50 protein-coding genes (2 of these 50 running past the window's edge) are annotated in these 57,671 nt (G+C 60.3%); 28 read left to right on the top strand and 22 right to left on the bottom strand.

All coding sequences use genetic code 11. The annotated features are described in order from the left end of the window. The 9 genes from MU848_RS13490 to MU848_RS19080 all read left to right on the top strand — a co-directional run. Window positions 1–1,216 carry the 3' portion of a carboxylesterase/lipase family protein gene (locus tag MU848_RS13490; RefSeq protein WP_247233195.1) on the top strand. 422 nt of this gene lie to the left of the window's left edge, so 1,216 of the gene's 1,638 nt are visible here — the last part of the coding sequence; its start codon lies off the left edge, out of view; the stop codon is at window positions 1,214–1,216. A 145-nt stretch (window positions 1,217–1,361) separates the two neighbouring features. Then, complete coding sequence (locus MU848_RS13485) at window positions 1,362–1,769, top strand: nuclear transport factor 2 family protein (protein WP_247233193.1); 408 nt, start codon at window positions 1,362–1,364, stop codon at window positions 1,767–1,769. 149 nt (window positions 1,770–1,918) lie between these two features. Further along, the gene (locus tag MU848_RS13480; protein ID WP_247233191.1) at window positions 1,919–3,157 is read left to right on the top strand and encodes a cytochrome P450; all 1,239 of its coding nucleotides are present in this window, start codon (window positions 1,919–1,921) and stop codon (window positions 3,155–3,157) included. A gap of 37 nt (window positions 3,158–3,194) precedes the next feature. Beyond that, entirely contained in the window at window positions 3,195–3,962 is a 768-nt protein-coding gene (locus MU848_RS13475) for an SDR family NAD(P)-dependent oxidoreductase (RefSeq protein WP_247233182.1), read from the top strand. A 39-nt stretch (window positions 3,963–4,001) separates the two neighbouring features. Next, window positions 4,002–4,736, top strand: coding sequence for an SDR family oxidoreductase (locus MU848_RS13470; protein ID WP_247233167.1), 735 nt, complete (start codon window positions 4,002–4,004; stop codon window positions 4,734–4,736). A gap of 32 nt (window positions 4,737–4,768) precedes the next feature. After that, entirely contained in the window at window positions 4,769–5,569 is an 801-nt protein-coding gene (locus MU848_RS13465) for an MOSC domain-containing protein (RefSeq protein ID WP_247233165.1), read from the top strand. A 215-nt stretch (window positions 5,570–5,784) separates the two neighbouring features. Further along, the gene (locus MU848_RS13460; RefSeq protein WP_247233163.1) at window positions 5,785–6,756 is read left to right on the top strand and encodes a PDR/VanB family oxidoreductase; all 972 of its coding nucleotides are present in this window, start codon (window positions 5,785–5,787) and stop codon (window positions 6,754–6,756) included. 71 nt (window positions 6,757–6,827) lie between these two features. Then, window positions 6,828–8,471 (top strand): long-chain fatty acid--CoA ligase, encoded by a 1,644-nt coding sequence (locus tag MU848_RS13455; protein WP_201516236.1) that lies wholly within the window; start codon window positions 6,828–6,830, stop codon window positions 8,469–8,471. Between the two features lie 102 nt (window positions 8,472–8,573). After that, window positions 8,574–9,782: a cytochrome P450 gene (locus tag MU848_RS19080; protein WP_247233161.1), complete on the top strand. Its 1,209-nt coding sequence runs from the start codon at window positions 8,574–8,576 to the stop codon at window positions 9,780–9,782. Window positions 9,783–10,075: 293 nt separating this feature from the next. On the opposite strand, the gene MU848_RS13445 is transcribed toward MU848_RS19080, so the two are convergent. Next, a complete protein-coding gene (locus tag MU848_RS13445; protein WP_201516234.1) occupies window positions 10,076–10,372 on the bottom strand; it encodes a hypothetical protein in 297 nt (98 codons plus the stop codon). A 639-nt stretch (window positions 10,373–11,011) separates the two neighbouring features. Between MU848_RS13445 and MU848_RS13435 the strand changes: the two genes are divergently transcribed. From MU848_RS13435 to MU848_RS13420, 4 genes are all read left to right on the top strand, one after another. Beyond that, window positions 11,012–13,615 (top strand): TonB-dependent siderophore receptor, encoded by a 2,604-nt coding sequence (locus MU848_RS13435; RefSeq protein WP_247233153.1) that lies wholly within the window; start codon window positions 11,012–11,014, stop codon window positions 13,613–13,615. 122 nt (window positions 13,616–13,737) lie between these two features. Beyond that, window positions 13,738–14,994: a thioredoxin gene (gene trxA / locus MU848_RS13430; protein WP_247233150.1), complete on the top strand. Its 1,257-nt coding sequence runs from the start codon at window positions 13,738–13,740 to the stop codon at window positions 14,992–14,994. An 87-nt stretch (window positions 14,995–15,081) separates the two neighbouring features. Further along, window positions 15,082–16,839 (top strand): ABC transporter ATP-binding protein/permease, encoded by a 1,758-nt coding sequence (locus MU848_RS13425; protein WP_201516230.1) that lies wholly within the window; start codon window positions 15,082–15,084, stop codon window positions 16,837–16,839. A 38-nt stretch (window positions 16,840–16,877) separates the two neighbouring features. Beyond that, window positions 16,878–18,812 (top strand): S9 family peptidase, encoded by a 1,935-nt coding sequence (locus MU848_RS13420; protein WP_247233148.1) that lies wholly within the window; start codon window positions 16,878–16,880, stop codon window positions 18,810–18,812. Window positions 18,813–18,904: 92 nt separating this feature from the next. On the opposite strand, the gene MU848_RS13415 is transcribed toward MU848_RS13420, so the two are convergent. After that, window positions 18,905–19,933 carry a YeiH family protein gene (locus MU848_RS13415; protein ID WP_247233147.1) on the bottom strand — a complete coding sequence of 343 codons (1,029 nt, stop codon included), beginning with the start codon at window positions 19,931–19,933 and terminating at the stop codon, window positions 18,905–18,907. Between the two features lie 6 nt (window positions 19,934–19,939). After that, the gene (locus MU848_RS13410) at window positions 19,940–20,191 is read right to left on the bottom strand and encodes a DUF6356 family protein (protein ID WP_247233146.1); all 252 of its coding nucleotides are present in this window, start codon (window positions 20,189–20,191) and stop codon (window positions 19,940–19,942) included. A gap of 116 nt (window positions 20,192–20,307) precedes the next feature. Between MU848_RS13410 and MU848_RS13405 the strand changes: the two genes are divergently transcribed. Further along, complete coding sequence (locus tag MU848_RS13405) at window positions 20,308–20,778, top strand: Lrp/AsnC family transcriptional regulator (protein ID WP_281494450.1); 471 nt, start codon at window positions 20,308–20,310, stop codon at window positions 20,776–20,778. A 25-nt stretch (window positions 20,779–20,803) separates the two neighbouring features. Here the strand turns inward: MU848_RS13405 and MU848_RS13400 are convergent, their stop codons facing one another. The 3 genes from MU848_RS13400 to exbB are packed head-to-tail and all read right to left on the bottom strand — an operon-like array spanning window position 20,804 to window position 22,812. Beyond that, entirely contained in the window at window positions 20,804–21,559 is a 756-nt protein-coding gene (locus MU848_RS13400; protein ID WP_247233144.1) for an energy transducer TonB family protein, read from the bottom strand. 28 nt (window positions 21,560–21,587) lie between these two features. Then, window positions 21,588–22,010, bottom strand: a complete 423-nt coding sequence (gene exbD, locus MU848_RS13395; RefSeq protein WP_201516225.1) for a TonB system transport protein ExbD — start codon at window positions 22,008–22,010, stop codon at window positions 21,588–21,590. 1 nt (window position 22,011) lies between these two features. Further along, window positions 22,012–22,812, bottom strand: a complete 801-nt coding sequence (gene exbB / locus MU848_RS13390) for a tonB-system energizer ExbB (RefSeq protein ID WP_247233142.1) — start codon at window positions 22,810–22,812, stop codon at window positions 22,012–22,014. A gap of 358 nt (window positions 22,813–23,170) precedes the next feature. Here exbB and MU848_RS13385 point away from each other — a divergent pair, with 358 nt between their 5' ends. Together MU848_RS13385 and MU848_RS13380 are read left to right on the top strand one after the other, a co-directional pair. Further along, window positions 23,171–23,704 carry an RNA polymerase sigma factor gene (locus tag MU848_RS13385; protein ID WP_268933205.1) on the top strand — a complete coding sequence of 178 codons (534 nt, stop codon included), beginning with the start codon at window positions 23,171–23,173 and terminating at the stop codon, window positions 23,702–23,704. A 44-nt stretch (window positions 23,705–23,748) separates the two neighbouring features. After that, window positions 23,749–24,702, top strand: coding sequence for a FecR family protein (locus MU848_RS13380; RefSeq protein WP_201516222.1), 954 nt, complete (start codon window positions 23,749–23,751; stop codon window positions 24,700–24,702). 155 nt (window positions 24,703–24,857) lie between these two features. On the opposite strand, the gene MU848_RS19070 is transcribed toward MU848_RS13380, so the two are convergent. After that, window positions 24,858–25,877, bottom strand: coding sequence for a zinc-dependent alcohol dehydrogenase (locus MU848_RS19070; RefSeq protein WP_247233140.1), 1,020 nt, complete (start codon window positions 25,875–25,877; stop codon window positions 24,858–24,860). A 286-nt stretch (window positions 25,878–26,163) separates the two neighbouring features. Beyond that, entirely contained in the window at window positions 26,164–26,829 is a 666-nt protein-coding gene (locus MU848_RS13370; RefSeq protein WP_281494448.1) for a TetR/AcrR family transcriptional regulator, read from the bottom strand. Here MU848_RS13370 and MU848_RS13365 point away from each other — a divergent pair. Then, window positions 26,828–28,090, top strand: a complete 1,263-nt coding sequence (locus MU848_RS13365; protein ID WP_247233124.1) for an amidohydrolase family protein — start codon at window positions 26,828–26,830, stop codon at window positions 28,088–28,090. The two genes, MU848_RS13370 and MU848_RS13365, sit on opposite strands and share 2 nt — an antisense overlap. An 81-nt stretch (window positions 28,091–28,171) precedes the next feature. Here MU848_RS13365 and MU848_RS13360 read toward each other — a convergent pair whose 3' ends face one another. Further along, window positions 28,172–28,930, bottom strand: a complete 759-nt coding sequence (locus tag MU848_RS13360; RefSeq protein WP_247233122.1) for a TetR/AcrR family transcriptional regulator C-terminal domain-containing protein — start codon at window positions 28,928–28,930, stop codon at window positions 28,172–28,174. 500 nt (window positions 28,931–29,430) lie between these two features. On the opposite strand from MU848_RS13360, the gene MU848_RS13355 reads away from it, so the two are divergent. The 3 genes from MU848_RS13355 to MU848_RS13345 all read left to right on the top strand — a co-directional run bounded on the left by MU848_RS13355 (window position 29,431) and on the right by MU848_RS13345 (window position 33,669). Then, window positions 29,431–29,844: a VOC family protein gene (locus MU848_RS13355; RefSeq protein ID WP_247233119.1), complete on the top strand. Its 414-nt coding sequence runs from the start codon at window positions 29,431–29,433 to the stop codon at window positions 29,842–29,844. A 33-nt stretch (window positions 29,845–29,877) separates the two neighbouring features. Further along, a complete protein-coding gene (locus MU848_RS13350; RefSeq protein ID WP_247233112.1) occupies window positions 29,878–30,942 on the top strand; it encodes a hypothetical protein in 1,065 nt (354 codons plus the stop codon). Between the two features lie 180 nt (window positions 30,943–31,122). Next, the gene (locus MU848_RS13345; RefSeq protein ID WP_247233110.1) at window positions 31,123–33,669 is read left to right on the top strand and encodes a TonB-dependent receptor; all 2,547 of its coding nucleotides are present in this window, start codon (window positions 31,123–31,125) and stop codon (window positions 33,667–33,669) included. 78 nt (window positions 33,670–33,747) lie between these two features. Here MU848_RS13345 and MU848_RS13340 read toward each other — a convergent pair whose 3' ends face one another. Beyond that, window positions 33,748–34,590 carry an SDR family NAD(P)-dependent oxidoreductase gene (locus tag MU848_RS13340; RefSeq protein WP_247233108.1) on the bottom strand — a complete coding sequence of 281 codons (843 nt, stop codon included), beginning with the start codon at window positions 34,588–34,590 and terminating at the stop codon, window positions 33,748–33,750. Between the two features lie 33 nt (window positions 34,591–34,623). On the opposite strand from MU848_RS13340, the gene MU848_RS13335 reads away from it, so the two are divergent. Then, a complete protein-coding gene (locus tag MU848_RS13335; protein ID WP_247233106.1) occupies window positions 34,624–35,355 on the top strand; it encodes an arylsulfatase in 732 nt (243 codons plus the stop codon). 84 nt (window positions 35,356–35,439) lie between these two features. Here MU848_RS13335 and MU848_RS13330 read toward each other — a convergent pair whose 3' ends face one another. The 3 genes from MU848_RS13330 to MU848_RS13320 form a co-directional block, all read right to left on the bottom strand. Next, on the bottom strand, window positions 35,440–37,161 hold the full coding sequence (locus tag MU848_RS13330) for a PAS domain-containing protein (RefSeq protein ID WP_247233322.1): 1,722 nt from the start codon (window positions 37,159–37,161) through the stop codon (window positions 35,440–35,442). Further along, window positions 37,161–37,436, bottom strand: a complete 276-nt coding sequence (locus MU848_RS13325; RefSeq protein WP_247233099.1) for a hypothetical protein — start codon at window positions 37,434–37,436, stop codon at window positions 37,161–37,163. Before MU848_RS13325 ends, MU848_RS13330 begins: the two co-directional genes overlap by 1 nt. Before the next feature lie 157 nt (window positions 37,437–37,593). Then, window positions 37,594–39,948: a TonB-dependent receptor gene (locus tag MU848_RS13320; RefSeq protein WP_247233092.1), complete on the bottom strand. Its 2,355-nt coding sequence runs from the start codon at window positions 39,946–39,948 to the stop codon at window positions 37,594–37,596. Window positions 39,949–40,288: 340 nt separating this feature from the next. Here MU848_RS13320 and MU848_RS13315 point away from each other — a divergent pair, with 340 nt between their 5' ends. Continuing rightward, on the top strand, window positions 40,289–42,235 hold the full coding sequence (locus MU848_RS13315; protein ID WP_247233084.1) for a cellulase family glycosylhydrolase: 1,947 nt from the start codon (window positions 40,289–40,291) through the stop codon (window positions 42,233–42,235). Window positions 42,236–42,241: 6 nt separating this feature from the next. Here the strand turns inward: MU848_RS13315 and MU848_RS13310 are convergent, their stop codons facing one another. Then, complete coding sequence (locus MU848_RS13310) at window positions 42,242–43,135, bottom strand: LysR family transcriptional regulator (RefSeq protein ID WP_247233082.1); 894 nt, start codon at window positions 43,133–43,135, stop codon at window positions 42,242–42,244. Between the two features lie 129 nt (window positions 43,136–43,264). Here MU848_RS13310 and MU848_RS13305 point away from each other — a divergent pair, with 129 nt between their 5' ends. Further along, window positions 43,265–44,413 carry an isovaleryl-CoA dehydrogenase gene (locus tag MU848_RS13305; protein WP_247233080.1) on the top strand — a complete coding sequence of 383 codons (1,149 nt, stop codon included), beginning with the start codon at window positions 43,265–43,267 and terminating at the stop codon, window positions 44,411–44,413. Beyond that, the gene (locus MU848_RS13300) at window positions 44,410–46,011 is read left to right on the top strand and encodes a carboxyl transferase domain-containing protein (protein ID WP_247233078.1); all 1,602 of its coding nucleotides are present in this window, start codon (window positions 44,410–44,412) and stop codon (window positions 46,009–46,011) included. Before MU848_RS13305 ends, MU848_RS13300 begins: the two co-directional genes overlap by 4 nt. Before the next feature lie 41 nt (window positions 46,012–46,052). On the opposite strand, the gene MU848_RS13295 is transcribed toward MU848_RS13300, so the two are convergent. Then, window positions 46,053–46,370, bottom strand: a complete 318-nt coding sequence (locus tag MU848_RS13295; RefSeq protein WP_247233076.1) for a GIY-YIG nuclease family protein — start codon at window positions 46,368–46,370, stop codon at window positions 46,053–46,055. Window positions 46,371–46,438: 68 nt separating this feature from the next. On the opposite strand from MU848_RS13295, the gene MU848_RS13290 reads away from it, so the two are divergent. From MU848_RS13290 to MU848_RS13275, 4 genes are all read left to right on the top strand, one after another. Further along, window positions 46,439–48,283 carry an acetyl/propionyl/methylcrotonyl-CoA carboxylase subunit alpha gene (locus tag MU848_RS13290; protein WP_247233074.1) on the top strand — a complete coding sequence of 615 codons (1,845 nt, stop codon included), beginning with the start codon at window positions 46,439–46,441 and terminating at the stop codon, window positions 48,281–48,283. Next, window positions 48,283–48,735, top strand: a complete 453-nt coding sequence (locus tag MU848_RS13285; RefSeq protein WP_247233072.1) for a MaoC family dehydratase — start codon at window positions 48,283–48,285, stop codon at window positions 48,733–48,735. The genes MU848_RS13290 and MU848_RS13285 overlap by 1 nt, the downstream gene beginning before the upstream one ends. A 111-nt stretch (window positions 48,736–48,846) precedes the next feature. Next, a complete protein-coding gene (locus MU848_RS13280) occupies window positions 48,847–50,484 on the top strand; it encodes an FAD-binding protein (protein ID WP_247233070.1) in 1,638 nt (545 codons plus the stop codon). A 96-nt stretch (window positions 50,485–50,580) separates the two neighbouring features. Next, window positions 50,581–51,588 (top strand): lysylphosphatidylglycerol synthase transmembrane domain-containing protein, encoded by a 1,008-nt coding sequence (locus MU848_RS13275; protein WP_247233068.1) that lies wholly within the window; start codon window positions 50,581–50,583, stop codon window positions 51,586–51,588. On the opposite strand, the gene MU848_RS13270 is transcribed toward MU848_RS13275, so the two are convergent. The 7 genes in view from MU848_RS13270 to MU848_RS13240 are tightly spaced (each overlapping or abutting the next) and all read right to left on the bottom strand, a layout consistent with a single transcriptional unit that may run on beyond the window. After that, window positions 51,571–52,593, bottom strand: coding sequence for an NAD-dependent epimerase/dehydratase family protein (locus MU848_RS13270; protein ID WP_247233066.1), 1,023 nt, complete (start codon window positions 52,591–52,593; stop codon window positions 51,571–51,573). The genes MU848_RS13275 and MU848_RS13270 overlap by 18 nt on opposite strands. After that, complete coding sequence (locus MU848_RS13265) at window positions 52,590–53,999, bottom strand: GMC family oxidoreductase (protein WP_247233057.1); 1,410 nt, start codon at window positions 53,997–53,999, stop codon at window positions 52,590–52,592. The genes MU848_RS13270 and MU848_RS13265 overlap by 4 nt, the downstream gene beginning before the upstream one ends. Then, window positions 53,992–54,363, bottom strand: coding sequence for a hypothetical protein (locus MU848_RS13260; RefSeq protein ID WP_247233055.1), 372 nt, complete (start codon window positions 54,361–54,363; stop codon window positions 53,992–53,994). Before MU848_RS13260 ends, MU848_RS13265 begins: the two co-directional genes overlap by 8 nt. Next, the gene (locus MU848_RS13255; protein WP_247233053.1) at window positions 54,356–54,997 is read right to left on the bottom strand and encodes an HAD family hydrolase; all 642 of its coding nucleotides are present in this window, start codon (window positions 54,995–54,997) and stop codon (window positions 54,356–54,358) included. Before MU848_RS13255 ends, MU848_RS13260 begins: the two co-directional genes overlap by 8 nt. Further along, complete coding sequence (locus MU848_RS13250) at window positions 54,994–55,983, bottom strand: UbiA family prenyltransferase (RefSeq protein WP_247233051.1); 990 nt, start codon at window positions 55,981–55,983, stop codon at window positions 54,994–54,996. The genes MU848_RS13255 and MU848_RS13250 overlap by 4 nt, the downstream gene beginning before the upstream one ends. Then, window positions 55,976–57,529, bottom strand: coding sequence for an ArnT family glycosyltransferase (locus MU848_RS13245; protein WP_247233320.1), 1,554 nt, complete (start codon window positions 57,527–57,529; stop codon window positions 55,976–55,978). Before MU848_RS13245 ends, MU848_RS13250 begins: the two co-directional genes overlap by 8 nt. After that, window positions 57,529–57,671 carry the end of an aspartate aminotransferase family protein gene (locus MU848_RS13240; RefSeq protein WP_247233048.1) on the bottom strand. 1,345 nt of this gene lie beyond the right edge of the window, so 143 of the gene's 1,488 nt are visible here — the last part of the coding sequence; the start codon falls outside the window, past its right edge; it ends in the stop codon at window positions 57,529–57,531. Before MU848_RS13240 ends, MU848_RS13245 begins: the two co-directional genes overlap by 1 nt.

Genomic DNA, 57,671 nt, shown 5'->3' with positions numbered 1-57,671 from the left:
AGGCGGTCTGCCAGCCTATGATGGTTCTGCCCTGGCGGAAAGAGGCGGAGTCATCGTCGTTACGGTGAACCACCGGCTCAACGTCTTCGGTTATCTCAATCTTGGCGCCTTGGTTCCTGAATATGAAGGCGTTGGTAATCCCGGTCATCGAGATCTGGTGGAAGCACTGCGCTGGATTCGGCGGAACATCGCGGTTTTCGGCGGCGATGCTGATCAGGTGACGATCTTCGGGGAATCTGGCGGCGGCGGCAAGGTCACCGCCTTGCTTTCCACGCCTTGTGCGAAAGGGCTGTTTCAGCGCGCGATCGTGCAGAGCTGTTCAGCCCCGCGATTCCGGACGAATGACATGGCCCGAAAGGAGGTGCACGATCTTTGCGTGCTGGCCGGGATCGATCCAGACAACCCGCGCGCTCTGGCCGATGTGCCTGCGGCCCGGCTGAAGGTCGCCTATGCCGAATTCTTCAAGGGCGACGTGCTGAAGGGAGACATCGGCCTGTTGCCGATGGCGCCGGTTCAGGATGGAACTCTGCTGCCCTATCAGCCGCGCGACCCGCGGGCGATGGCTCTGTGGGCGGATGTGCCGCTCCTGGTGGGCACCACGCGTGACGAAGCAGTGTGGCTGATGTCTGTGAACGGGGCCTTGCCGAACCCGTCGAACGACGAGGAGCTTCTGGCTGAACTTGCGCCGATGCATGATCTTGGTCGGCTGCGGCTGAAAGCCTTGGTCCAGGCCTTGCGCGATCAGATGCCCGGTGCTGATTTGCAGCACCTGATGGTCGCGGCCGGAACCGCCATCTGGATGGGAGCCAATGCAGTGCGTCAGGCGGACATGAAAGCCGCTCTCGGCGCCGCGCCAGTCTATTATTATCGCTTCGATTGGGAAGAACCGATCGCGGGTAAATTCTGGGCCTTCCATGGAGCTGATGTGGGCTTTGTGTTCGGCACGCAGGATTTGCCGACGATCATTGAAGCGAAATCGGATGCCGTTGCGGAACGGAGCAAGCGCTACCGCAGCGAGCAATGGCATGCCGTTCGCGATGCCATGATGGACAGCTGGATCGCTTTTGCCAAAACCGGGAATCCGGGCAACCCGACGGTGCCGGACTGGGGACCATATTCCCTTACCAGCCGCTCGTTCATGCGGTTCGATACCCGGCCTTTGGTGGACGAGGGTCCTCTTCCTGCTGAAGTCATTGCCCTGTTGTATGATGCTTGAACATGGGCTCTGGGCTTGCCCGATGCTGGACGCCAACGTCATCGCAGGAACATTGACTGACGGGCATGGCCATGCGTAGCTTTGTTAAAGGAACAATCGTTCATTATCAAATCCATATTTCATCTTTCGTGCTGATGAGGTCCCTATGAGCAAGGCTGAATTCAACCGCAAATTGATCAACGACTATCTCGATTGCTGGGAACGCGGCGATATCGAGACGGCGCAGAGCTATTGGTCTGACGACATGTTTTTCTTCCAGGCCGGCCACAGCAAACTGGCTGGAAAATTCGACAGTCCGGCAGATTTCAACAAGCGTTGGGTGCAGCCGTTGCTCGAAATGACCAACAACCGCTGGACGGTTACATCCAACCCGGAAGTCATCCTGTCGGGCGATGATGGCTGTGTCGTGAACATCTATGAAAAGATGGTGCGCGACGGAAAGGGGGAGATCGATACGAACAAGCTGGTCGTCTACACCATTCGCGGCGACAAGATTACCAGCTGTCGTATGTATGACGGCGACCAGGGTGCCATCGACGATTTCTGGTCGTGAAGGGTGAACGCGCGTGGGAAGTCGAGCAGGTGCTGCAGCTGAAATAGCGTGATGTGGCCACAGCATCCACTGACCGCTTCTTGACATACGAACAACCGTTAATTAATATAATTGCAACAGGGCGAGGTGGAGCAGCGATCATGGAAGTGATGGACGAGGCGAGTCTGAAGCAGTTCGATGTACCCGATCATATTCCACGGGAACGGATCTACGACTTCGACATGTACAACCCCGCGGGCAATGGTGAAAAAGATTATTATGATATTTGGCGAACGCTGCAGGAACCCGGCGTGCCGGACATCATCTGGACCCCGCACAATGAGGGCCACTGGATCGCCACGCGCGGCAGCACAGTCTCGGAAGTGTTGAAGGATTACACCCGTTTCACCAGCGAGATTTTCTTCATCCCCAAGACGATGGGTGCGGAATGGGACGGTCTGCCGTCCATGTTGAACCCGCCTGAACATACGCCCTACCGTCAGATACTGAACCGCTACATGGGTCGTGACAAGATCATGGCGATGGAGCCTGAGATCCGGGCTTTGTCGATCGAACTGATCGAAGCGTTCGCCGCCGATGGGCATTGCGAACTGAAATCGCAACTGGCGAACATATTCCCGATCAAGATGTTCCTCGCGCTCACCAAGCTGCCTTATGAAGATGCCGACAAGCTGCTCCGTTATGTGGCAATGATGATGAAACCCGAAGGCACAGCCGAAGAAATGGCCGATAGCCTAGTCCGGGGGAAGAAGGCGCTGTATGATTACATCGCGCCTGTCCTAGCGGAGCGCACTGCCAATCCCGGTAGCGACATCATCAGCGGAATTGCTCATGCCACAGTTGATGGGCGGTCGCTGACCACGGATGAGAAGAACCGCCTGATCACGATCGTACTGCTGGGCGGGCTCGACACGGTACTGAACTTCATTCCGGTATGCTTCGCTCATCTCGCCCAGCATCCGGAGGTGGTGGAAGAGATACACAAGAATGCCGATCGTCTGGCGATGGTAAGCGAGGAGCTGTTCCGGCGCTTTCCGCTCGTGAACGAGGGGCGAATGGTCGCGAAGGACATCGAATATGATGGCGTCCTGCTGAAGGCGGGCGACATGGTGCTTGCACCCACAACGATGCACGGCATTGATGATCGAGAGAATGAGTGCCCGATGAAGGTGGACTTCAACCGCAAGAGGAAGTCGCACAGCACTTTTGGCGCGGGCGCGCATGTTTGCGCCGGGATGCATCTTGCGCGGATCGAAGTGATGATCCTGCTGGAGGAATGGCTGAAGCGCATCCCTCGATTCCGTATGAAACCAGGGTTCAAGTTCGTCACGCGGAGCGGCATCATCGGTTCGGCTGACGCGCTCGAACTCGAATGGGACGTGAACTGAGGTCGCTCTCCGGCAAAACGATCAACGCAAAAAGGTAATGACGAAGATGGGCAGACTGGACGGAAAAGTAGCGTTGATTACCGGCGGAAGTGCTGGCTTGGGCCGGGTGACCTCTCTCCTTTTCGCGCGGGAAGGGGCCAAGGTCGTGATCAGCGATCTTGCCGATGGTGCGGAAGCCGTCGCCGATATCGAGGCGATTGGCGGAGAAGCGCTGTTCGTGAAGGCGGATGTCAGCAAGTCGGCCGATGTCCAGAATATGGTGCAGGCGGCCGTCGATCGGTTCGGCCGACTCGACATCCTCTACAATAATGCCGCCATCTGGTTCGAACAGCCGCCGCTCGCGGATATTTCCGAAGAGGATTTCGACCGTGTCTACCAGGTGAACGTCAAGGGCGTTTTCCTGGGCATGAAATATGGCATCCAGCAAATGCTGAAACAGGGCGGCGGCACCATCGTCAATTGCGGGTCTATCAATTGCTTCGTCGCAGAGGCGGGATCGAGCGACTATGCGACCACCAAGGGCGCGGTGCTGATGCTGACGAAGCAGGGCGCCGTTGAATATGCGAAGAAGAACATTCGCATCAACTGTGTGTGCCCCGGGCCGATGCTGACGCCTATGGTGCGCGCGGCGGCCGAAAAGGCGGGCCAGACTATCCCGGAATTTTCCCAGCAATGGAACCTTCCTCGTGGGACGGTTGCCGATCCGCTGGAAGTGGCGAAAGTCGTTCTGTTTCTGGCCAGCGACGATTCTTCCAATCTCTTCGGCGCGTCTATCTTGGCGGATGGAGGCTACACGGCACTATAGCTGGTTGGTCAATGTAAGATCCGGAACGACGAACGAAAGATGAGCATGCAAAGCGGCCGCGTCGATGGGAAGGTCGCGCTGATCACCGGCGGCGCAAGCGGTATGGGAGAGGCCATCGCCACCCGGTTCGTGCGGGAGGGGGCGTCGGTCGTCATTGCCGACATGGACGCCAGTCGCGGTAAGGCGCTGGAGGAAAGGCTAGGCCTACAGGCGCGCTTCATGCCGCTGGACGTGCGGTCGGAGGGAGATTGGAACAGCGCCGTCAATGAGGTCGAGCGGCAATTTGGTCCCCTCAGCATCCTCGTGAACTGCGCTGGTATCTTGAAGGAATCGTCGCTCGAATACACGACGCCGGAGGAATATCGCCTCCTGACCGATGTCATGCAGTTTGGTGTTTATCTGGGCATGCGCGCCGTCGCGCCATCCATGCGCAGGGATGGCGGCGGATCGATCATCAACATTTCCTCGACCGCGGGCATAGTTGGCTATCCCCAGACCTTCGCTTACACGGCAGCGAAATGGGCTGTGCGTGGCATGACAAAGGCAGCGGCGTTGGACCTTGCGGACGGAAAAATCCGCGTGAACAGCATCCATCCCGGCAATACGAATACGCCCATGATACAGTGCAATGACTATTCGGTGGAGGATGTGCCGCTCAAGCGCAACGCCAGCGCGGAGGAGATCGCCCATCTTGCGCTGTTCCTGGCATCCGATGAATCCCTTTATATCACCGGTGCGGAGCATGTAATCGATGGCGGTTTCACTGCATATTGATACGACCGGTAGACGGGAACGAAAGTAGGGGCATGATGAAGGTCAAGGACATCGGCATGACCTTCGTCAAATGCACCCGGTTCCTGAGCGTGGACACCGCGCGTATTGAGATGCACGGCATCGACGGCGACAGGGAGTTCATCCTGCTCGACCAGCATGGTGCGCCAATGCCGCCTCATCATCATGGGCTGTTCGCGCCGCTCGCCTTCTCTTTCGATCCGACGAGCGCGCGGCTGACTCTGACCTTCCCCGACGGCCGCACCGTCGAAGGCAGCGGAGCAGGGAGCAGCGCAACCATGGCGCTGGATTATATGGGTATGCGGACGATCAATGTCCGTGATATTGATGGGAATTGGAACCAGATTCTAACCGAGCATGTCGGCCGACCCGTGCGCATGGTCCGCAGCGTCCGGGCCGGTGGCGGTATAGATGTCCTGCCGATCACCCTCTTCACCACGGCCTCACTCCGCATCCTGTCCGAAAAACTGGGACAAGCCGTAGATGCACGACGATTCCGGGCGAATTTGGTGATCGATCATGACCAGCCCTTTGCGGAGGACAGCTGGGAAGGCTGCACCTTGAGGATCGGCGACGCGTTGCTGCGCGTGCGTAGCGGAGTGCCGCGTTGCGTGGTGACTCAGTGTGATCCGGAAACAGGCGAAAATGACATGGCGGTCGTTCCCGCTTTGGGTAAGTTCCGAAACCGCGTTCAGCTGCCCGATGGGCTCATGCCGCACTACTGCACGCCTGCTTTTGCCGCCTATGCCGAGGTACTCGAGCCCGGTATCGTACAGCGGGGAGATCAGGTGCAACTTACGGACAGGCCGCATTGACGGCGCTTATGTGCGTTGCTATAAGAACGATCGTTAATTAATATTGTCATGCGCCAAAGAGCCATTGCCGATCAGGCCGGATATCCCACTCCTCTTCATAGAGGTTTGCAAAAGGCGAGGGTAACCGCCGGTCAAAGTCTTCTGGTTTCCATCGCGACCCAGGGGAGGGACGACTCTTTGCGTAGCTGGACGATGAGGGTGTGAGGATTGTAGGAATGACCACCGGAAACCCGCATTTGGGCGAGTCCAAGCTTGACCTCGTCATCCTGTCGCGGCGTGTGGCGGCCGAAGGCGTGGTCGTACTGGAATTGGGATCGAGCGATGGTGCTGACCTGCCAGCGTGGGAGCCGGGTGCGCATATCGACCTGGAACTCGCTAACGGGATGATCCGGCAATATTCGCTGTGCGGGTCGCCATCGGATCGCAAGCGCTGGACGATTGGCGTGCTGCGCGAGCCGGAAAGCCGGGGTGGGAGCGCTTTCATTCATGATGTGCTGAAGGAGGGCATGACGGTCCACGTCGTCGGCCCCCGCAACCATTTCAAGCTGGAGCCGAGTGGGCGCTACATCTTCATCGCGGGCGGCATCGGCATCACGCCGATCCTGCCCATGATCGCAGCCGCCGATGCTGCGGGGGCGGACTGGACATTGGCCTATGGCGGCCGCTCGCGTGGATCAATGGCCTTTATGGAAGAGCTTTCCGGTCGCGGTCCTGCCGTTTCGGTGCAGCCTTTTAACGAGGTTGGTCATATCGACCTGGCGTCTCTCCTCGATCACCCGGATACCAGCGCGCTCGTCTATTGCTGCGGCCCTGAGCCGCTGCTTTCCGCGGTGGAAGGCAAATGCGGGAACTGGCCGAGCGGCGCTCTCCATCTGGAGCGCTTTTCTGCCAAGCCGCTGGAGCAGCCCTCCTTCGACGGCCCGTTCGAGGTCGAACTGGCGAGCAGCGGTCAAGTTTATACCGTCACGCCTGGTGAATCGATCATGGAGGTGCTGGAGGATGCGGGCCTCGACGTTCTCTGCTCCTGCCGGGAAGGTGTATGTGGCAGCTGCGAAACGGCCCTCATTTCTGGACCAGCCGACCATCGCGATTCCGTCCTGTCCGAGGATGAGAAGGCACAGAACAGCCGGATCATGATTTGCGTATCGCGCAGCCGCACCGGCGAGCGGCTTGTGCTGGATTTGTGACGGTCGCAGCATGTCGGTGTCGTAAGCTGCTGATAACGGTGAACTTGATCGTGGAAGAATGTGAGCTGTAGATGATCGGGACGATGATGGATTATGAGCTGACGATAGGCTCTATCCTGCTGCATGCGGACCGTTTTCACGGAACCCGCGAGATCGTAGCGCGCCAGCCCGACGGCAGCATCACGCGTAGTTCCTATTCGCAGGTTCTCAACCGAGCGCGGCAGCTGTGCAATGCGCTGACCGGCCTGGGTGTGGTCGCGGGAGACCGAGTCGCCACTCTGGCCACCAATTCCTTACGGCATCTGGAGGTATATTTCGCCGTTCCGGCCATGGGTGCGATCATCCACACCGTAAACCCTCGGCTGTTCCCGGAGCAGATCGAGTTCATCATCAATCATGCGCAGGACAAGGTCCTGTTGGTTGAGCCGCAATTCGTTCCCCTTGTCGAGCAACTCAGGGCAAGCCTGAAAAATGTTCGTCACATCATTGTCATGGGGTCGGGCGGCAGTGACGCTGTTGGGCTTTTGCCTTACGAGGAATTGGTAGAAGCGGCTTCCGGCACCTTTGACTTTCCGGTGATCGCCGAACGGACCGGATCAGCGCTCTGTTACAGTTCTGGCACGACCGGGGTGCCCAAGGGAGTTCTTTATTCCCATCGCTCGGTAGTATTGCAATCACTGGTGATTTCGGGCGTCGACTGGTTCGCGGTCCGACGCCGGGACAGCCTGCTTCCCATAGTCCCCATGTATCATGTGAATGCATGGACGCTGCCTTTTGCAGCGGCGATGAATGGGTCGAAGCTTGTCCTTCCGGGCAGCGCCCTTGATTCACGCAGCCTGTTCGAACTGATCAGCAGGGAACAGGTGACGCTGGCCGCGGGGGTGCCCACCATCTGGAGCGACCTGATCCAGTTTCTGGAAGCGCAAGGCAAACGCATCGACTCGCTTGAGCGCGTAATCGTGGGTGGGACGGCTCCCACGCCTTCGATGATCAAAACGCTGGAGGAAAAATACGGCGTTCAAACCTGTCATGGCTGGGGGATGACCGAAACCAGTGCAGGCGGCCTTTTCAACGCTCCGCATGATTGGGATCATCTCGCCAATGAAGACAGGCGCGTCATGCTCGGCAAGCAGGGACGCACGCCCTATCCTTTCGACATTCGCATTGTCGATGCAGGCGGGGAAGAAGCTCCCTGGGATGGGAAGACTTTCGGCAACCTGCAGATTCGTGGTCCAAGCGTCACATCCTGCTATTATAACGGCGGTGGCCCCCCTGTCGAAGCCGCTCAGGACGGATGGCTCCCGACTGGCGACATCGCGATAGTTGATTCCGCTGGCTATGTCGAAATCGTGGATCGCGAAAAGGACGTCATCAAGTCCGGCGGAGAATGGATCAGTTCCATCGCGCTGGAAAATATCGCTACGTCTCACCCCGATGTTGCCGAAGCCGCGGTCATCGGCGTTCCGCATCCAAGATGGGATGAAAGGCCGCTGCTGGTCGTCGTTCCTCGCGGGGGCTGTCGACCGGATCCCGCCGACCTCATCGCCTATTTCGCAGGCAAGTGCGCGAAATGGTGGATTCCCGACGAGGCCGTGTTGGTGGACAGCATCCCACGGCAAGCAACCGGCAAGGTCTTCAAGGCGCGGCTACGGGAAGACTATGCACACGCCAGAGCGCCAAGCGCGCCCAGTGAAGCCGGCCCAAATACGGTCTGAATTGCCAGGCCCCCGCTTTTCCTCACGCATTTTTCGGCGGGCCTGCTGATATGACCAGCAACAGACATTCGGACATCAAAGAATAGCGGCGGGAGCAGGTAAGTGGTTCATATCCAGGATGATCTGGCCAAGGCACAGGACGAGTTCCTGCCGCTTGGTGACCCTGAATTTGTCAAAAATCCCTATCCCTGGTTCGAACGGCTGCGCAAGGAACGCCCCTTGCATCGGCTGCCGAATGGCACCTATGTCGTGTCACGCTACCATGACATCGTCAAATATGGGCGGTTGCCCGAGCTGACGATATTGGAACCGGAGGACGCGCCGGAAAATGCCTTTACGGCGGGCTTTGGCGATACGATGCTCAGCAGGGAAGGCCCGGCGCATGTCGCGCTGCGCGGCCGCACCGCCAAATGGTTTACCCCGCCGCTGATAAGACAATATGCAGCGGCTGCCGAAAAGGCGGTCAACCAGGTGCTGGATGATTATCAGCCTGGCGAAGTGATCGACGGGCACCACAAGCTGGGCATGATCCCGACGCACGCGCTGATGTGTGACGCGCTCCAACTGCCCACCGACGATCCCGAGTCCGCCGTGAGTGCCATGCTGGACGTGATGCGTGGAATCAGTTCAGTCGCCACCGCTAAAGATGACGAGATCGCCGCGCAGGGTTTCGCTTATTTGCGGTCTCGCGTGATGGATCTGATTTCCTACAAAAAGGAAAATCCTGGCACGGGGCTGGCTGATGCGCTTATCAAGGCTGAAGAAAATGGAGAGATCACACGCGAGGAGATGATCCAGACGCTTTCGCTGTTCTGGGGATCTGGCGCGCATAATCCATCTTACCTCATTGGTGCGGCGCTAGAATATTTCGCAGGACATCCTGATCTTTATCAGATTTATCGCGAGAAACCGGAGAAGCGGCGCGCGATCCTGAATGAGATCATACGACTGTTCCCTGCGGAATTGTCATTCATACGGAATACCACGAAGCCGGTGGAGATATTGGGCACGCTGATTCCGGAACGTACGCCGGTCCGCTTCCTGCTCAATTCGGCCAATCGCGACCCTGATGTTTTCCCCGATCCGGACAAGGTGGATATCGATCGTCCGCCCAAAGCCATGCCGCTCAGTTTCGGTATCGGCCCGCACGCATGCGCGGGGACCGCCATTGCTCGGATCGGGGCGGAGATTATCTTCGACATCGTTGCCAACCGGGTGAGGCGGATTGAATTAGCTGGAGATTCAGTCTTCGATGCCACGGACAGATCGCGCGCTTTTATCAGTCAGGCGCTCAGGCTTTATCTCGACTGACAGGAGTCCGCTTCCATGACGCGATAAGAGCGGCGACATGATAGCGTTTGGGATTGCCGCTGCCAATCGTGATCCAGCCGTCTTCATTGATGCCAGCCGCTTTGACCCCACGCGCGACAACGGCAATAGTTTGATTTTTGCATATGGTCCTTGGGTATGCACTTGGCGCGCCGTGAATTGGAAGCCGCGCTGCCCTCGCATCAATAGAGCTGCGTGATTTAACAAGCAGATTGAACCGCTTGTCCCCTGCGTCTTAGTAGGCGCAGGGGGACGGACAGTAACTATCCTGCGTCTCAGTTTCCGTTGATCACCTTCGCTCGCTCGGCTGGCGTCAGCGCTTCGGCATTGATATCGGACTCGTCGATCGCCTCTTCGCGCGCTTCCCCCGCCTCGCGGGTGGCGTCCGCCTTGGCCTGCATCATGTCCTCGGCGGTGCCGCTCATATTGTCTGCCATGGCGTCCATCTTGTCGGCCTTATTCTCTGCGGCTTCCTGCGCCTGTTCGCCCAACTTGTCGTCACCCTTGCCGCCGCACGCCGCAAGGGTCAGGCTCATGCCGATAATAGCTGCCAAGGTCGTTGTGCGCTTCATAATCTCACTCCCTCTGTTGAACCAGCTTAACGTCCAACAGCGGACTTGGCTCCGCGCCATCATCAGAGTCAGCAAAGTTCCTAATTCCAGTTTCGGCGCGCCATTCTCCCTAAATGCCGGGCACTCGGCTTTACAGTGCGCTTCTTGGTGTCTCTGTTCACTGCAATCAGGCCGAACTTCGGACGATAACCAAAAAGCATTCAAAATTATCGAGCAAAGACCAATGAATATATCCGCGCACGTCGATCCTGTCGTCAATGGCGGCTCTAAGGCCGCGTGATGCTTCGTCATTGTATCGGATCCAGTGCCTTGGCTTTCCGAGGCGCATGAAGGTTGGACTGCGTGTCGGGGGCGTTAAAGTCCATGAGATACGTCCTTCCAATGACGTGGCGCTGCTGGTGGACGCGCGCTTCTCTTGACAACCGACGGAGAAGGCAGGTGTCCGATGGGTGCAACCCAACCTTATCCAAGTGGGCCAGGTGCTCTCCGTCGAACGACCGAACTTCTGGATCGCCCAGATTGCTGTACGTCGAAATGAGCAGCGATTTATCGAACCAGCAATTTTGGCGGCCTCCCGTTTGCGGGTCGGGGGCCGGCGAGACGTTTCCTCCGTGTAGCAGTTGCGAGACGAGGGGGAATATGAACTTTTTCAAAAGAATGTGCCTTGGCACTGTAGTCAGCAGCTTGGCTCTCGGCACCGGCATTCTGCCGGCTGGGGCGCAGGCGCAACAAACGGCGGCTACTGGCGTGGAGTTGAACATCCCCCCTGGCCCGGTCAGCCGAGCGGCCATCGCTTTTTCGCAGGCGGCGGGCGTGCAGTTGATCCTTGATTCCAGCGTCGCGAACGGCGTTTCCTCGCCAGGTGTGCGCGGCCGTTATCCAGTCGCCGACGGCTTGGCCCGCTTGCTTGCGGGCACGGGCCTGACATTCCGTTACAGCAGCAGCAATGTGATCGTGATCGAGCGTGCACCCGAAGCGTCTACATCTGGCGCTCGCACATTCGATCGCGTGCTGGTCGAAGGAACGCGTGAGACGGGAAATGGTGCAGGCGGGGGTGCCTTCGCTGCGCTTGACGGCTTTGGTTCCGGTGCTGGGGCTAGCGGCAGTTCGGACGTGACGGCGACCGAAGGTACGAGGAGCCTGACAAGCAACGGTGTCACGGTCGGCGGCCGTACCCCCGTAGCGCTCAAGGATATTCCCCAGTCGGCGAGCGTCGTCACGTCGGCGCGGCTTCAGCAACAGAATATCACCAATGTTCAGGACGCCTTGCAGCAAATGCCAGGTATCACTGTGCAAACCGTGCAGACTGGCCAGCAGAGGTATCTGTCGCGCGGCTTCATCGTGGATTCCTTTGCAACCGATGGCGGGGCCGTCAGCACTTTCCTGCGCGATGCTCCGGCGCCGGACATGGCGCAATTTGACCATGTCGAAGTTCTGCGCGGCGCCGATGCCTTGTTCGGCGGCGCGGGCAATCCCAGCGGCACCGTAAACCTTGTGCGGAAACGCCCGCTGGATCATCAGCAGTTTTCATTCGAGCTGCAGGGCGGTTCGTGGAACAATTACCGGGGCGTGATCGACGCTAACGGACTGCTGACTGAAGATGGCCGCGTTCGCCAGCGTTTTGTCCTGTCCTATCAGGACAAGGAAGCTTTCTACGATTTCGAGCAATCCAGCACCATCAACCTTTATGGTGTCACCGAAGCGGACCTCGGCCCGCGCACGCTGGTGCGCGTGGGCGGCTCTTACCAATATCGTGATATTCAGGGACCGATCAATTTCGGCCTGCCATTCGGCAATGACGGAAAAGATCTGCAACTTCGCCGATCCTTCTCCTTGAGTTCGCCTGATGATTACCAGAACTCACATACTTACGGCGCGTTCGGGCAGATCGATCATCAGTTTTCCGACCGCTGGTCCGTGGTCGTGAAAAGCGAGTGGCAGAAATATACGCGAGATGCGAGGCAGATCGCATTTTCAAACAACATCGCATCGACCCAAGTAAATATCCCCGTCAGACATCTGGCCACCGCAGCGATGCTCGAAAATGAGCTTACGAGCTTCAACGCGTCGGCGGCGCTTTCCGGTCAATTTGATCTTTTCGGGCAAACCCAAAAGGTAACGCTGGGCGCCGACTATCTCAAGACCAGGCAAAAGAATACGGCCGATCAGGCCAACGTTTTCTACACCTTTCCGCTCGCCCAATATGATCCCGATCTGATTGTGTTTCCCTCCACGCTTCCCGACGGGTCGATCCGCACGCAAGAGGCGCGGCAAATCGGCGTCTATGGCAAGCTCGATCTTAAACCGCTGTCCTTCTGGCATCTTAGCCTTGGCGCCCGCTTGAACTGGTTCGAACTGGATTCTACCAATTTCGTTCGATTTGGAACGTTCACCAGCACTATCGTGGCGCCGACCAACAAGGTGAACGCCCATCTCAGTCCCGGTGTCTCAACCTCCTTCGACATCACCGAAAATCTGAGCCTCTATGGAAGCTGGTTCCAGATTTTCACGCCGCAGGCGACCTTTATCACTGCCGAAGGTGACACATTGCCGCCTGTTACCGGCGACACCTATGAGGTTGGGGTCAAGGGCAGCTTCATGGACGGGAAGATCAATGCATCGCTCAGCTTTTACAAGCAGATGAGCGAAAACAGGGCCGTTCAGACAGGCTTTGGATCTATCCGTCCTGGGTATAGCTGCTGCTATGTCAATGGCGGGCAGTATCAGAACAAGGGGATCGATTTCGAAGTGGGCGGGGAGGTGCTGAAGAACCTTCAGGTCCAATTATCCTACAATTATGTGAAGGAGGATTTCGACCGGGACGTCGCTAATACGGCTGGCGGTGCATTTGTTACGCAGCAGCCGAAGCACCAGATCAAGTTGTGGAGCGACTATGATGCCGGATCGTTGCTGAAGGGGCTCCACCTCGGCTTGGGCTTCCGCCTCGAAAGCTCGCGATATACCGTCGGAACAGCCTGTATAAACGGCGACTTCGACACAAATTCGGGCCTCTGCAGAAGGGATAATTTGACCGTCCCGTTCACGCCGTTCAACTTCACGCAGCCCGAATATCACGTCTTCGATGCGCGCATAGGATATGACATCACGGACGCATTGTCGGCCTCGTTGAACGTCACGAATATCAATGACGCGAAATATTATCGCACCATCGGCAGCAACAGGCTTGGCAACTTCTACGGAGAACCGCGCGCCTTCATGCTCGCCTTGCGCGGGCGGCTGTAAAGCCGCGCATATCCGCCGGTGATTTGGCTTCGGTCACACCGGCGGTGATTTGACTGAAATGAACGGCGCATCGCCGTGTCCTGCCGGACGGCGACGCCCGGCAAGAAAATGGAGCATTGACCTTGATCGACACCGACGAAAGCAGTTTTGACCAGAATGTCCAAGGCGAAGTGCCCGTGCTGGTCGATTTCTGGGCGCCGTGGTGTGGGCCTTGCCGCGCGTTGCTGCCTCATATCGAGAAGATCGAAGAGGAATATGGCGACCGGCTGAAGATCGTGAAGGTGAATATCGAAGACTGGCCCGCCATTTCGGCACGGTTCAATGTTCGCAGCATACCGACCCTGATCCTGTTCTCAAACGGTGAGGAACAGGGGCGGGTGACCGGTCCGACGCCGGGGCGCCTCAAAGTGTCGGTCGAGCAATGGTTCAGTGAACTCGGGCTGGATGCACAGGGCACTGCGGCGCTCTCCGAGGTCGACGCGCCGAAGCAAAAATCGCAGGAGTGGCGTAGTTTTTCCGGTGATGAGGCTGTGAAGGCTGCGTGCCTATCTCGCTGGGAGAATGCCAAGGTTCCTTCGATATCCAATGCGCCCGCTCTCATATTGCCGGGAGACGGGGCTGACTTCCAGGATGTCGTTGGCGTTCCGGCCGCCTTGGGCGCGATCCTGGACATGATGTGGATACTGCAGGATTCGAGCGATCCGTCGACCCTCGATCTTGTGCACCAGCAGATCACCCATGTGGTGCGGGCCATTCCGGTAGGTGTCGATACCGGCAGCGTGCCCTTCGCGTTTCTGTATGACTTCGTCTATAATTCACAGTGGAACATCCCCCATTATCTGAATGACGAGACGGCCGTCGATTTGCTGGCACAGGTGCGGGCATTGCATGATCGGGAACGTGCGGATCAGGCAGTCCCCGAAGCGGAGTGGGAAAAGCTTCAGCGCGAAGCCATTTTGCTGGATCAAGCCGATGACGGCGGGCGTGCCTCTCAAGCCCTTGAGGAATTGGCCCATCCGCTCTGCCAGCAGCCCGCCATGCTCATCAGCAAGGTGGTAGACATGGCTATCCGGGACTTTGACGTTTATCCCGATTGGAGCCGGGAAGATGGTGCCCTGGTCCTATTGGCGAACCGGGAGGATTTTGACGCCGCCAGGGAAAAGCTAGGGGATAAGCCCAAGGATTCCGCCGAAGCTGAGCGCTGGTCCAAGTCGGTCGATGAGCAAACGCGGCAGGCAAGGCAGAACAGGCGCCTTGCTGAACCCGAATTATGGGGGCGCTACGATGCCTGGCTGGTCTTCCGCATGAAGGTTCGGCTGAACATCGTCCGGCATATCGCGGAGGATCTGATCAGCCGCCTTTCTTCGCTCGGCAAATAAGCGCTTTTCGAGATTTTCCCGAAAAATCGAGTTCTAATCCTCTGTCTTATACTTTCGTTCCAGTTCCGCCGTCGAAAGGCCTGTTTCATGCTTCCCGCCCAAACGCTCCGCGATCGCAGAGACTACCGGATCGACGGACGGTTCCTGCGGCGCATGTTCGTATTTTCGCGCCCCTACTGGACTCGCAAGGGTGCGTGGCCTTCTTGGTGCGCGCTCGGCGTCTGGATCGCCTTCGCCTTTGGCGAAACCGCCTTGGGCGCGAAGCTTTCGTTTCTGACCAAACAGATGAGTGACGCGCTCATTCAGCGGCAGGAGGTCGCCTATTGGCAATATTTCCTGTTGCTGGCGCTGGTTGGACTTTTGATTAGCCGCCCGCCGGATGTCGGCCTGCTGAATCATCTGTTCAACTATCTGTTCGAGCGGCTCGTTCTGCACTGGCGCACTTGGACCACGCGCGATCTCGTAGGCCGGTTCCTCGGTAACCGGGTCTATTACCGGATCGAGCAGGATGCCGATCTCGATAACGTCGATCAGCGCATGCAGGCGGAAGTCGGCCAGTTGTGCCGTATGATCACGTTACTGCCCAATGTCATATTCGGGTCCTTGTCAGGACTGAGCGTCCAAGGCTGGATTCTCTATAGCATCACGCCCGTCCTGTTCTTTGGCGTTCTGATCTACGGCGTCACGATGACGGTGGTCATCTTCCTGATCTATCGCCCCTTTATCCGGCTCAGCTTCGATTCTACGGTGGCGGAGGCCGACCTGCGTTTCGGCATGTTGCACGTCCGCATCAACGCGGAAACGGTGGCCTTGTACCGCGGCGAGATGGCGGAGGCGGCCAGCATCGACAATCGCCTGATGCGCGCCATCAGGATCGGGATCGCGCAGGCACGCTATCAGGTGGTGATGGGCGGCATTAAAGCTGGGCTCGGCGCGGTCTGGCTGGCGCTGCCGGCCATGATCCTGGTGCCGATGTATTTCGACAATCAAATCAGCTTCGGCACCATCGCACAAGCGACGGCTTCGGCGGCCCTGCTGCTGAACAATTTCAAGACCATCACTGATTTCGTGCCGGTATTCGCCAACAGCGCGCCGCACGTTGTGCGCCTTGTCGAGATCATGGAGAAGGCGGACGCCGTCGCCAAAAACACGACCGATAGCAGCCGATCGATCCGCTTCAGCCATGACGACAATATCCGCATCGACAAGCTGACCCTACAGACGCCGGGTAAGGAGCGCACGCTGCTGCGCGATTTGACGATGACGATCCAGGGCGGCGAGAATGTCCTGATCGTCGGCCGGACCGGCGTCGGCAAGAGTTCGCTGCTGCGCGCGCTCGCGGGGCTTTGGCGCGAAGGGAAGGGCGAGATCGGCATGCCGTCCCCTGACGAGATGCTGTTCCTGCCCCAACGGCCCTACATGCTGCTCGGAAGCCTGCGCGAGCAGTTGCTCTACCCCAACACGGATCGGGTCATGCCCGAGGCGCAATTGCAGGAACTGCTGGAAAAGGTGTCCCTTCCAAATCTGGCGGCGATGCATGGCGGCTTCGACAGCGTGATCGACTGGGCGCGCGTGCTGTCGCTGGGAGAGCAGCAGCGGATCGGCTTTGCCCGGGCGCTTGCGGCCGCGCCGCGCTATGTCGTGCTGGATGAAGCGACGAGCGCGGTGGATGGGGGAACCGAGCGGCAACTATACGAGGCGCTGGCGCAAAGTGGTGCGACCTATCTCAGCGTCGGACATCGCGCCACATTGCTCGCCTATCACAGCCGGGTCCTCCAGCTGCTGCCGGGCGGCGACACCGTCCAGAGGAAAAGCGATCCGGCTGATCATGTAGAACTCGCCTGACGCGACGCATCTTTTTCACTTTCTTCCAAGGACCTGTCATGCCCCTTTCCGACACCGCGCTCATTCCCCGTGCGGACCTTTTCGGCAATCCTGAACGCGGCGGGTGCCAGATCAGCCCTTGTGGCCGGTGGCTTGCCTTCTCCGCGCCTCGCGATGGCGTCATGAACCTGTGGGTATGCGAGCGCGGCGCTGATCTTGCAGAAGCGCGGCCGATCACGGCCGATCGCGGGCGCGGAGTCACGGAATTCTTCTGGGCCTACGATGGGGTCCATCTGATGTTCATGCAGGACAGCAATGGCGACGAGAATGTCCACCTGTTCGCTGTCCCGACAGCAGGTGGAGAGACGCGCGACATGACGCCCTTTCCCGGCGTGCGCGCTTCGACGTTCCCGGCGGAACGGAAGCATCCCGGAACTTTGCTGGTGATGCTGAACAAGCGCGATCCGCGCTATCCCGACATTTTCCGTCTTGACTTGGCCAGTGGCGAATTGACGCTGGTAATGGAAAATAGCGGCTTCGGCGGCTTCGTCATCAATGACGATTACCGGCCAGTCCTGGGCATGCAGCCGCAGCCTGATGGTGGCATGGCGCTGGTCAAGCTGGACGGCGACAAACGCGAAACGTGGCGCATCATCGACGAATGCGATGTCACCAACACGCGTCCCGCCAGCCTGCATGCGGATGGCAGGACGCTCTACATGCTGGATAGCCGGGGCCGGGATACGGCCGCGCTGGTCAGCTATGACCTGTTGGGCGATCCGGACAAGGGCACGGTGATCGCAGAGCATCCGCGTGCCGACATCAGCGGCGTGTGGACCGATCTTGAAAGCCATGCGCCGATCGCCTGGACAGCGACGTTCGAGCGGCGGGAGGTCCATCTGCTGGGCGACCAGATCAGGGCCGATGTCGAGTTTCTTGACAGCCAGAATCTGGGCGAATGGTCGGTCGCCAGCCGCACTTCGGATGACCGGATGTGGACCTTGCGGGTTGCGACCGACGTTAATCCGCCCAGCATGTACCTCTACGAACGGGACGGCATGGTGCTGACCAAGCTCTATGACATGCTGCCTAAGCTCGCTGGGGCACCGCTGGCGCATATGCACGCCCTGACGATCACCAGCCGCGACGGGTTGCCGCTCGTCAGCTATCTGACGCTGCCGCGCCATGCCGAGGTGCCAGGCCAGCCGCTGGCCAGTTCAGAGCCATTGCCGCTCGTCCTGCTCGTCCATGGCGGACCGCGCATGCGTGACGCCTGGGGCTTCAACGTCACGCATCAGTGGCTCGCAAACCGCGGATATGCGGTACTCGCGGTCAACTTCCGTGCTTCAACCGGCTTCGGTAAGTCGTTTCTGACTGCGGGCGATGGCGAATGGGGCGGCAAGATGGATGACGATCTGGTCGATGCTGTCAGCTGGGCCGTCGAGCAGGGCATCGCTGACCGTAACCGGCTATGCATCATGGGGGGCAGCTATGGTGGATATGCGACCTTGTGGGGTTTGACCGCCCATCCTGATCTTTATGCTTGCGGCGTCGATATCGTCGGGCCGTCCAACCTGGAAACGCTGGCGGGATCGATCCCGCCCTATTGGGAAGCGGCGAAGAACCAGCTTTACCGGATGATCGGCCATGCCGAGACGACCGAAGGCCGTGCGCTTATGCGTGAACGTTCGCCGGTGCATCGCGCAGGCCGCATCGCCAGGCCGCTGCTGATCGGGCAAGGCGCCAATGATCCCCGCGTCAAGCAGGCGGAAAGCGATCAGATGGTTGCCGCGATGAAGGCCAACGGGGTGCCAGTGACGTACGTCCTTTATCCGGACGAAGGGCACGGGTTCCGCCGGCCTGCGAACAATATCCGTTTCCAGGCTATTACCGAAGAATTTCTGGCGCAGAACCTGGTTGGACGCAGCGAACCTCTCGCTCCGGGCGAGGTCGATGGCAATACGGCGGTCATTGTCGAAAATTCATTGACCTGAAAACACCACCGCCGCTTGCGGCCTCCTCAAGCTGCAAGCGGCGGCTTCCATTGTCTGCAGCCTCCTCAAGTCGCAGACAACGGTTTCGGTCGTCAGCCGATCAGCAGCAGCGCCACGGCTAACGACAACATGAAGGCCATCACCGTCGCCGCGACGATGACCATGAGGGGTTTGACGCCCGCCTCCATCAGCTTGGGAAGCGGCGATCGAATTGCGGTCGCAGTGACGGCAGCAGCCAGTAGCGCGGTTGCCGCCTTGGCTGAAAGCACCGACATGGCAGACGGGATGATGCCGGTCGAATTGACGGCTGCGAGCAGGAAGAAACCGGCGACGAACCAGGGGAAGGGCGTTCCTCCACCAGACGCGCCTTCCCGCCGCACGATCAGCGGCACAATGGCGAGGACGGGGGCGAGCAGGGCCACGCGCGTCAACTTGACGATGGCCGCAATCTGTCCCGCGCCGTCGGAATAGGCATAGCCAGCGCCAAGCGCCTGCGCCACGTCATGGATGGAAGCTCCGAGCAGGAAGCCCGCATTTATATCAGGAAGATGCAAAAGATGAGCGGCGATGGGATAAAGCACCATCGCGCCCGCGCTCATGGCGGATATGCCGACGAGCACGAGCGTGAGTTGCGCATCGTTCACGCGCTTGGGGCCCAATGTGGTGGCGAGCGCCATGGCGGCGCTGCCCCCGCAGATGGCGACCGACCCCCCAGCCAGGAGGCCGAAGGGCGTGTCATATCCCGCCAGCCGGGCAGCGCATATGCCCGCAGCAATGGTGATTGCGACGATTGCCGCGATGGAAACAAGTGCGACCGGGCCCAGTCCCGCGATTTCTCCCATGGTGACGCGGGTGCCTGCCAGGACGATGCCCCAGCGCAGCAGCGACCGGGCGGCGAAGTTCAATCCAGGCTGCAGCCGGACGTCACTGGATAGGAAGTTGAGCGACAGGCCGAGCAGCAAGGCCATCAGGGTCAGCGGCGCGCCATAATGATCCGCCATGAATCCGGCCGCAAGCGTTCCCAGCGCGACGATGACAAGCCCGGGTGCAAAATCCCTTCCGCGGGATCGCTTGAGGGGTGGCACATCGCAATAAAGGTCAGCGCCAATCATGGCCCGCATGACGATTTATTCCGCGCTGCTGGGGACCAGCGGTCCCTTTTCGCGAATGCTGTTCCGGCGCTTCAGGACCATTGCGTCATGAAGCCGTTCGACCATGTCACTGCCCGTGGTGATGAACAGGCCCGGAATGATGGCGTGCACCATGCAGGCAAGGCCAGCTGTCACCATGGAAAAGCCGAAGCGTGATGCCATCACGAAATGTTCGCCATAAGTCTCGTTTACGGCCGCAGGATGTTCTGTGAACAGCTTCCGGATCATGGTCTTACCCCCAAATTTTCGATAAGGCGATCCTACTCCCGTACCTGGAGAAATGATTTTCTATTTTTCGAAAATAACGGGATAAGGTAGTAGATCATGCCAGGGAAATGCTGAACATGGAGAACATCATTCTCGATCACACTGACCGCAAAATTCTGAACCTGCTTCAGCAGGATGCAACACTCACCGTTGCGCAGATCGCCGATCAGGTGGGACTATCGCAGACGCCGTGCTGGAAACGCATCAAGCGGTTTGAGCGGGAAGGGCTGATCAAGGGGCGCGTGACGCTGCTTGACCGTCATCAGCTGGGCCTTGGCGTCATCGTGATCGTCACGGTGAAGACCGCCGATCATAGCGACCAATGGCTGCAGACATTTGCGGAAGGCGTATCCCTCATCCCCGAAGTGGTCGAATTCTTCAGGATGAGCGGCGATATCGATTATCTGTTGAAGATCGTCGTGCGCGACATCAGCGATTATGACCGCATCTATCGTAAACTGACCAAGATCGCGAAGTTGAGCGACGTCAGCTCGTCCTTCGCGATGCAGGAAATCAAATCGACGACGGTCCTGCCGCTTCCATCGTGAAGCGGCAGGACTGTCATTTGCCCGGCTATCGGGCGGTTGCGACCTTATATTCGACCGGCACCACGAAATCGATCCGGTCGCCTGCTTCGCTAGAGGGAGGAGCGGGCAGGGGCGACGCGCGGCGCGCCAAATCCAGCGTTGCACGGTCGAGGAGGGGATTCTTGCGGCTTCGTTCGATCGAAGCGTCCAGCACCTTGCCGGAGCGGTCGATCGTCAGGTGCAGATAGACGATATCCTCGATGCCCCGCCGTTGGGCTTCGCCAGGATATCTCTTCTTGCGGTCCAGCGTCGCCACCACCATCGCTTCCCACCGCTTTTCGGCTGAGGCAAAGCCTTGCGCGGCTGCCCCCTTGACCGGAGCCGCCATCGCAGGGGCAGGCGGGGCGATCGGAACCGGCGGAGCGCTGGCCCTGTCGGACTCCTGCTTCTTGCGCGGAGCATCGTCCTGAACTGTTGGCCGCGGCGTCACCTTCTTCTGCGGCGGGGTAACCACAGGTGCGGAGGCGGTGGGAACCTCGGGTATGTCGAGCGGCTCCTTTTCAGGCACCGGTTCATCCACCGCCTTTGATCGCTCCGCCTCGGGACCGGGCGGAATCGGAGAGGGCGGCTGCGGCATCGCCATTGGGTCAGGCGCCATGGTCAGCGCAATCGCTGGCGGCAATGTGGAAGGAGGCGGGGGGGTGTTGACGATGCCCACTGCAAGGCCTGCCACCACCAGCGCGTGAGCGCCAATGGAGATCATCAGGCCGCGTGACCAGCGCTGTCCGTCCCCTGCCGTCATCCGCCCGCTTTCCGGCAGCGCCTGGGGTTCAATCCGCTCCGCTGCTGACGGCAACGAGCGAGACCTTGTAATATCCTGTGTCGCGAAGGGCATTGAGCAGACCCATCAAATGTTCGTAATCCACAGCCTTATCGGCACGCAGGAAAATCTGCGTTTCGCGATTTCCCTTGGTCTCCGCCAGCAAAGCGTCCCCGATCTTCTGGCGATCGACCTTCCTGTCACCGATGGAAACAGCGAAGTCCGATTGCAACGTCACATAGACGGGCTTCGATTCGGGTTGTTTCTGCTGGGCGTTTGATACCGGCAGATTGACCGGCACGTCCACCGTGCTGAGCGGCACCGTAACCATGAAGATCACCAGCAGCACCAGCATGACGTCGATGAAAGGGGTGACGTTGATTTCGTGCGTTTCGGCAAGGCCGTCATCCGCATGTGCGATATGGATGGCCACGTCAGACCTCCATGCCCAGCGTTCCGGCCTTGTCGGAGGTGGGATTGCGATGCAGCTCGATTTCAGGCGAACGGCCGTGCCGCCGCTCTGATTCATGCTCCAGAACGCAGGCCACCATCACCGCCGCTTCCGACAGCATCCGGCGATATCCCGCGATCGATCGTGACAGCGTGTTGTAGATCAGCACCGCCGGAATGGCGGCCGCAAGGCCCAGGGCCGTTGCGAACAGAGCCTCGGCAATGCCGGGCGCGACCACGGCGAGGCTTGTCGAATTGCTCTGTGCGATGCCGAGGAAGCTGTGCATGATCCCCCACACGGTGCCTGCGAGGCCGACGAACGGCGCGGTTGCGCCGATGGACGCGAGAACGTTCGTGCCCTGCAGCATGTGGTGAATGGCCCTCGCTTCGATGATGGGGAAACGGACGCCGACGCGTTCCTCTACGCCGCGAATCGCGCGGAACGACGGTGAATTGCCGATGCCGTCCAGTTCCGACCGGACCATCTCCACCATTTCCTTAATGGCAGGGTAATGGACGGTCGCAGCTCCGTCGAGCGACGTGGCGCGCGATAGAAGGTCCACGTCATTCTTCAACGCGACCTTGGCAGCGCGAAGCTGGCCATGTTTGACAAACCAGATTGCCCAGGTTGCGATGGACGCGATCACAAGGATCGCCATCACGCCCTTCACCACCGGATCGGCATGAGCGATGATCTCGAATAGCTGATTATTGGACGTGCTGACCGTAACTCCGCCGACCGGTTGCGCCCAGGCAGGCGAAACGAGCGCAAGACTGATCGCCATGCCCCATGCCCCTGCGAATATGGATCTGCCTTGTGGATATCGCGTCATCTTGAAAACCCATCATCCTATTGCCGCTCTCAGGAAGGAAACGACCCGCGATGGGCCTTCCCGCAAAGCAGGCAGCAAGAAAGTTTTGGGCGTTCGAACCAGGGTAGCTTCGCGCAAACTGCGCATGCGCAGGCCGCGCCGATATAATACGCACTTGACGGCCCCGATGATAAAGGAAATGGTCGCCTTCTTGTAAGATTGCGCCGTCCTGTGGGAGAGAAGGCAGGCGTCAGGTCGCGGGGCGGGTCATGTCTTGTATCACATCGCGTAATGTAGCCAGTTTGTTTCAATTTAGCGTCGGCCGGGCACGATGAGGCGGTTGTTCACCGCAAGAAAGCCGTTGACCGTCCAGCAGCTGGCAGACCTCTTCAGTCATATGCAACCCGATTTACAGGCGGTTGGCGTGAGGCGGACGGGGAACCCTGAAACAGCGGCCGACCTGGTCCACGAAGTCTTTTTGAAATTGCAGTCGATCCGCACGCCCCTCTACAGCGACGGCGAGGCACGCGCCTATATCTACAGGATGATGCAGAATTTGGCGATCGACCATGTGCGAACCGAAAGCCGGCGGTCTGCGATAATCGACGGAGCGCAGATCCTGTTCGAGGATGCGGTCATGTCGCCGGAGGCCATAGCGATCTCGCGAGATCAACTGCGTCGGATCGATCGTGCGCTCGGCGACCTGCCACCCAAATGCCGGGAAGCGTTCGTGATGACCCGCGTCACCAACCTGACGCACAAGGAAATTGCCGAACGGCTGGGCGTTTCGGTCAGCCTGATAGAAAAATATCAGCTTCGCGCTTTGCGCCACTGTCGCGATTTTCTTGCTAACGATCTGCAATAGTTGTTTTATAATAATGTGTAGGGTAGCTCTTCATCAATCCAAATGTGAGCGATTATGACATGATGCGGCTGGTGCATTCCTCCTCTGCCCGGTCAGACGACAATGCCGACGAACAAGCCCTGAACTGGGTCGTGCTCCTGACGTCAGGCCGTTTGACGGAAGAAGATGTCGCCGCGTTCCGGCGCTGGCGGGACCGTTCTTCCGGCAACAGGGAGGCGTTGGCGAAGGCGCGCGAAGCTTGGCGGCTGACGGGCGAAGCTCTGCCGCGTCTACGCCGCCGGGATTCATTCCGGCAATTCTGCCGCAGCCGCCTGACGCTGGCAATCGCGGCCTCCCTGGCGCTTACCATCGGGCTCAGCTATCAATATCAACATAGCTGGCAATATGATTATGTGAGCGGCGTCGGCGAACGCCGACCGGTGACGTTGGCGGACGGCAGTGAACTTATGCTGGGCGCGGATACCGCGCTGAAGGTCGACTTTTCGCAGGGCCAACGCCGGATCACCCTTGGGCGCGGGCAAATCATGCTGCAAGTCGTCCATGACGATGCGCGGCCGATGATCGTGTCGGCCGGTGCCGCAAATTACAGGGATGTCGGCACCATTTTCGGGGTCACCCGTGATAATGCGGCTTCCCAGATGGTAGTGGCGGAAGGCCTGGTCGAGGCGCAGGGCCGCAATCGCCGGGTTACTCTGGGGCAGGGCTGGTCGGCCTCTGTCGATGGACAAGGCTTCGTTCGCACGCGGCGGGTTGAGCCGACGCAGGAGCTTGCCTGGGCGAAGGGCCGGATGATCTTCAATGATCGTCCGCTGCGCGATATCGTTGGGGCGTTACGGCCATATTATCGCGGCCGGGTGTTCTTGCTTGATGCCACCGCTGCCAATCAGCGTTTGAGTGCGGTCGTCCAACTTGACAGTATTGACCTCTGGCTCACTGGCTTGAGCAAGACCAATCTCGTCAAAGTGAATTCGATCGGCAAGTTCCACCTGATAAGCTGACAAGCCTGCAGTGCATTGGCGCGCTGTTCGCTCGGACATTCCGGTTCCGGCATGCCCTTTGACAGGTTCGGCACGGATCAGCCTTCAGCGGGAGACTGATCGCGGCGACAATGCCGCATAGCCATGCTTTTTGTCGAAGTATGTCCCCGCAGAGATCAGGGTTTGATGAGCACCTTGCACTGGTCTGTTGGCTTTCGCAGCGCTTCGAATGCGGCAGGAAGCTCGTCCAGGCTGACGGTCGACGTGTGCAACGGCCGGGGTTCGACCTCTCCCCGGGCGAGCGCGTCGATGACGGCGGCGAAGTCGCTTTCCGTATAAGCCTGGCTGAACCGGATCGTCACTTCCTTGCCCATGGCAACGATCGGCGCGAAGCTGTCCTCCTGGAAGACGACGCCCGCGACGACGACACAGCCGCGTACCGCCGCCAGGTCCACCGCTTGCCGAATCATGCCCGGCAATCCGACGCATTCGAAGACGACAGCGGGACGCGCCTCGCCAGTATCCTTGCGAAACGCTTCCAGCACATCCTCTTGAGCCGGATCGATGACGGCGGTCGCGCCTACTTCCAGAACACGATTCCGGCGGACGTCCGACATCTCGCTGACCACGACGTGCCGCGCGCCGGCATGGCGCGCGAAAAGCGTGACAGCCGCGCCGATGGGGCCGCCACCGAGCACCAGAACCGATGCGCCGCGTGGCAGTTCGGCCATTCCGACAATGTGGTGACCGACAGCCAGCGGCTCGACCATGGCGCCTTCCGCGAAGCTCACGCCGTCGGGCAGCCGCTGCAACATCGAGCCGCGTGCCGCGACATATTGCGCGTAGGCGCCTTGAGCAGTGAGAAAGCAGCCCGTAAACAGATTCTGGCTGCACAGTGCAGGAAGACCCTGGTCGCATGTGTTGCAGCTGTTGCAAGCGTTGAGCGGCAGCGCTGTCACGCGATCCCCAGGGCGCCAGCCTTTAACTGCTGATCCGACGGCAGAAATCGTGCCAGCAAATTCATGGCCCAGAATGAGCCCAGCAGGCGTATGCGCGCCTTCGGTCATGTGGAGGTCTGATCCGCAGATACCGGCATTTTCCACCGTCAGAATGACCTGATCGGGCGCGGGGGTAGGATCGTCCACCGTCTGGATCGATAATGGCTTGCCCACGCCTTCGAAAATAGCAGCTCGCACGATGATCCTCTCCTGCCACCGGTCACGTCCGGAGGCTTGTTGGCCGACTATAGATAAGCGTCGGCATTATGGCGCATGTAACGGCCCGTTACGCCATATGCAACGCAACGCAGGATAAGCCGTCGCGATCAGCGTGCCGTCGGCTGGTCAAAGCTCGCAAAATGGCTTGAGCAGGAAGTCCAGATTCTGCGGAATCTGCCGGATCGATAGTTGGACTTTTGATATGGGCGGAAATCCCGTTACCGCCAATCACTGTCTGCACCACGTAAAATTTCGGCAGTTTGCATCAGACATCGCTTTGTTCCGTCAGGCCGTTCCGAAGGATACCTAGGGAAAGGATTTCCGCCGACGATTGCAGGAAACCCCGGCTGGCAATGGCGTCCGGCACGCGGCCATCCGCATAAGCATCGCTTATTTCCCCGATAACATTGCGGACGTGCATGCGTGCCGCCACGAACAATCTTCTATCATCGGGCGTTTCCGGAAACTGCGCCTCCAAATAGTGGACCAGCGGCATAACCTGGTCGCGGACAACCTCTTCCCGCATCATTCGCTCCAGGTCCGGTACGCGTTCTTTCTCTTTCTGCATCAGCCGCAGAAAAGCTGCTGTACGTGGGGCTGAATAATGGTCGAACAAGGCTTCGCCATATCGGACGAGTGCTGGGACTAGCGGCATGTCGGGTGGCAGGCTCAGCGCGGCCTTGGTGCCCTCTGACGATAGCCACTCCAATACCGCCAGGAACAAGGATATCTTATCGGGATAGCTGGCGTAGAGCGTCCTTTTTGAAACGTTGGCTGCGCTGGCGATCGTGTCCATCGTCACCGCAAGGCCATTCTCGATGAACAGCCCCATGGCCGTTTCAAGCAGCTTGTGGTGACGGTGTTCCAGATCCTGCCGTCTGGGCCGACCACGGAGTGACGGATCATTCCTTATCGATGACGCACGAGCCATGGGCAGGTCCTCGCAGAAACCATCCAAACTGCAAGCCTGTTTACATGAAAACGAAATCGTACCATTATCGGAAGGTAGGAGAGGAACGACAGATATGCGAATCATCGACGTCGACAGCCATTTCAACGAGCCAGCGGACTGGTTCGTACAAGCCAATCCCGGCCTCGCTGCCAAGCTGCCTAAAATGACGGTAGCCGAACAACTGCTCGACATCGTCGTCGGAGACCTTTTCTCCTCCGTGCCGCCAGCCTTGCGTCCTGACCCGTTGAAATTGATCCCGCCCTATGTGCTCGACGCTTATGAGAAATCGCTGGCTGGTGGTGAGCCGCCGCAAATCGCGGTGGATGCGGGTGCCTTCGCCCCAGAGGCGTGGCAGCCCGCGCCGCGTATTGCATGGATGGACAAACGCGGCATCGAAAAGCAGATCTTGTTGCCGTCCAACGGATATCATCCTTATCGGCATGCCATGCGCAACGATCCATCTTTGGCTCTTCCGGCGCTGGATACATACAATCGTTGGGCATTGGAGCAGATGCACGGTTACACCGACCGCCTGATCCCGGCCGTGGTAGTTGATCTGATCGACGTGGAATGGTCGATTGCGCAGGTTATCTCGGGCCGGGAAAAAGGATCGCGCGCCGTATTCGTCAAAGCCGATCCCCATGGTGGAAAAGCGCTCAATCACCCAGACTTCGAACCTTTCTGGGCTACATGTGAGGATCTTGGCGTGGCGATCCTTTTCCATGTTGGCGGCGGCCGCGCGGCCATGCATCCCGGCTGGGCAAATAATGGCGGTGACCTGAGCTCTTTCTACAGGCTCGCCAATTTGTCCCGCCGTCTTGTGCCGCAACTGGCGGTCGCGGCGATGATCTTTGGTGGTGTGCTGGACCGTTATCCCAATCTTGCTGTCATTGTGTCGGAACTTGGGATCGACTGGATACCCGACTTCCTGGAAACAATAGATAGGGAAGCCGATAACAGCCGCCCGCGAATGCTCAGCTTCGCACCTTACAGCCTGCCGCTCAAACCCAGTGAATATGTCCAGCGACAGGTACGCGTTTCGGTTGTGCACCAGCAAGACGTGTTGCGCCCGACGATTGATCGCGTCCCGGAGGGGATTATCGTCTTTTCATCCGACTTTCCTCATGTCGAAGGACATCAGGAAGCAGTGGCGCTGTATGACGCACAGATGGAAGGGATGAGCCAATCGGCACGGGAGAGCTTCTTTGGAAAATCTGCCGCGGAACTTTTGAAGCTATAGCCGAATCCCGGAACGCGTTCCGCTATCTGGTCCGCGTGTTCCTAGCGAGGGAAACTTCCGTGAATCAATTCCCTGCTTCGCTCAAAGTGATGGCATGTCTGATGTCGGATATTCTTCGAAAGGTCGTTGAGAATCTCCGTCGCGAAGCGCCAAGGCTTGGCGGGCGACCGTGACGCCGTGTAACAGGATATATAACCCATATTCCCAATTGGTTTCCGTCACCTCACGGCCGAAGACATCGATAAACTGCCGCAGCAACACTGCCTCGTCAGGCGAACGGCTCAAAACAGATTTCTTTATAATGTTAGAACGTGAACGCCCTTCCCTGCGAAGCGTCCGGTCCCGCTTCGATGCAGCGGCCGCGCCAATGACAAGGTGAGCAACGATCCGGCGAAGCTGGAGCGCTTCCTCCCCGGTAAATCCGCGTTTGGTCATCGCCTGCAGCCATGACTCGCCGGAGTCGACTTCCAGGGTCGGCGATTGGACGCCATTGATCCAGGTTTCGAGCAGCTCCCCATCCATGGTGAGCACTTCGTACAAGGCCCGGGCGTCTTCGAGGATCCAACTGCACCAGTGCTGGCCATTATCTTCCGGGTTATGAAGCCGGCGGGACGCCTTGGCGGAGGCGATCCGGACCAATTCGTCCCGGTCCTTGACATAGCCATATAATACCGCCTTCGCGACTCCCAGCTTTTCCGCAACGGCGGCCATCGTCAATTGGTGCAATCCGACGGCTAAGGCAGCGTCGATCACCTGGCCCAGTTCCAGTTTACGGGGGCGCCCCCTTGGCAATGCTTTCGCCGCCTCTTTGGCCTTCAAGCCAGTATCCTTGGTCATCATCCGGGTGTTTCGCGCCATATGGTTGCTTATCTTCCGATAGCATAGTTGGGTCTGCCGCCAACGCATCATCATTACCGATATTTATCGACCATGTGGTCGAAAAAGGTTGCTTCCCGAGTAACCGGGATATATTCACGGACCAAGCTACGCGAACCCTCCTTCAAGAAATCGCGAGCTGGGAGAGGTTGGCGATGGCGGACCCGGAAATATGTGAAGCAGACCGGTTAAGTTCGACGCGAGTATGCGCGTCCGGCTTCTTTCAAGCCGTGCTGAGCCTCTGCTGCACAGATACTGAAAAGCCGGGCTCCCTACTGCTCCTGACCCTATTCTGGATCAATGGGTCAACGCCGCCCTTGCTTATTGCGATGGCTGATTAAAGCCATGCCGATCTCTCAGATACGTTGGTTGCCGGAGAGATTGCGTAGCCGTCACCTCTCTAATCGACGTGCCGCAGCATCAACGATGCGCAGCGTAAACATGATGTTTAAGGAACGATCCATATGACGGAATCACGTAAAGCAAGCTTTGGATTCACAAAGCTGATTGTCTACGACGAAGAGGCTCAAGCCGAATATTATCATCAGGTATACGGCCTCAATAAGCTTCATCGCGTCCAGAATGACGATAGTGGCGCGGGTGGCGCGATACGCGAAGTCATCATGGGCTCAGGAGACACTATGTCTTCGGAGTCTTTGGTTATGTTCAAGCTTATCGATCGTCCGGCCCCTCGCGACCAGGAAGTTATTTTGGGCTTTATCACCGATGACCTGGATGCGCTTGCCTCGCGGGTTTTGGCGCATGGCGGCAAGCATAACGGCCCAATCAAATCAATGCCGGAACATGGCGTGCGCGTACTCTTCACCACCGATCCAGAAGGGCGGCTGAGTGAAAATGTCGAGCTGCTGGCAAAGTGAACATGTCAAACGTCCAACACTGAGGAGCCTGCCATGAATGCACCTTTTGTCATTCGTCCCGTCGCAGAGCCGCGCATCGTGGATGGCGTCTATACGGAGGATCAACATGCCCGGATGATGGATGTTATCCGCCGTGAAGGGCCATGGAAGCTTGTGCTTGCACAGCATTTCAAGTCGGTCGAGGAATTGATCGCCACTGGCTCTGGATCAATGCCGGAGGGTGTGACGCCTACCTTGGACATGTTCGTCTCGCCACATTTTCGCGGCTATTTCGCCCAGCACGGCGTGTGCCAGTTCGAGGAACTTGAGGACATATTCTATAACAGCGGCAATATGGCGCGCGTCCGTTCCTACTGGAATGCGAAATATGCGGCGCCGGAGTCCATGAACTTCATTATCCAGGGTGCCGCGCATATGTCCGATCCGGCTCACCTTGATGCGACCGAGTTTCGCGGCATCACCCATCGAAACACGCCCATTTGGCTCATGAACACCATGACGAAATCTGGCTTGTTTCAGAAGTGGCTGGTGAAGAAAGCGCAGATCGTGTCCTGGTTCTACCGCGGCACTATTGGTGGCGGCTTCACTTACTGGCCCGACGGCCCGCAGGCCGCGCCCAAGCGAATTGCGGCGCCTATGTGGAACAGAGGCGTCGTCGTACAGAATGAAATGATGTTCCATCGCGGCGAAGCATGCGGCCCGCTGCACCGGCGCAAGCCCGAGGGGCTTGCATTCGAGTCCTTGATTTCAGCCGACCCAGAGGTCGCCGATGGTTGGCGGATCAAGACGGGCGACCGCGTGATCGATCGCATTTCCGCCGACGAGGTGCGGTTGATGGTTCACTGGGGCGCTAATGTCTATGCCGACATGGACGAGATGAAGATGATCCTTGAACATAAGGATGATCTTACACATGAGCAGGTGCTGGACATGTTCTGCGCGGATCTGCGCGAACGGGGCGTGAGCTTCGGGATGCCGTCCGACTTCCTGCACGATCGTGACTTCATCCGCGTGCTTACCGCGACCTATGACATGGGACGCCCGAGCATCTATCCGCGTGAAGCACCTGGTCCTCATGAAGAGCAGATCGCCGCGTAAACTTGCGGCTACAAAGGCTCGTAGTGCTCATGATAGATCGAATATTTTCGGATGTCCGGAAAAATCAACCTTTCAATGAACCGCAAATCAATACTCTGCTCTTTTATAAAGAGCGGCCTCATAGGGGCCGACATACAATAATAATACCAAAAAAAATCAGATCAATTTGAGGGAGAGTGTATGAGAAGGGTAAGGAACAACTTCGATGTCTCGTTATTGGCAGGCGCGGCATTTCTAGGTGCAATCGTGCCAGCTCAGGCCCAGACGGGAGCGTCGGATGCGGCCGCGCAAACAGCGCAGATCAGCGACATCATCGTCACGGCGCAACGTCGCGAAGAACGCGCGCAGGACGTGCCGATCGTCATCAGCGCCTTCTCGCCGGAGAGAATCCGCGAACTGAATATCACCGAGCCGCAAAAGCTCTACGGCAATGTTCCCTCGTTGGTCGTCGGCACCCAGGGACAGGCGAGCCGAGACGTGCAGAGCTTCTCCATCCGCGGCCAGTCGACCGGCTTTCTCGCGCTACCGTCAGTCGCGACCTACTTTAACGAAGTACCACTCATCGCTTCGATCAGTCTCAGCCTTCAAGGAGGCCCAGGCCAGTTCGTCGACCTTGAGAATGTTCAGGTTCTTTCTGGCCCTCAGGGCACTTTGTTTGGCCGGAATACGACTGGCGGCGCGGTTCTGCTATCCGCGCACAAGCCGTCCACCGACCGGGTGGAAGGCTATGTCCAGGGATCCTATGGCAATTATGACCTCGTGAACATCGAGGGGGCGCTCAACGTCCCGCTGATCGAGGATAAGCTCGCCGTTCGAGTGGCTGGCGCCTATTATGACCGCACCGGCTACACCCAGGACATCGTCTGGGACAAGGACCGCGACAATCAGCACTGGTATACCGGCCGGGTCAGTATTTTGGCGACCCCGACCGAGCGCCTGTCCAATAATCTTATGGTCTACGGATCAAAGTCGCGCAACAACGGCGCGGGCTACATCAACCGCGGCTTCAGGCTCGGCTTGAGGCGCATGCCGGGTGCGCCGGACATTCCCGGCGGCTTGGTTACAGGTGGTTGTATGGTGCCAGATCCATGCGCCGCGATCTATAATCGGCAGACGGAGATCTCGCAGCAGATCGGCCCTCGGAAGACGCGGAATGATGTCGATGGCTATTCCAACATTGATGCCTGGGGCGCCATCAACACCACCGATCTTGAACTGACCGACGAATTAAAGCTGCGCAACATCGTCAGCTACCAGAAGCTGAAGTCGGAATATGGTAATGACAATGACGGCACGCCGCTGCAGGCATATCAGACCAGCCAGAGCGCCAATTTTCCCAACTTCCCTGTGGCAGGCCTGACCGATGAGTTCGGCATACCGGCGGCGGGTTATAACAATGAAGTCAAGCTAGCCCATCCGCGAGACCATCTGGAACAGATCACGGAAGAATTGCAGCTTCAGGGCAATATGCTGGACAATCACCTGACCTATACGGTTGGTGGTTTCTACATCGATACCAAACCGGCAGGATTGTGGGAATCAGCTGCGGTGCAGTTCTGCTCCCCGACCAACACAGGCAATCCTGTCACTTGCGCAGGCACGCGCGGCAGGTCGGGCGTTACGAATAAATCGAAAGCGCTCTATGGGCAAGGCACGCTGGATTTCGGCGCTTTCTCCCCAGCGCTCAAGAACCTGCGCTTTACGGGCGGCTACCGCTACACCTGGGACACGGTAAAGGGCTTTTCCGCCTCTTGGTCGCCTCTGCCTAACGGCACTGTCCGCTGTTCGCTCGACAATTCGACGTCGAGCAATCCGGAGGACTGCCGTTTTGACGCGACGTTGAAGACCAAGGCGCCGACGTGGACAGTGGGGCTGGACTATAAACCGGTTGAAGGTCTCATGGTTTATGGCAAGGTGACGCGCGGATACAAAGCCGGCGGATTTAATTCCGTCGCCGTGAATGATCAATTCCGCACCTTTGAACCGGAAAAGCTAACCAGCTATGAAGCCGGTTTTAAATCTGACTGGCGCGTGGGTTCGGTGCCAGGTCGTCTGAACGTCACCTATTTCTATTCCGACTATAAGAATATCCAACGCCCGGGTTCGGACTTTAACCAGACGACCTTCGCAGGCGGCGCCAAAATCTTGTCGGCCACTGCCACCATTCAGGGCGTCGAGGCAGAGGCTTCGATCCGCCCGTTCGAAGGATTGGAGATCGGCGGCACCTTCAGCCACACCGATGCCGACTACAAAAAATATCAGTTCACCTCGCTCGGTGCGGATCGCACCTGCCTGCCAGGTGGCGGCTTTGCAGTTGTTCCCTTCGGCGGCACCGTCGATGCGAGCTGCATACCATTCCAGTTCGTGACGCCTTACATCTACAATATCCGTGCCACGGCGAAGCTGCCGATGGGCGAGGACATGGGTGAATTGTCCTACCTCATCAGCTATTCCCACTTTTCCAAGCAGCATACGTCGCCCACTGGCGACCCGTCTTTCGAACCGGGATCGACGCTGGAGCCGTACGGTCTGTTGAACATGTCGCTCGACTGGCGGAATATTCGCCAGACGGGCTTGGACGCGAGCCTGTTCGTCACCAATGCGACGAACAAACTGTATCGCGTTGCAAATGCCAACAGCTATAACGGCCTCGGCATCTTCGCATCGCTTTACGGCGAACCGCGCATGTATGGCATCAAGCTGCGCTACAGCTTCGGCAACAACTAAATAAGATTTGGAAAATCGACGGACGCTCACACAATGAGCGTCCGTTTTTCTGAATAACTGTTTTGACAGTCGCGTTTCTCAAGCGCCAGTGAAGGCTGTAATTCCTCCATCAACGACCAATTCTGTGCCAGTGATGTAGTTCGCCTCGTCAGAGGCCAGAAAGAGGGCGGCATGCGCTACATCCCAAGCGTCGCCCATCCGCGCCATGGGAACTTGCGCGTTACGGCGAGCGACCATTCCTTCATAGTCGCCTGCATTATATTTGTCCGCCAGCCGCTGAACGATCGGCGTCATCATCAGTCCGGGAACGACGCAGTTCATTCGCACACCCTTGGCGGCATAGGAAACTGCGGTAACCTTGGTGAAGTGGATCAAGCCCGCTTTGGCAGCGGCATAGGCAACCTGGTCTTTGCCGACCCAGCGTTGTCCAGCGATAGAGGAGATATTGACGATGGCGCCCGCGCCCTGGCTTGCCATCACCGGCAGCGCGGCCTTGCTGGTCAAGAAAGCGCTCGTCAGATTGAGGTCAAGTTGGCGGCGCCAGACGGCTTCGTCCATCGTCTCGGGATTTCCAGGCTCCGAGCGGCCAACATTGTTGATCAGCACGTCAAGGCGGCCAAAGCGGCCGACGCAATCGTCAACGAGCGCCTGTACCTGCTCTCCGTTTGTCACGTCGCAGCTTGCCACGTGCATGACATGGCCTTCGCTTTTGACGATCTCGCAAGTCTCGGCGGCTGCGTCCAGATCAAGATCGACGCCCAGCACTGTTGCGCCCTGGCGCGCGAGCAGAACGGCTATCGCCTTTCCATTGCCCCAACCCGGCGCAAAAGAGCCGCAACCCGTGACGATGGCGATTTTATTATCCAGCCTTAGCATCCAACCCCTTCCTTCCCACTTGCGGAACGGGGATGGCAGCGCCATGGCGCAATGACAACTTTAATTGCGGAGAGTGCAATGCCCCAGCCACCGCGCGTCATGCTCATCAGCGCTCTTGCCCAATCACCAGGGCCTGCGATGGACGCAATTCGCGAAGAGTGGCCGGAAGCCATCGCCCATAATCTGATCGATGACTCGCTCGCGGGTGATTATGCGGCGCTCGGGGAGATCACCGACGATATCCACGAAAGATTTTTGACGCTCGGCCGCTATGCGGCCGCGAGCAGTGATGGGCGTGCGCCGACCCAAGGCATATTGTTCACCTGTTCAGCCTTTCGTCCTGCAATTGAAAAGGTGAAGGCGGATCTCGACATCCCAGTCATTACACCCAATGAAGGTGCTTTCGACGAAGCCCTGAGCCTTTGCCGCGACAAGCCGGAGGGCGGCCGCATTGGCCTGCTGCTCACATTTCAGGGATCCGTGGCGCCGCTGGTGGCCGAGATCAACGCCATGGCTGATGCGATGGGTCAGGCGCATCCGACTGTCGTACCGGCGGTCGCGGCCGGAGCGCTGGAGGCTCTCCAAGCAGGTGACGGCGATCGGCATGACGCCTTAAGCGCCGCCGCAGCCGCTACATTGCCACCAGTCGATGTGATCGTCGTCGGGCAATTCTCCATGGCGCGCGCAGCCCCTCTCGTGAGAACGCTGCGATCTGAACCAATATTGACGACGCCGCACATGGCGGTGCGCAAGATACGGCGCTTGATCGAGGAGGCAGAGCGGCACACGGGACCCGATCCTGTTAACTGAATGGCCGAGGAGCGCCGTTACCAAGCTCGCGTCAAGAAGGTTCAGGTAGGTTAGTCCAAGTCCTCGTTCATTCCGAGGTCCGCGTCATCCTTGCGCGTGCCCGAAGTCGGATGTCTGGTGAGACTGGTGATCCCGCCCGCCACGCCTGATAGCCGCCTGGACGCGGGCGACCAATTCGCTGCGACGATATGGTTTGCCAAGCACGTCTAGCGCTTCGGGCTGCGGTCCCTGAAGAGCCATCTCGTCATTATAGCCGGTCGTAAGCAGTACGGGCACTTCAGGCGCGCGCGCCCTGACCTCCTGCGCGAGGGCGAGGCCATTGTGGGTTCCCGGCATCACAACATCGGAGAAGACGAGGGCGACGCCGCCATTTGCCGTTAGTTCCTCGAAGGCAGCCAGTCCCTGGTCATAATCATGGGCGACCCGGACATGATAGCCCGCCTCCCGCAAGGTCGCTTCGGCAATATCTGCGATCATCGGCTCGTCTTCGACGACGAGGATCGTCTTGCTGCTCTGCCGATCGACCTCATCAGGCCGGAAGCCCCCGGTGTCGGGTTCCAAAGCCATCTGCCGATCATCATCGACAGGGATGGGGAAGAAGAAGCGGACCGATGTGCCCTGTCCCTCGACGCTATCGATCTTCAGCGCCCCCCGCGACTGCTGCGCAAAGCCGTGCGCGGTGGCGAGGCCCAACCCTGTACCTGCTCCCTTCGGCTTGGTCGTGAAAAAGGGTTCGATCGCGCGTTGCAGCGTGTCTTGGGACATGCCGGTGCCGTCATCATCCACCCGCATCACGACATATTGGCCATGATCGAGGCCAGGCACGGGATGTTCTGCGTCCACCGTTTCCGTGCCGGTGGAGACCGTAATCACGCCGCCGGTGGCCACCGCGTCGCGCGCGTTGACGATGACGTTGATGAGGGCCATTTCCAGATGATTGGGATCGGCCTCGATCTCAGGCAGCCGCCGCCGCAGGTTCAGTTGCAGGTCGGCACGCGACCCCACCGTTGAATCCAGCAGTTCAGCAATGGAACTGATGAGGCCGGTCAGTTCGATCCGCCTTGGTTCCAGGCGGCTGCGACGGGCAAAGGACAGGAGCTGAGCGGTCAGCTTCGTCCCCCGCTCGGCCGCCTGCGTGGCAGCGGCATGATAGCGCCTGAACGTCCGATCATCGTCCCGCCGCGCGGCCATCATGTCGAGGCTGCCGCCGAGGACCTGAAGCAGATTGTTGAAATCATGGGCAAGCCCAGCCGTCAGCTGTCCGATGGATTCCATCTTCTGCGATTGGAAGCGGGTGGCCTCAGCCTCCCTGCGCGCGGTGACGTCGAGCTGACTGGCGAAGAAGTAGAGAAGCTTGCCATCCTCGTCATAGACCGGCCCGATGAAGACGCCGTTCCAAAAGGGGGAGCCGTCGCGCCGATAATTCAATATCTCGATGCTGATGGCGTGACGGGCCGCGACGGCCTCACGCAATTGCCGCACTACTTCACGGTCGGTCTGAGCGCCCTGCAGGAACCGGCAGTTGCGGCCGACCACCTCATCGAGGTCATAGCCGGTGAGATCGAGAAAGGCATTGTTTGCAAAAACGATCGGATTGTCGTCCTGCGCCGGATCGGTCAGGATCATTGGCATGCGGGTCATCTCGATCGCGGCGAAGAAGACGCTGCCACGTTCGTCCAGCGACGGGTTGGTGATGACGCTTTGCTTCCAGTGATGCTGCCCGCTTTGGCTGCCCAATATATTGTCGTGCGGCGTATCCATTTCGCCGCGCGATGGGGTGCCGGTGGCTGCCTTGTCTTCCTCCATCACTCGATCTCGCTCGCCATATCTGCACGCACCAGTGTTAAAGAATGGCTGAGGTTCTGCGTTGGATCAACCGGTGCGGAAAAGATGACGCGCAGACCCGGCCGGTTGTCATCATCCTCGATCACCCCTGACAGCCGTTTGACCATGGCATTCAACCTACGCAATCCAAATCCCTGCCTGTTGCCCACATCCTTTCCCTTTGTCAGCGACAATAAGCCGGAATCGGGCGCGGTGCTGCTCCAGAACAACCAAAATCGGCCTTGGTGCCCCGCCATATGCATATTTCTGCGCGTTGATGACGAGTTCACCAGTATGAGTCCCATATTGACGGCATTATTCAGCTGACACTTGAGCGGTCGATACGACCTAAAATGAAAAAGGGGCCAGCAGATATCTGCTGGCCCCCCATTCCGGATAACCGTCACGTCGAAATCAGAAGCGGAACATTCCGGTCAAACCGAACTCACGCGGATTGGTGACGTTCGCGGTGCGATAGCCGGATTCATACGGCAAACCGGGCACTGGCGAGCCGGGGATGCCGGTGTTGAACTGCGTGGTCCCCAGGTTGATATTGGTGATCCGCTTCTGATTCAGCACATTCTTAGCGAAAGCGGTGAGTTCAAAGCGATCGTCTTCAGTCCGGAAGCCCGCGAAGATGTTCAGCAGGGTGCGCGAGCGATAGTCGTAATCGACCTGATCAGCGTAGAAACCAGGACGATAGTTGACCAAGGCCCGTACAAACGGGGTGACCTGACCCATCGGGAAACGAATTTCCGTATTGGCCGTCAGGTTGAAGTCCGGCGTCTGCGACAACCGTCCATTGGTCTCGCAATAGCTTACATTGCCGGGGCCCGTGACAGCGGGAGAAGTTGCATCCTGGTTCGGCGAACCAGTACCGGCATAGTCATTGCAGGGCACGACAGCATTATCGTAGCGTGCACGGACATAGGAAGCGCTTACACCGAGGTCCCAGTTATCGTTGACGCGGCCATCGATCGACGCTTCCACGCCCTTGATCTTTGCATCGCCATTATAGTTGAAATCGAAGCCACCCGTCGGCGGGCTGGCTGCCGCCGACTCATAATAGATGCCGGTGAAGCGGTTGAGGTAATTTTCCAGCGTCTGGTAGAAAGCCGCCACAGTGAAGTTCACGCGGTTGTCCAGCAACTTGCCCTTCAGGCCAACTTCAAAGGAGTCGGTCTTTTCGGGCTGCGTACGGATCAGGTCCCGGCTCACACCCAGTGGAACCGCCACGCCCGTGCTACCGGCGCGGTAGGAATGCCCATAAGCGAAATAGGCATTGAGCCGCGGGTTAAACTCGTAGGAAACCGTCACACCGCCGGTCAGCGGCTTGTTGGTGAACCGCTGCAGGTCGGCCGGGACGCCTTGCTGCGGCGGAAGCACGAATGCGGGCGCACCGATCGCCGGATTGCCAGGAGACGATACGAAGATGTCGGTGGTCTGGACATTCTTGAGGATCGAATAACGAAGGCCGCCTTCGATCGAGAAGCCGTTCGAACGATACCGCAGGTTGCCGTTAAATGACCAAGTCTGGGTATCCACGGGGGTGAGTACCAGGGTATCGATCGGCACATAGGCGCCAAATGCGATCGGGAGAGGAGCGAAGAACTGATCTGCGCGCTGATTGGTGACAACGGTGCCAGTCTGCTTCGTGTAGAATGCGCCTACGCCCCAACCGAAGCCTTCCTTGTTGTTGGAGGCAAGACGAACTTCAGCCGAGTCCACCTTGTAAGGCGAGCGGACCGTGGATGCGTACACATAATCCGGGATGGCGTTGCCCGCGTCGAGATCGCGCTCAGCCGTCAGCCTGCTGTACTGATGAGCTCCGACGAACGACAGGGTTGCCGGACCGAGATCATAGTCGAATGCCAGGTTAACGATGTGGCTCTCATTCTGGTTGCGGAAGCGGCCGTCCGAGACTGCGGCATAGTCCGAAGCGTCGAGCGCCGGACCCGACCTGTTGAAGCCATCGGCCAGAGCGCCAGAACCGACAACCTGCTGGTTTTGAAGATTGTCGGCGAACAGATATTGATAGCTCAGATAAGCGGTGAAATCGCTGCTCGGACGCCAGCCCAAGGTCACGCGCGCGCTTTCGGTGCGGCTGCGCGAGCGTTCGTCGCGCGTGATGTTGCGCACATTGTTCAGGCGGTTGCCATCGACGAGGCCAGCAACGCGGATCGCAAGCGTGTCGTTGAACGGCAGCGAAACGCCTGCCTGGACGTTGTAGCCAGCGCGCGACGTCGCGGTCGCCTGTGCATAGCCTTCGATCTCGTCGAAGTTCGGGCGGCGCGTTGCAATGGTGATGGAGCCGGCCGGGGCGGACAGGCCGCGCAGCAGGCCCTGCGGCCCACGCAGCACTTCGATCTGCTGAATGTCATACAGGGCGGTATAGACGGTCTGCGCGTCGGTCGGAATTTCGTTGTAATAGACCTGCACCGCCGGGCTGGTGCCCTGGTCGGGATCGAAGGTCACGCCGCGCAGGGTCGTCGTGTTGTTGCGGCCTGAGGTGTTGGTGAGTTCAAGGCCCGGCGCGAGCTGCTGCACGTCCTTGGCATCGAAGATGTTGAACTTCTGGAGCTGCTCGCCGGTCGCGACGTTGACGGTCATCGGCACCGACTGGAGCGAGCGCGCCTCACGCGTTGCGGTGACGACGATCTCGTTTACGTCATTGCCTTCGCTGCCGGCGGCATCCTGTGCCAAAGCAGCTGCCGGTGCGATCAGAGCGGCGCTGCACAACAACGCAGCGAGGGTATTCGCCTTTTTCATGTCATCCTTTCCAAGGTTCAGGGATTAGGTCCCGCGAATGGTGCCGCCGCTAGCCGCGGCGCCGCCAAGCCGCAATCCGGTTCAGCATCTGACAGCAATTTTTCGAACGAAACCGTGCTTTATATGCAACAGATGGTCAGAGGATTTGACGGTTTATCCCATCAATACTGCATATTAGCGCTGCTGATATGACCATTTGCAAACCGCGGGGTCGCCTGGCGGGTCGGCGGAGGAAGGATCGGAAGGGAAGCTCGGTAATGCGCTAAGGCTCGATCACGGACTTGCTATTAGTACATAATCGTTCGAATAATGAGAGATCGTTTGAGAAGAGGCCAGGATCATGAACATGCCCCAATCGTTGCTGGTGACCGTCGCCATGTGCATGGCAAGCACCGCTCTTGCCGCACCAGCCGAGCAGCGCATCGCTCAGCAAGGCCGCTGGTTCGTGGATCAGACTGGCCGCACGATCATGATCCATGGTGGCAATGTCACGCTTCCCGAATTCCGGGCTGGCGGTTCCGATGAACAGCGATGGAGTGCGGAGACGGCCTCCCGCATGGCGGAACAGGGCTTCAACGGCGTGCGGCTCGTCATCTTCCTGTCGGGTTTGATGCCGCAACCCGGCGTCATCGACACAGCCTATATGGAGCGCATCGCGAAAACCGTGGCGGCGTACAAGGAAGCGGGGATCTACACCCTCATCGATTTCCATCAGGATCAATATTCTGCGCTGGTTGGCGTACGGGGCATGCCGGATTGGGCGGTTTTTGCTGACGGTCATCAGCGTATCCCCGGCATGAATTTCCCGATGGGCTATTTCAAGGATCCTGCGGTACAGCGTTCCTTCGACAATTTCTGGAAGAACCATCCGGTTCCCGGCACGGGGAAGGGTGTCCAGGATCTTTATGTAGAGGGACTGGCAGCGGTGGCGCGGCGGTTCCGGGACGATCCGGCGGTGATTGGCATCGATGTCATGAATGAACCAGCGACTGGAAGCAGATGTGCGCAGCCTGATCCGGCCAAGGCGAACTGCCCGGAGTTGGAACAGGAACTGCTGAAACCCTTTTACGAAAAGGCGTCGCGGGCGATCAATGAAGCTGCGCCAAGGATGATCGTCTTTGTCGAGCCCTTCATGCTCCAGGGGGCTCTCGGCACGCCGATCAACACGCCCTTTGCCGCCGCGCAGGGGACGCGCGGCTTTTCATTCCACAATTATGGCCCGGTCAAAGAAATACGCGACCGGGTGAACGATGGCGCGCTGGCCCATGCTCAACAGGAGAAGGCGGCGATCATCAATACCGAGTGGGGCTTCAGCAACGATCCGGCCGAGATAGCGGGACAGGCCGCCGACTTCGACATGCGCCACATATCCTGGCTTGCCTGGACGCGGGGCGCGTTCGAGGCTCTGGTCGATCCCAAGCTGCCTGATCGGGGCAATGGCAATCGCGTCGCCCTGCTGCGCGCCTATGCGCGCCCCTATGCAGAGGCGACGGCGGGTACGCCGGTGACGATGAGCTTCGACGGCGCGAAGGGCGTGATGCGGTATCATTATACCTCTGCACCGCCCGGTGGTGGCGCGGCGAAGGGCGAGACCATGATCCGCATCCCGGCGGTCAACTATCCGGGCGGCTACACTGTCACGGTAAGCGGCGGCACGGTCCGTTCGGCAAAGAACGCGCCGGTCCTGCGGATAGCGAATGCGCGGGGCGCCAGGGACGTGACGGTCACGCTCAGCCGCGTCGGGGAATTGCCGCCGCTTCCGGCGGGCAAGGGCGAGCCGGACCGGAGCGAGGCCGCCTTGCGCGCGCTGCCGCCGATCCCGGCGGGTCCGCTCACGCGCAATTCCCTTCTGGGCCATATCGTCGTGACACCGGGCGGGCGGGCGCTGCTCGACCGGCAGGTGCCGGGCATGCTCGCGGGGATGAGCCATGTCCATGGGTGGGAGAAGATGACGCTCGCCAGCGTCCAGCAGTTCGACAGCAATACGCTGAACGAGGCGAAGATGAAGCAGATCGAGGCGGAGCTTGCCACGCTGAAGGTCGTGGCGGGGCCGGTCAAGGTTCAGGCGGCAGACCGGCTCAGCACCGAGTCCCTCACCAGCGACCTGCTCGCCGATCCGCGTGCCCGCGCCATCCTCGACCGGGAGGCTCCGGGCCTGTCGACCTCTTCTCAGCAAGGACTGTTTCCCCAGACGCGGCTGCGCGCGCTTCAGCCTGCCATGCCGGAAATCTTGACCGACGCCGCGCTCGACCGGATCGAAAAGGCGCTGGCGGCGCTGCCGAAATAAGGCAGCTTATATGGGGCCGGGAAATCCCGTCCCGCGATCGGCCAGCCGTTGTTCGATGGCCAGGAACAGGGGAGGCGGCGCATTGAGCAGATGCTCCGCCTCCGCCGATGCAGCCCACCCCACAGTGCGCTTGAGGTCGAACCCTGCGAGGAGGGGGCGGGCGACCCCGTCCCGCCGGTAACAGAGCGGCATCACGGTGATGCCCAGGCCTGCGGCGATCAGGTTCAGGACGCGATCGTCATCAGTGGACCGTAAAGCGAAATGCGGCCGCACGCCCCGTTCGGTGAAATGGCGGCTGGTGTCGGACAGCGCCTCGCAATGACGGCGAACGATCATCACCTCATTGGCCAGTTCCTCTGCCGCGATGCTTTCTTGCCCGGCCAAGGGGTGATCGGCGGGCATGGCCAGGGCATAGCCTTCGGTGCAGACCGGCTTTTCCAGGAACCGTTCGCCGCCGCGCTGGACCAGGGTCAATGCTATGTCGATCCGACCTTTCGCCAAATGGCTGGTCAGTTCCCGTTCGCTGCCGAAGATCAGTTCGAAGCGGTAATGCTTCATTGGCCGCGCCGCCGCGACGGCCTGCGCCACAAGTACGCTCGGCACGCTGCCCAGAACGCCCAGCCGCAGGGATGGTGGATGATCGGTCGGGCTCATCGAACCAATGGCGAGGTTGAATTCCCGCTCTATTCTGCGCGCATGGACGAGGAAACGGCTCCCCGCTTCGGTCAGTTCGACGCGCTGGTTGGTCCGCACGAACAACGGCGTCCCGAGGGTGCGTTCCAATTTCGCGATCCCGACCGACAGCGTGGGTTGCGACACATTGCAATGCGCGGCGGCGCGCGAGAAATTGCCCTGATCCACGACGGCCAGAAAATAGCGGAGGAGATAGCGGTCAAGCATCGGGGATATGGAGCGTGGACCTTGGATCGAGTCTGATCATTATAGATAGCGTTAATAGCGTGGATGGCGAAACTTCAATTTATCGCCTGAGCAAAGGGATGATAAGGCATGGTGGCAGGAGAGTTTTCCATGACCGATTTCGATTTCGCCCTGGGCGACAATGCCGACATGATCCGGGAAAGCGCCGCCCGCTTTGCCGCTGACAGGATCGCCCCGCTCGCGGCGGAGATCGATGAGAAGGACTGGTTTCCCCGCGACGAACTATGGACCGCGATGGGCGATCTGGGCCTGCACGGCATCACCGTGGAGGAGGCGTATGGCGGCCTTGGCCTGGGCTATCTGGAGCATGTCGTTGCACAGGAAGAGGTGGCTCGGGCATCGGCCTCCATCGGCCTGTCCTATGGCGCGCATTCCAACCTTTGCGTCAACCAACTGCGCCGTTGGGGCAATGAAGAGCAAAAGGCCAGATATCTGCCCAAGCTGATCTCTGGCGAGCATGTCGGCAGCCTTGCCATGTCGGAAGCGGGCGCTGGCTCCGACGTGGTGTCGATGAAGCTGAAGGCGCAGAAGAAGGGCGATCGCTACATTCTCAACGGCACCAAATTCTGGATCACCAACGCGGCTTATGCCGATACGCTGATCGTCTATGCCAAGACCGGCGAAGGATCGAAGGGCATCACCACCTTCATCGTCGAAAAGGGGATGAAGGGCTTTTCGATCGGGCAGAAGATCGCGAAGGTGGGCATGCGCGGATCGCCCACATCGGAACTGGTTTTCGAGGATTGCGAAGTCCCGGAAGAGAATATCATGGGCCCGTTGAACGGCGGCGCGGGTGTGCTGATGTCGGGGCTCGATTATGAGCGCACCGTGCTGTCGGGCATCCAGCTCGGCATCATGCAGGCCTGCCTAGACGTCGTGCTGCCCTATGTCCGGGAGCGCAGGCAGTTCGGAAAGCCGATCGGCGCGTTCCAGCTGATGCAGGCGAAGATTGCGGACATGTATGTCGCGCTCAACAGCGCCCGGGCCTATGTCTATGCCGTGGCGAAGGCATGCGACGCGGGCAGGACGACGCGTTTCGATGCGGCGGGCGCGATCCTGCTGGCGTCGGAAAATGCGATGAAGACCGCGCTGGAAGCGGTGCAGGCGCTGGGCGGGGCGGGCTATACCAAGGATTGGCCGGTCGAACGCTACATGCGCGACGCCAAGCTGCTGGATATCGGCGCGGGGACCAATGAAATCCGCCGGATGCTGATCGGCCGGGAGTTGATCGGGGCATGAGCGCGCCGGTTCTGGACACGAAGCTTTCGCGGGCAGGAGAGGGCTTTCGTGCGAACGCCGCGCATAATCGCGCGCTGGCCGAGCAACTGCGCGAGATGGTCGCCGCCGCTGGCTTGGGTGGTTCGGAAAATGCCCGTGCCAAACATGTGGCGCGCGGCAAGCTGCTGCCGCGCGATCGGGTCGAACGGCTGCTCGATCCGGGATCGCCCTTTCTGGAAATATGCCAGCTTGCCGCCAACGGCCTCTATCATGACGAAGTGCCCGGCGCGGGCATCATTACGGGCATCGGCCGGGTGTCCGGCCGTCAGGTGATGATCGTCTGCAACGATGCGACGGTGAAGGGAGGCACCTATTATCCCTTGACCGTCAAGAAGCATCTGCGCGCGCAGGAGATCGCGCTAGAAAACCGGCTGCCCTGCATTTATCTGGTCGACAGTGGCGGCGCGAATCTGCCCAACCAGGCGGAAGTTTTCCCCGACAAGGAGCATTTCGGCCGCATCTTCTACAATCAGGCGAACCTGTCGGCGCGCGGCATCCCGCAAATCGCCTGCGTCATGGGAAGCTGCACCGCGGGCGGCGCCTATGTCCCCGCCATGTCCGACGAAACGGTGATCGTGCGCAATCAGGGGACGATCTTCCTGGCCGGGCCTCCGCTGGTGCAGGCGGCGACGGGCGAAGTCATTTCGGCCGAGGATCTGGGCGGCGGCGATCTGCATGGCCGCAAGTCCGGCGTGGTGGATCATGTCGCGGACAATGACGACCATGCGCTTTCGATCGTGCGCGACATCGTCTCGACGCTTCAGCCGGACCTGGAGCCCGGCGTCAATCTGCGCGACGTGAAGCCGCCCAAATATGATCCGCGCGATCTCTACGGCATCGTGCCCCAGGATGTCCGCGCGCCCTATGACGTGCGCGAGGTGATTGCGCGGATCGTCGACGGCAGCGAATTTCATGAATTCAAGGCGCTGTACGGCACCACGCTCGTCTGCGGCTTTGCGCATATCTGGGGCATGCCGGTCGCGATCCTCGCCAATAATGGCGTGCTGTTCAGCGAGAGCGCGGTCAAGGGCGCGCATTTCATCGAGCTTGCCTGTCAGCGGCGCATTCCGCTGCTCTTCCTCCAGAATATCTCCGGCTTCATGGTCGGCGGCAAATATGAGGCGGAGGGGATTGCCAAGAATGGCGCGAAGCTGGTGACGGCTGTCGCGACGGCGCAGGTGCCCAAGATCACGCTGCTGATCGGCGGCAGCTTCGGCGCGGGCAATTACGGCATGTGCGGCCGAGCCTATCAGCCGCGCTTCCTCTTCACCTGGCCGAATGCGCGCATTTCGGTGATGGGCGGCGAACAGGCAGCATCGGTGCTCGCCACCGTGCATCGCGATGCGGCCAAATGGTCGCCCGAGCAAGCCGAAGCCTTCAAGACGCCGATCCGCGAAAAATATGAGCAGGAAGGCAATCCATATTATGCCACCGCGCGCCTGTGGGATGATGGCATCATCGACCCCGCGCAGACCCGCGACGTACTGGGCCTCGCCTTCGCCGCGACGCTGAACGCGCCGATCGCTCAGCGGCCGCAGTTCGGCATCTTCAGGATGTGAAGGAAGGTATGTTTACTCATTATCGTCATGCTGAACGTGTTTCAGCATCCATCGGGCCGCAGCGGAGGAAGCCCGAGCGACGGCGCAAGGTCCGCCCAATGCGGGTTGTCGCTTTCGATCAGATTGATCTTCCACTGGCGGTGCCATCGCTTCAGCTGCTTCTCGCGCAGGATCGCGCGTTCCATGTCGCCGAACATCTCGAATCGGACCAGCCGATGCACCGCATAGCGCGCGGTGAAGCCGGGAAGAGCGTTGCCACGATGCTGGTGCAGCCGGGAAATCAGGTTGGAGGTGACGCCTATATAGATCGTCCCATAGGGCGTGCTGCTGAGAATGTAGACGCAAGGCTGCTTTTCCATGACGGCCCTGGGCCTGCCGCCAAATGGATGCTGAAACAAGTTCAGCATGACGAAGTTGGGAAATCCGTGTGATCCAGTCTATTCTCATCGCCAATCGCGGCGAAATCGCTTGCCGGATCATCCGCACCGCGCGGCGGCTGGGCATCCGCACCGTCGCGGTCTATTCAGACGCTGACGCGGAAGCGCTGCACGTTCGCTTCGCCGACGAGGCGGTGCATATCGGGCCGTCGCCGGTTCGGGAATCCTATCTGGTTGGCGAAAGGATCATCGCCGCGGCCAGGCAAACCGGCGCGGAAGCAATCCACCCCGGCTATGGCTTCCTTTCGGAAAATGCCGCGTTCGCGCAGGCCGTCATTGATGCGGGACTGATCTGGGTCGGGCCCAATCCGTCCTCCATCACCGCCATGGGGCTGAAGGACGCGGCCAAGACGCTGATGGAGGATGCCGGAGTGCCGACCACGCCCGGCTATCTGGGCGACGATCAGTCCCCAGAGCGGCTGAGGCAAGAGGCCGACGCGATCGGCTATCCCGTCCTCATCAAGGCAGTCGCGGGCGGCGGCGGCAAGGGCATGCGCAAGGTCGACAGCGCCGCAGACTTTGCCGACGCGCTGCTCTCCTGCCAGCGCGAGGCGGCGTCGAGCTTCGGCAATGACGCCGTGCTGCTGGAAAAATGGATCACCAACCCGCGCCATATCGAGGTGCAGATATTCGGCGACGTTCATGGCAATGTCGTCCATCTGTTCGAACGCGACTGCTCGCTCCAGCGCCGTCACCAGAAGGTGATCGAGGAAGCGCCTGCGCCTAGGATGGGTGCGGAGACGCGCGCGGCGGTCTGCCGGGCGGCGGTGAATGCGGCCAAGGCCGTCGATTATGTCGGCGCGGGCACGATCGAATTCATCGCCGATGGTTCGGAAGGTCTGAAGGCCGACCGCATCTGGTTCATGGAGATGAACACGCGGTTGCAGGTCGAGCACCCCGTTACCGAAGCGATCACGGGCCAGGATTTGGTCGAATGGCAGCTTCGGGTCGCTTGCGGAGAAAAGCTGCCGAAGAGCCAGGAGGAACTGTCGATCAACGGCTGGGCGATGGAGGCGCGCCTCTATGCGGAGGACCCGGCCAAGGGGTTCCTGCCCTCTATCGGCAGGCTGGACGTCTTTGAGCTCAGCGACCGGAACGTGCGCGTCGATACCGGTGTGGAGCAGGGCGCGGAAATTTCGCCTTTCTACGACCCGATGATCGCCAAGGTCATTGCGCATGGTGCGACCCGCGATGCCGCCCGATCGGCGCTGGCGCAGGCGCTGGATGAAAGCGCGGTCTGGCCGCTCAAGACCAATGCCGCTTTTCTCGTGAAGGCGCTGGAGCATCCCGATTTCGTTGCCGCCCGGCTGGACACCGGGCTGATCGAGCGTGCGGGCGAGGCGCTGATGCCGCCCGCCCGGCCAAGCGAGGAAGCGCTGGCGGATGCCGCCGCAAGCTTGACGCGGGGTGGCGACCTTACTGGCTTTCGCCTCAACGCCCCGGTGCGGCGCGAAGGCATGTTCCTGCTGGATGGGGAGGCGGTGACGATCACCTATGATCCGTGTCAGGGGGGCGAGGGCGCAGACGATGTGCTGGTGGCGGAGGGCGGGCAGGTCTGGCGTCTCGCGCCATGGCGCGCCGATGGAGCGGCGGGGGCGGACGCGGCGGACGGCGCGATCCTTTCGCCGATGCCCGGGCGCATCATCGCCGTCGCCGTCGCGGCGGGGGAGTCGGTTACCAAGGGGCAGAAGCTCTTGACGCTCGAAGCGATGAAGATGGAACATAGCCTCGTCGCGCCTTTCGACGGCACGATCGCGCAGCTCAACGCCAGCGAAGGCGGACAGGTGAGCGAGGGCGCGCTGCTGGTGAAGATAGAGAAGGGGGATGCGGCCTGATGGCGGGCAAGTTTTTCGACCAGTGGCAGGTGGGCGAGACGCTGCGCCATGAAATCCGCCGCACTGTGACGGAGACGGACAACCTCCTCTTTTCGACGATGACGCATAATCCGCAGCCGCTGCACATCGACGTGGAGGCGGCGAAGGCGAGCGAGTTCGGCCAGATCCTGGTCAACGGCACCTTCACCTTTGCGCTGATGATCGGCCTGACGGTTGGCGACACGACGCTTGGCACGCTGATCGCGAACCTTGGCTATGACAAGCTCGTCATGCCAAAGCCGGTCTTCATCGGCGACACGCTCCGCGCGGAAACCGAGGTGCTGGAGCTAAAAGCCAGCAAGTCCCGTCCGGGCGCTGGAATTGTCACCTTCGCGCACCGCATGATCAACCAGCGTGACGAAATCGTGTGCCAATGCCTGCGAATGACCTTGATCAAGGGCAGCAATAGCTGACATTGCGCCATTTCCTTGCATCGCGAAAGGCCCTTACGTTAGGGGACTGCCAGAATCGATCGCGAGAGTGCGATTAACAGCGGTAGGTCGCGAAAAGGAGCAAGGCGTTCGATGATGGCGAAAGCGGATTTTATCGTGGTGGGGACGGGCGCCGGCGGCCTTGCGGGTGCGATTTCCGCCAAGCTCAACGGCCTCAACCCGATCATCATCGAAAAGGCGTCCTGCTGGGGCGGCACCAGCGCTCTTTCGGGCGGCGGCGTCTGGATTCCCAACAACCACCTGATGCAGCGGGACGGGATCGAAGACAGTTTCGACGCCGCGCTCGCCTATATGGAAGCAACCATCGGCGATGTGGGCCCGGCCAGCAGCCGCGAACGCAAGACCGCTTATCTCAATGCCGGTCCGGACATGGTCCGGGGCCTGGAAGCACAGGGGCTGGGCTGGCGCCGGGCGCCGCGATACCCCGACTATCACCAGGATCAGCCGGGCGCGCGCGTCGGCCGCACGCTGGAGGGAGTGAGCTTCGACGGGAAGAAACTGGCGGGCTGGCTCAAGACCATGCGCACGTCCGGCATGCCGTCGATGGTGATGAGCACGGATGACGCCCCCCAGGTTCCCACCATGCTGCGGTCGTTCAAGTCCTTTTCCGCCGCCATGCGCATGATGGGGCGGACGCTGGCCTGGCGGGTGCGCGGGCGCGAACCCCTTTCGATGGGCCCGACGCTGGTCGCGCAGCTAATGGCGATCGTCCAAAGGCTGGGAATACCGGTCCTGCTTGATACGCCGATCAAATCGCTGATCAAGGATGGCGACCGGGTCGTGGGCGTGGTCGCGGGCGAAGGGCCTGCCGAACAACGGTTAATGGCCCCGCACGGCGTGTTGCTCGCCACCGGCGGCTTCGCAAAGAATAGCAGCTATCGCAGGCAGTTTCAGGAAGTGGACGGCCGATGGAGCCCGGCCAGCCCCGACGACACGGGCGATGGCCAGCAGATCGGGGCACAGGCTGGCGCCGATCTCGCGCTGATGGACGCGGCCACCTGGTATCCGGTATCGATCCTGCCCGATGGCACCATCAATGCCGGAATCTGGGAGCGCACCTTGCCCGGATCGATCATCGTCGATGCGTCCGGCCAGCGCTACACGAACGAAGCGGCGTCCTATGTGAATGCGGGCCGCGCCATGCTGGACCGTGACAAGAGCGTCAGCGCGGTTCCAAGCTGGCTCATCTTCGACAACCGCTATCGTAGCCGCTATTTCTTCGGCTCCACCCCTCCGGGAGTGAACGGCGAATTTTTGAAGAGCGGCTTCTTCATCAAGGCGCCGACGCTTGGCGAACTGGCGGAGAAATGCGGCATCGACGCGGATGGATTGAACCGGACGGTGCAACGCGTAAACGCCATGGCGCAAAAGGGCGTCGACGAAGATTTCGGCCGTGGCGACAATGTCTATGATCAATATTATGGCGATCCCAACAACCGGCCCAATCCCTCCTTCGGCGCGATCGACAAAGCACCATTTTACGCCACCCGCTTCTATCCGGGCGATCTCAGCACCAAGGGCGGGTTGATGGCGGACGAACATGCGCGGGTCCTTCGCGCGGATGGCAGCGTGATCGAAGGACTTTACGCCGCTGGCAACTGCGCCGCGCCAGTGATGGGCCGGACCTATCCGGGCGCGGGCGCGACGCTGGGGCCATCCATGGTATTTGCCTGGATCGCCGGGAAGCATGCCGCCGTAAAGGCCGGGTAAGCCTTCTCAAAAAGGCGCGATCAGGAGAAGCCGAAACCTTTTGGGTAAGACTTTCGCGCCAAAGACATACGCGGACCCGTCAACTATCACGGTTGGATGGCATCCGATACGACCTGGTGGAATCAGACGGGTTCACAGCTTCTGGCGCTTGGCGATTGGTGCGCTCGGGAAGGGCGGCGGGCACCGGTTCGCCTTGTCCTGCACGTCGCTATCGGCGTTGCATTTCTCTGGCTCTTCCTGCGGCAAGTGGATCTGGGCCCCGCCCTCGCGGCCGCCGGCCGGGCGTCCATCCTCCCGCTGTCGATCGCGCTTGCCGCTTACGCCGCCGACTTCCTGCTACGCGCGGCCCGCTTCTGGCTGTTGCTGATGCGGGCGTCCGGGCAAAGCTTGCCCTGGGCCAGGGTGCCTGGTCCGTTCATCGCCAGCTTCGGGATCAGCGACCTGCTGCCCTTGCGCGCAGGGGATGTGTTCCGCCTGCTCTGGTTCCAGCGGAACATGGGGCTGCGGTCTGGAACCGTGCTTGGGGCGATGATGGTAGAACGCTTTTTCGACCTGTTCACGCTTCTGCTGCTGGGCCTTGGCATCTTCGCATGGCACGTTGCGGGCGACTGGCTTGTCTGCCTGATGCTGCTGATCCTTGTTTGCGGCGTGGCTGGATTGCTGGTGCTGATCGCGAGCCGCATGGCGGAAAAGGCGGGCAGCATGCGCCACAAATGGCTGGCATGGCTGGTGTCCGCCATCGGTTGTTTCCAGATGCTGCGGTCGCTGCGGCTGCTGGCCGGTCTGACGGCCATGTCGCTCCTCTGCTGGCTGCTGGAAGCGATGGTCATGATGGGCGCGTGGATCAGCCTGAACGGCGCTATGGAGCGGTGGGCGGCGCCGGTGGCCGCCTTCGTCGGCAGCACGCTTGGCACCTTGTTTCCCGGTTTGCCGGGCCATTTCGGCACGTTCGAACTGTTCGGGCTGGAGATATTTTCGCGCAGTGGCGTGGAGCCGGGATTTGCCGCCGCGGTCCTGCTGCTGGCGCATCTTCTGCTGTGGGCACCGACGGCGTTGTTCGCGATCCTGTGGCTGCCGCTCAGCGGGTCAGGAAAGACGGCGTAGCAGTCCGATCATATGTTGATCGACGGCCGACCGATGCGCGGAGGCGCCGCGTTCGGCAACGCGGTGCGTGCGAAACCAGTCATAGCTTTCCGCCAGCATGTCCGCATTCGAATAGCGGGCTGTCCAGCCAAGCTCTTCAAGCGGCGCGGTATCGAACCAGCAGTCGCGATGATAGGTCCGATATTGCCATGGGACGAGCGGCGAGAGCCGCATCCGGCGAAGCAGGCCCAGCGCGGCCATGGCGGGCGCGGCCGGTAGGCCGACGATGCGCGACGGGCTGCCAGCATGGGCGATTAATCCTTCAAGATCGTGCCGCAAGGTGCCGAAGCGGTTGGTTCCCACATTATAAGTGCCTGGCTGCCCCCGGGCGAGGACCAGCAGGATGAAATCGACCAGATCGTCGGCATGGATGAACTGCATCCGGTTCGATCCGTCGCCGATGATGAACAGCCGCCGCCCTTCCGCGATCCATTGAAAGAGGATCTGGTAGATGCCGAGCCGGCCTTTGCCCAAGGTGGCGCGCGGCCGAATGATGGTGAGCGCTATGCCCGCCGCGCCGCAAATGTCCGACACGATGCGTTCTGCCGCCAATTTCGACCGGCCATAAGGTTCGAACGGGCGGGGCATAGTCGCGCCAGTGATCGCGCCTTTGGGGGGCAAGCCGAAGATGGCGGTGCTGCTCACATGCACGAATGCGCTTGTCCCGGCCCGGACAGCCTCTTGCGCGACGATGCGTGACCCATCGACATTGACCTGCTGATAGCGGCTGCCGGCGTTGGACTGCGCAACCAGGGCGGCATGATGATGCAGCACGTCCACGCCCCGCATTGCGCGGGCAACGGTGGCACGATCGCAGACGCTGCCCTGACGAAATTCGATGTCCGGCGGCAGTCCGGGATCGCGGACGATATCCAGCACGCGCACCTTATCCCCGGCCTGATGCAGGCGTAAGGCGACGCGGGAGCCGATGAAGCCCGATCCGCCGGTCACGAGGTGCGTGGTCAAGCGAACCGCCTTTCGATCGCATGAAGTGCGTTGCGATGGGCGATGGCCATGACCGATCCTTGCGGATTGGCGATGGTCGGGCCGCACATCAATGACGCGTCGGCGATGCGCAACCCGTCCCCGCCATGCACCCGTCCCCAGCTGTCGGTCGCGGTGATCCGCTGATTGCCTCCCATCGGGCAGGATGCGAAGACATGCACCGAAGAGAGCGATGCCGACTTGCGGGGCAGGCTTGCCGGGAGCGCGTCGATTTCAGCAGCCGATCGCAGCATGGGAAGGCCCGGCAGGCAGGGCTGAACCGCCTCTGCCCCGGCGGCGAACAGGGCGCTCAGCAGATGGCGGAGCCCGTCATACAGCGCCTCCAGCTCATTGCTCTCATGCGCCACCGACACGATCGGATCGCGCACGCCCGGCAGGCACCTGACCCGCGCATGGCCGCTGCCATTCTGGACATAATAAAGCCCCATCCGATCCGAAGCCTGCGCAATGTGGGCGCGCATCGCCGGGTTGCCCGCCAGCGCGAGCGCGAGGAGGGCGGGCGAACTGATCGAGCAGCCAATGCCGAAGCGCGGCTCGAATGCCTTGATCTGATGGACGGGATCGGGATCGCCGGGCCGGTTCACCGCGTCGCTGAACAGGGCAACCGCCTTCAGCATCGGATGAAAGCGCAGGCTGTTCCCGACATTGTGTCGAATGCCGGACCGGCGCAGCAGCGCAGGCGTCTGGACCGCTCCGCACGCGACGAACAGGCCATCGGCCTCTATCTCCAGCGCGCGCCCGTCGCGGACCGCGCTGACCCGCCATCGCCGGTTGGCGCGGGCGATGCGCAGCGCCCGCGTGCCTGCCATCACCTCGCCGCCTGCACGGCGGAATTGCGGGATGAAGGTTTCGCTCATCGACTGCTTTCGTCCGCTGGCATAGTCGAACAGCCGGGGCGCCTGCATGCTGTCCCATCCAAGGGCCGCGCCGCCATCGCCCAGCCGCTGCGACAAAGGGGGCGCTCGTCCTGGGAGGCCCGCAACCCTGGCTCTCGCCTCGCAGGCGTCGAAATGCGGCGCAAGCGCGTCGGGCGTCAGCGCATCGACCTGATACTCGCGCGCCCACCGGTCCAGCACATAGGCGGGCGTGCGATGGTAGAGCCCGCGATTGACCTCGCTCCCGCCCCCGACGCAGCATCCTTCCATATAGCTGATCGATGGCTTGCCGAAGGCGAGGCTGAGGCCCCTGTTGCGATATTTGCGCACGATCTCTTCGCCGGAAAAATGCCTGCATGCGTCCAGCGGGAGGTCGGGCCCTTCCTCCAGCAGCAGCGTCTGGAAGCCTGCCTCGGCGCATAGCGCTGCGGTGACTGATCCGCCGGGGCCCGAACCAAGTACCGCTACATCGACGCGAAGCCGGTCAGCCATAGCGCCTGTTCTCCTGCTGTCCGCTCTTCTCCTCCTCATCGTCGGGCCACAGTCCGAACAGCGTCAGGCTGACATAGAGGGTCATGAGCATGCGGCACGGCCCAAGGACGGATCGCTCCCACGCATCGATCTGCCGCAGCCGGGCTTCGTGGCCCAGGCGGTGGAACGGGCGGCCCCGCGAGACGATCGGCCAGGCGTCGAAGGCAAGCGTCGCCAGATGGATGGGCGGACGGAGATAGCCGGGCATGCCAGCAAGGCTGTCCATGACGAACCGGAGCGCCACGTCCGGTTGCGCGGCATCGCCTCTCTCCCGCCGCGCGACTGCCTCGACGAGCGCGCGAATGGCGGAACGGGCATCAGGCATCATGGCGGAACATGGGTTCACGAAAATGACGGAAGTCCCGGCCACGGATCAGGGACCGCACGCCGATCCGCCGCGCCGCTTCCCCGTCCCGGTCATCGCGGTCGCCGATCATCAAGGTGCGGGCGGGCACCGTCTTCGCCTGGTTAATCAGCCATAGCAGGCCCGCCGGGTCGGGCTTCAGGCGGCCGACATCCTCCGCTGTCACGCACAAATGCGCCGACAGGCCCAGGGCGGTCAGCTTTCCTTCGGGCCGATAGTCGGAAAAGACCGCCAGCACATGGCGCTCCGCCAGTCGCGCGAACAGCGATCCCGCTCCCGGCGTGCGGCAGTCGCGCAACAAGGGCAGGGGGCGCTGCTCCATCCAGTCGGCGACGATGGCGCGCACCCTGTCCGGCTGATGGCCGGGCAAGGCATATTGCGCGTCGGCGAAGTCGCTCGCCATGATCTCGCCCATGGCTTCGCGCTTCCTGCGATAGGCCGACAGCGTGCGCATCACATGCAGGCTGCGGCTGCGAATGGCCTCCCGCGCGAGCAGCCCGGCCATGCGCCGCCGCAGGCGCGGCTGGTCGTACAAGGTGCCGTCCATGTCGAACACGATCAGGTCGAACCTGTCCCAGGGAACGGCAGTCTTCACGGGCGGGCATAGACATGGCTGGGGGAGGACAGGTCACTGATCGACGGGATGTCGATGAAGGAAAGGCCCGCAAGGGCGGCGATGACGATGAAGGACGCCATCATCAAGCGGCGCGACCGGAACAGCCGTTCGGGGCGGGACGCAACCGAATCCCGCCGCATTGCCAGCCAGAAATAGCTGGCGAACAGGACGGCGATGAACGGCAGGGCGAATATATATTCCTGCCGGTAGCGGATCAGGAACGCAGCAACGAAGAATGCGGACAGCATGGCATAAAGCATGCAGGAGACTGCCAGATTTTCCGCATTGTAGCTGGCGAAGGACCGGCGATAGCGCGCCAGCAGATCAGCCCCGCCCGTCTCGCTGATGTCGCGATATTCGGCCAGCCGCTTTGCCGCCATCAGGAACGCGCCACCCATCCAATAGGCGAGCAGCAGCGTCGCGGGCGCGCGGCTGTAAGGTTCGATCATCGTCCAGCCCAGCATCAGGCGGATGGGATTGTTGATGCTCTCGCTGATCACATCCAGATAGACGCGGTCCTTGGTACGCACCGGCGGCACATTGTAGATGAGGCCCGACAGAACGAAGGCCGCCGAAGTCCAGGCGAACAGCGCCCCCAACTGTACCGCAAGCGACAGACCCACGATGACCAGCAGCAGATATTCGGCATAGACGATCGGCGCCGACAAGCTGCTTTGAACCGCGGTACGAGCGGACTTGAGCGGGTGAAAGGCGTCGAAGTCGCGATCCAGCCATTCATTGATCACATAATTGGCCGAAGCGATCGCCACGGCGCTGATCAGGCCCAGCAGCAGCGTGACAAGGCGCGGGTCCTGTGCCGGATCCCGGAGCACATAGGCCAGCACGATCCCCGGGAGGATGAACACATGCTTCGTCATATGGTCCAGCCGGGCGATGGCGACATAATCGCGCCACCGGCCATGTGGAGCCTGAACTGGACTGACCGTCATGGCTTCCTCACTCATTGTTGCCCTCCTTGCCCCACGCGCGTCGATAAATGGCGCCGTCCTCCAGCTTGGCGGCGCGTACCAGGTTAAGGCGATCGGCAAGCTCGCGCTCCGACGCCATGTAAAAGCGGAAGTCGATCCCGTTCAGGAAGACGACATAGGCATTGCCGCGCGCCAGCGCGGCGCTGGCTGACGCCAGTTGCCTGGCATAGGGGAACTGCGCGTCCTCCCGGCCGATGCGCAGGCTGATGTGCATGGGAATGTCGCGCGCCGGACGGCGCAGCAGATAGCCGATGACATCGGGGCCGTTGGAGTAGATGACAGCGTCCCGCGGCAAGCGCGCGACCGCCGCGATCGTGGGGGACCGGACCCAGTCCAGCGCCGCATAGCCCACGCCCTTGTGATAATCATTGTTGGTGCGGACAGTCGTGCGGACGGCATGACTGACCAGCATCATGCAGCCAATGCCGATCAGGATGAAGCGCAGCAGGCGTGCTGCCGTGGATGCGCGGTCCAGCTGCGCCACCGTGATCGCTGTCGCCATGACGCTGGTGCAATAGATCGGATAGGCATAGCGGCCGTTCATGTGGAGATTGGCCTCTATCGATGTCGCGAGCACCATGAAGGCGAGATAGGTGAAGAAGAACAAGGCCAGGGGCACGGCGAGCAGGGACACATCCGCGCCACCTGTCCGCCCGAGCGCGCGGCGGCCATGAAGGGCCACGGCGGTGAGGCCCGCACCGAGCGCCAGGAGGAACACGGCGCCACGCGCTGGTCCTGGAACATCGTCCGGCAAGAGCCAGGCGGTCATCGCGTGGAAGCTCAGCCACCAATCGGCCACCGTCATGTTGCCCAGCCATTCCAGCGGACGGCCGGTCGACCTGCCATTCACCGCTTCGCCCAGCGCAACCCATCCAAAGAATATGAACGCCGATGGCAGGAGGATGCGGAGGATGTTGGCGAACCTGCCCGGCAAAGGCTGGCGTGGATCGATCAGCAGGAACAATGCGATCGCCGCGCCGAGCGCCGGGCCGGTGAAGCGTGTCAGAGAGGCAAGGCCAATGCCGATCCCCGCCATGATCAGCCAGCGTCCGTCCGCATCGCGCAGATAGCGGGCAAGCGCGATCAGCGTGCCATAGATGGTGGTAAGGAACAGCGGCTCCGACATGGCGAGGCCATGCAGCGTCACCGTCTGCGGCGCGATGATGATGATCGCGGTGCCCAGGGCCGCCGCCGCTGGACTGCCGCTTGCTGTCCGTATCAGATACCAGGCGAGAAAGGCGTTGAGCGGCGCCAGCACCAGCCCGATGCCCCAGGCGCCACTGACGATGTCGATGCCGGGCATGGCCACCAGTTGCAACAAGGCAGGATAAAGCGGTGCGTCCCAAGGCTGGCTCGACAGGCTCATGTAGCGGGTGCTGTCCGGCCAGATGCCGATGCCGTGGTGCGTCACCAGCAGGAACAGCAGAAGCGCGAGGAGCGGCAGGCCGCCCGCGCTGATCCCGTCCAGCACAATGCCGGACCGGGCACGAGCCAGAGCCTCGTCGGGTTGGAATGGATACATCACGGCTTTGCCCGGAAGCCAGCCAGGATGCGCTTCACATTTCCGGCGACGAAATGGAGCACCGAGTCCGGAATGCCGCGATCGAAGATATCGTCTAGCCCATCCACCAGCCGATCTATTTCTGCCTTGGTGACGGTGAAGG

The organism is Sphingobium agri, assembly GCF_023051225.1.
In the GTDB taxonomy this organism is placed as follows: Bacteria; Pseudomonadota; Alphaproteobacteria; order Sphingomonadales; family Sphingomonadaceae; genus Sphingobium; species Sphingobium agri.
The sequence above is the reverse complement of the archived record's forward strand: the minus strand, read 5'-3'. Positions and strand labels throughout refer to the sequence as shown.

Excerpts from the sequence above, each read along its gene's own strand:
- MU848_RS13485 (WP_247233193.1), top strand. The coding sequence starts at position 1,362 with ATGAGCAAGGCTGAATTCAACCGCAAATTGATCAACGACTATCTCGAT.
- MU848_RS13480 (WP_247233191.1), top strand. The coding sequence starts at position 1,919 with ATGGACGAGGCGAGTCTGAAGCAGTTCGATGTACCCGATCATATTCCA.
- MU848_RS13475 (WP_247233182.1), top strand. The coding sequence starts at position 3,195 with ATGACGAAGATGGGCAGACTGGACGGAAAAGTAGCGTTGATTACCGGC.
- MU848_RS13470 (WP_247233167.1), top strand. The coding sequence starts at position 4,002 with ATGAGCATGCAAAGCGGCCGCGTCGATGGGAAGGTCGCGCTGATCACC.
- MU848_RS13465 (WP_247233165.1), top strand. The coding sequence starts at position 4,769 with ATGATGAAGGTCAAGGACATCGGCATGACCTTCGTCAAATGCACCCGG.
- MU848_RS13460 (WP_247233163.1), top strand. The coding sequence starts at position 5,785 with ATGACCACCGGAAACCCGCATTTGGGCGAGTCCAAGCTTGACCTCGTC.
- MU848_RS13455 (WP_201516236.1), top strand. The coding sequence starts at position 6,828 with ATGATCGGGACGATGATGGATTATGAGCTGACGATAGGCTCTATCCTG.
- MU848_RS13445 (WP_201516234.1), bottom strand. The coding sequence starts at position 10,372 with ATGAAGCGCACAACGACCTTGGCAGCTATTATCGGCATGAGCCTGACC.
- MU848_RS13435 (WP_247233153.1), top strand. The coding sequence starts at position 11,012 with ATGAACTTTTTCAAAAGAATGTGCCTTGGCACTGTAGTCAGCAGCTTG.
- MU848_RS13425 (WP_201516230.1), top strand. The coding sequence starts at position 15,082 with ATGCTTCCCGCCCAAACGCTCCGCGATCGCAGAGACTACCGGATCGAC.
- MU848_RS13420 (WP_247233148.1), top strand. The coding sequence starts at position 16,878 with ATGCCCCTTTCCGACACCGCGCTCATTCCCCGTGCGGACCTTTTCGGC.
- MU848_RS13415 (WP_247233147.1), bottom strand. The coding sequence starts at position 19,933 with ATGCGGGCCATGATTGGCGCTGACCTTTATTGCGATGTGCCACCCCTC.
- MU848_RS13410 (WP_247233146.1), bottom strand. The coding sequence starts at position 20,191 with ATGATCCGGAAGCTGTTCACAGAACATCCTGCGGCCGTAAACGAGACT.
- MU848_RS13405 (WP_281494450.1), top strand. The coding sequence starts at position 20,308 with ATGGAGAACATCATTCTCGATCACACTGACCGCAAAATTCTGAACCTG.
- MU848_RS13400 (WP_247233144.1), bottom strand. The coding sequence starts at position 21,559 with ATGACGGCAGGGGACGGACAGCGCTGGTCACGCGGCCTGATGATCTCC.
- exbB (WP_247233142.1), bottom strand. The coding sequence starts at position 22,812 with ATGGCGATCAGTCTTGCGCTCGTTTCGCCTGCCTGGGCGCAACCGGTC.
- MU848_RS13385 (WP_268933205.1), top strand. The coding sequence starts at position 23,171 with ATGAGGCGGTTGTTCACCGCAAGAAAGCCGTTGACCGTCCAGCAGCTG.
- MU848_RS13365 (WP_247233124.1), top strand. The coding sequence starts at position 26,828 with ATGGGCAGGTCCTCGCAGAAACCATCCAAACTGCAAGCCTGTTTACAT.
- MU848_RS13370 (WP_281494448.1), bottom strand. The coding sequence starts at position 26,829 with ATGGCTCGTGCGTCATCGATAAGGAATGATCCGTCACTCCGTGGTCGG.
- MU848_RS13360 (WP_247233122.1), bottom strand. The coding sequence starts at position 28,930 with ATGATGACCAAGGATACTGGCTTGAAGGCCAAAGAGGCGGCGAAAGCA.
- MU848_RS13355 (WP_247233119.1), top strand. The coding sequence starts at position 29,431 with ATGACGGAATCACGTAAAGCAAGCTTTGGATTCACAAAGCTGATTGTC.
- MU848_RS13350 (WP_247233112.1), top strand. The coding sequence starts at position 29,878 with ATGAATGCACCTTTTGTCATTCGTCCCGTCGCAGAGCCGCGCATCGTG.
- MU848_RS13345 (WP_247233110.1), top strand. The coding sequence starts at position 31,123 with ATGAGAAGGGTAAGGAACAACTTCGATGTCTCGTTATTGGCAGGCGCG.
- MU848_RS13340 (WP_247233108.1), bottom strand. The coding sequence starts at position 34,590 with ATGGCGCTGCCATCCCCGTTCCGCAAGTGGGAAGGAAGGGGTTGGATG.
- MU848_RS13335 (WP_247233106.1), top strand. The coding sequence starts at position 34,624 with ATGCCCCAGCCACCGCGCGTCATGCTCATCAGCGCTCTTGCCCAATCA.
- MU848_RS13330 (WP_247233322.1), bottom strand. The coding sequence starts at position 37,161 with ATGGAGGAAGACAAGGCAGCCACCGGCACCCCATCGCGCGGCGAAATG.
- MU848_RS13325 (WP_247233099.1), bottom strand. The coding sequence starts at position 37,436 with ATGGCGGGGCACCAAGGCCGATTTTGGTTGTTCTGGAGCAGCACCGCG.
- MU848_RS13320 (WP_247233092.1), bottom strand. The coding sequence starts at position 39,948 with ATGAAAAAGGCGAATACCCTCGCTGCGTTGTTGTGCAGCGCCGCTCTG.
- MU848_RS13315 (WP_247233084.1), top strand. The coding sequence starts at position 40,289 with ATGAACATGCCCCAATCGTTGCTGGTGACCGTCGCCATGTGCATGGCA.
- MU848_RS13310 (WP_247233082.1), bottom strand. The coding sequence starts at position 43,135 with ATGCTTGACCGCTATCTCCTCCGCTATTTTCTGGCCGTCGTGGATCAG.
- MU848_RS13305 (WP_247233080.1), top strand. The coding sequence starts at position 43,265 with ATGACCGATTTCGATTTCGCCCTGGGCGACAATGCCGACATGATCCGG.
- MU848_RS13300 (WP_247233078.1), top strand. The coding sequence starts at position 44,410 with ATGAGCGCGCCGGTTCTGGACACGAAGCTTTCGCGGGCAGGAGAGGGC.
- MU848_RS13295 (WP_247233076.1), bottom strand. The coding sequence starts at position 46,370 with ATGGAAAAGCAGCCTTGCGTCTACATTCTCAGCAGCACGCCCTATGGG.
- MU848_RS13285 (WP_247233072.1), top strand. The coding sequence starts at position 48,283 with ATGGCGGGCAAGTTTTTCGACCAGTGGCAGGTGGGCGAGACGCTGCGC.
- MU848_RS13280 (WP_247233070.1), top strand. The coding sequence starts at position 48,847 with ATGATGGCGAAAGCGGATTTTATCGTGGTGGGGACGGGCGCCGGCGGC.
- MU848_RS13275 (WP_247233068.1), top strand. The coding sequence starts at position 50,581 with ATGGCATCCGATACGACCTGGTGGAATCAGACGGGTTCACAGCTTCTG.
- MU848_RS13265 (WP_247233057.1), bottom strand. The coding sequence starts at position 53,999 with ATGGCTGACCGGCTTCGCGTCGATGTAGCGGTACTTGGTTCGGGCCCC.
- MU848_RS13260 (WP_247233055.1), bottom strand. The coding sequence starts at position 54,363 with ATGCCTGATGCCCGTTCCGCCATTCGCGCGCTCGTCGAGGCAGTCGCG.
- MU848_RS13250 (WP_247233051.1), bottom strand. The coding sequence starts at position 55,983 with ATGAGTGAGGAAGCCATGACGGTCAGTCCAGTTCAGGCTCCACATGGC.
- MU848_RS13245 (WP_247233320.1), bottom strand. The coding sequence starts at position 57,529 with ATGTATCCATTCCAACCCGACGAGGCTCTGGCTCGTGCCCGGTCCGGC.